57 protein-coding genes, 1 tRNA gene and 1 pseudogene (2 of these 59 running past the window's edge) are annotated in these 57671 nt (G+C 36.6%); 22 read left to right on the top strand and 37 right to left on the bottom strand.

Annotation, left to right across the window (positions count from 1 at the left end; translation table 11 throughout):
- Positions 1-412: the 5' portion of a tyrosine-type recombinase/integrase gene (locus H2677_RS08990; protein WP_228301642.1), read on the bottom strand. The gene continues 125 nt to the left of window position 1, outside the view; only the first 412 of its 537 coding nucleotides appear in the window; its start codon is at positions 410-412; its stop codon lies off the left edge, out of view.
- Between the two features lie 448 nt (positions 413-860).
- On the opposite strand from H2677_RS08990, the gene H2677_RS08985 reads away from it, so the two are divergent.
- Genes H2677_RS08985 through H2677_RS08970 form a run of 4 tightly spaced genes read left to right on the top strand, consistent with a single transcriptional unit; the run spans position 861 to position 3549 of the window.
- Positions 861-1973 (top strand): hypothetical protein, encoded by a 1113-nt coding sequence (locus H2677_RS08985; protein ID WP_212638351.1) that lies wholly within the window; start codon positions 861-863, stop codon positions 1971-1973.
- An 11-nt stretch (positions 1974-1984) separates the two neighbouring features.
- Positions 1985-2863 carry a hypothetical protein gene (locus H2677_RS08980; RefSeq protein ID WP_212638350.1) on the top strand — a complete coding sequence of 293 codons (879 nt, stop codon included), beginning with the start codon at positions 1985-1987 and terminating at the stop codon, positions 2861-2863.
- Positions 2864-2881: 18 nt separating this feature from the next.
- Positions 2882-3247, top strand: a complete 366-nt coding sequence (locus H2677_RS08975) for a hypothetical protein (protein WP_104489485.1) — start codon at positions 2882-2884, stop codon at positions 3245-3247.
- A gap of 11 nt (positions 3248-3258) precedes the next feature.
- Positions 3259-3549: a hypothetical protein gene (locus H2677_RS08970; RefSeq protein ID WP_212638349.1), complete on the top strand. Its 291-nt coding sequence runs from the start codon at positions 3259-3261 to the stop codon at positions 3547-3549.
- A 336-nt stretch (positions 3550-3885) separates the two neighbouring features.
- Here the strand turns inward: H2677_RS08970 and H2677_RS16055 are convergent.
- Both H2677_RS16055 and H2677_RS08960 read right to left on the bottom strand, forming a co-directional pair.
- A pseudogene (locus tag H2677_RS16055) lies at positions 3886-4271 on the bottom strand (PPC domain-containing protein).
- A gap of 200 nt (positions 4272-4471) precedes the next feature.
- Positions 4472-5719, bottom strand: coding sequence for a tyrosine-type recombinase/integrase (locus H2677_RS08960; RefSeq protein ID WP_100535263.1), 1248 nt, complete (start codon positions 5717-5719; stop codon positions 4472-4474).
- Positions 5720-6148: 429 nt separating this feature from the next.
- Between H2677_RS08960 and H2677_RS08955 the strand changes: the two genes are divergently transcribed.
- A complete protein-coding gene (locus H2677_RS08955; protein ID WP_004954769.1) occupies positions 6149-7177 on the top strand; it encodes a hypothetical protein in 1029 nt (342 codons plus the stop codon).
- Positions 7178-7227: 50 nt separating this feature from the next.
- Here H2677_RS08955 and H2677_RS08950 read toward each other — a convergent pair whose 3' ends face one another.
- The 5 genes from H2677_RS08950 to H2677_RS08930 form a co-directional block, all read right to left on the bottom strand.
- Positions 7228-7521: a type 1 fimbrial protein gene (locus H2677_RS08950; RefSeq protein WP_212638348.1), complete on the bottom strand. Its 294-nt coding sequence runs from the start codon at positions 7519-7521 to the stop codon at positions 7228-7230.
- A 270-nt stretch (positions 7522-7791) separates the two neighbouring features.
- Entirely contained in the window at positions 7792-8808 is a 1017-nt protein-coding gene (locus H2677_RS08945) for a fimbrial protein (protein ID WP_212638347.1), read from the bottom strand.
- Positions 8805-11357, bottom strand: coding sequence for a fimbria/pilus outer membrane usher protein (locus H2677_RS08940; protein WP_212638346.1), 2553 nt, complete (start codon positions 11355-11357; stop codon positions 8805-8807). Before H2677_RS08940 ends, H2677_RS08945 begins: the two co-directional genes overlap by 4 nt.
- 62 nt (positions 11358-11419) lie before the next feature.
- Complete coding sequence (locus H2677_RS08935; RefSeq protein ID WP_212638345.1) at positions 11420-12151, bottom strand: fimbrial biogenesis chaperone; 732 nt, start codon at positions 12149-12151, stop codon at positions 11420-11422.
- A gap of 84 nt (positions 12152-12235) precedes the next feature.
- Positions 12236-12769 carry a fimbrial protein gene (locus H2677_RS08930; protein WP_004954758.1) on the bottom strand — a complete coding sequence of 178 codons (534 nt, stop codon included), beginning with the start codon at positions 12767-12769 and terminating at the stop codon, positions 12236-12238.
- 492 nt (positions 12770-13261) lie between these two features.
- On the opposite strand from H2677_RS08930, the gene H2677_RS08925 reads away from it, so the two are divergent.
- On the top strand, positions 13262-13609 hold the full coding sequence (locus tag H2677_RS08925) for a hypothetical protein (RefSeq protein ID WP_004954754.1): 348 nt from the start codon (positions 13262-13264) through the stop codon (positions 13607-13609).
- Positions 13610-13733: 124 nt separating this feature from the next.
- A complete protein-coding gene (locus H2677_RS08920; RefSeq protein WP_004915346.1) occupies positions 13734-13946 on the top strand; it encodes a hypothetical protein in 213 nt (70 codons plus the stop codon).
- 49 nt (positions 13947-13995) lie between these two features.
- On the opposite strand, the gene bioB is transcribed toward H2677_RS08920, so the two are convergent.
- Both bioB and queG read right to left on the bottom strand, forming a co-directional pair.
- Entirely contained in the window at positions 13996-14985 is a 990-nt protein-coding gene (bioB, locus tag H2677_RS08915; RefSeq protein ID WP_004961484.1) for a biotin synthase BioB, read from the bottom strand.
- Between the two features lie 79 nt (positions 14986-15064).
- Entirely contained in the window at positions 15065-16189 is a 1125-nt protein-coding gene (queG, locus tag H2677_RS08910) for a tRNA epoxyqueuosine(34) reductase QueG (RefSeq protein WP_212638344.1), read from the bottom strand.
- A gap of 23 nt (positions 16190-16212) precedes the next feature.
- On the opposite strand from queG, the gene H2677_RS08905 reads away from it, so the two are divergent.
- Positions 16213-17715, top strand: coding sequence for an NAD(P)H-hydrate dehydratase (locus H2677_RS08905; protein ID WP_212638343.1), 1503 nt, complete (start codon positions 16213-16215; stop codon positions 17713-17715).
- A gap of 3 nt (positions 17716-17718) precedes the next feature.
- On the opposite strand, the gene ruvC is transcribed toward H2677_RS08905, so the two are convergent.
- Positions 17719-18264, bottom strand: a complete 546-nt coding sequence (gene ruvC / locus H2677_RS08900; RefSeq protein ID WP_004915352.1) for a crossover junction endodeoxyribonuclease RuvC — start codon at positions 18262-18264, stop codon at positions 17719-17721.
- A 276-nt stretch (positions 18265-18540) separates the two neighbouring features.
- Here ruvC and H2677_RS08895 point away from each other — a divergent pair.
- The 6 genes from H2677_RS08895 (at position 18541) to H2677_RS08870 (ending at position 21597) form a co-directional block, all read left to right on the top strand.
- A tRNA-Met gene (locus tag H2677_RS08895) sits at positions 18541-18617 on the top strand.
- 177 nt (positions 18618-18794) lie between these two features.
- Positions 18795-19013 (top strand): hypothetical protein, encoded by a 219-nt coding sequence (locus tag H2677_RS08890; RefSeq protein WP_004961495.1) that lies wholly within the window; start codon positions 18795-18797, stop codon positions 19011-19013.
- A 375-nt stretch (positions 19014-19388) separates the two neighbouring features.
- Positions 19389-19607: a cold-shock protein gene (locus tag H2677_RS08885; RefSeq protein ID WP_004915353.1), complete on the top strand. Its 219-nt coding sequence runs from the start codon at positions 19389-19391 to the stop codon at positions 19605-19607.
- Positions 19608-20044: 437 nt separating this feature from the next.
- Complete coding sequence (locus tag H2677_RS08880; RefSeq protein ID WP_199955123.1) at positions 20045-20206, top strand: hypothetical protein; 162 nt, start codon at positions 20045-20047, stop codon at positions 20204-20206.
- Between the two features lie 204 nt (positions 20207-20410).
- Positions 20411-20845: an I78 family peptidase inhibitor gene (locus H2677_RS08875; protein ID WP_212638342.1), complete on the top strand. Its 435-nt coding sequence runs from the start codon at positions 20411-20413 to the stop codon at positions 20843-20845.
- Between the two features lie 188 nt (positions 20846-21033).
- Entirely contained in the window at positions 21034-21597 is a 564-nt protein-coding gene (locus H2677_RS08870; protein WP_212638341.1) for an FxsA family protein, read from the top strand.
- 42 nt (positions 21598-21639) lie between these two features.
- On the opposite strand, the gene H2677_RS08865 is transcribed toward H2677_RS08870, so the two are convergent.
- Positions 21640-21822, bottom strand: a complete 183-nt coding sequence (locus tag H2677_RS08865) for a hypothetical protein (RefSeq protein ID WP_212638340.1) — start codon at positions 21820-21822, stop codon at positions 21640-21642.
- A gap of 243 nt (positions 21823-22065) precedes the next feature.
- On the opposite strand from H2677_RS08865, the gene H2677_RS08860 reads away from it, so the two are divergent.
- Entirely contained in the window at positions 22066-22323 is a 258-nt protein-coding gene (locus H2677_RS08860) for a hypothetical protein (protein WP_004915370.1), read from the top strand.
- A 51-nt stretch (positions 22324-22374) separates the two neighbouring features.
- On the opposite strand, the gene metK is transcribed toward H2677_RS08860, so the two are convergent.
- On the bottom strand, positions 22375-23541 hold the full coding sequence (gene metK, locus H2677_RS08855; protein WP_004954738.1) for a methionine adenosyltransferase: 1167 nt from the start codon (positions 23539-23541) through the stop codon (positions 22375-22377).
- Positions 23542-23925: 384 nt separating this feature from the next.
- Between metK and tkt the strand changes: the two genes are divergently transcribed.
- Positions 23926-25914 (top strand): transketolase, encoded by a 1989-nt coding sequence (gene tkt / locus H2677_RS08850; RefSeq protein WP_212638339.1) that lies wholly within the window; start codon positions 23926-23928, stop codon positions 25912-25914.
- Positions 25915-25969: 55 nt separating this feature from the next.
- On the opposite strand, the gene H2677_RS08845 is transcribed toward tkt, so the two are convergent.
- Positions 25970-26377, bottom strand: a complete 408-nt coding sequence (locus tag H2677_RS08845; protein ID WP_199955120.1) for an OsmC family protein — start codon at positions 26375-26377, stop codon at positions 25970-25972.
- Between the two features lie 227 nt (positions 26378-26604).
- On the opposite strand from H2677_RS08845, the gene H2677_RS08840 reads away from it, so the two are divergent.
- Positions 26605-27183 carry a YceI family protein gene (locus H2677_RS08840; RefSeq protein ID WP_004915385.1) on the top strand — a complete coding sequence of 193 codons (579 nt, stop codon included), beginning with the start codon at positions 26605-26607 and terminating at the stop codon, positions 27181-27183.
- A gap of 82 nt (positions 27184-27265) precedes the next feature.
- On the opposite strand, the gene H2677_RS08835 is transcribed toward H2677_RS08840, so the two are convergent.
- Together H2677_RS08835 and H2677_RS08830 are read right to left on the bottom strand one after the other, a co-directional pair.
- Positions 27266-27772, bottom strand: a complete 507-nt coding sequence (locus H2677_RS08835; protein ID WP_199955119.1) for a GNAT family N-acetyltransferase — start codon at positions 27770-27772, stop codon at positions 27266-27268.
- Positions 27773-27851: 79 nt separating this feature from the next.
- Positions 27852-28109, bottom strand: a complete 258-nt coding sequence (locus H2677_RS08830; protein WP_004961522.1) for a YjhX family toxin — start codon at positions 28107-28109, stop codon at positions 27852-27854.
- A gap of 333 nt (positions 28110-28442) precedes the next feature.
- Between H2677_RS08830 and H2677_RS08825 the strand changes: the two genes are divergently transcribed.
- On the top strand, positions 28443-28898 hold the full coding sequence (locus H2677_RS08825; protein ID WP_004961526.1) for a nucleoside deaminase: 456 nt from the start codon (positions 28443-28445) through the stop codon (positions 28896-28898).
- A gap of 51 nt (positions 28899-28949) precedes the next feature.
- Here H2677_RS08825 and H2677_RS08820 read toward each other — a convergent pair whose 3' ends face one another.
- Complete coding sequence (locus H2677_RS08820; RefSeq protein WP_004954724.1) at positions 28950-29483, bottom strand: lecithin retinol acyltransferase family protein; 534 nt, start codon at positions 29481-29483, stop codon at positions 28950-28952.
- Positions 29484-29634: 151 nt separating this feature from the next.
- On the opposite strand from H2677_RS08820, the gene H2677_RS08815 reads away from it, so the two are divergent.
- Positions 29635-30396, top strand: coding sequence for a phosphodiester glycosidase family protein (locus H2677_RS08815; protein ID WP_112986620.1), 762 nt, complete (start codon positions 29635-29637; stop codon positions 30394-30396).
- A 41-nt stretch (positions 30397-30437) separates the two neighbouring features.
- On the opposite strand, the gene H2677_RS08810 is transcribed toward H2677_RS08815, so the two are convergent.
- The 3 genes from H2677_RS08810 to putA form a co-directional block, all read right to left on the bottom strand.
- Complete coding sequence (locus tag H2677_RS08810) at positions 30438-30665, bottom strand: hypothetical protein (RefSeq protein WP_004954718.1); 228 nt, start codon at positions 30663-30665, stop codon at positions 30438-30440.
- 249 nt (positions 30666-30914) lie between these two features.
- The gene (trmA, locus tag H2677_RS08805; RefSeq protein WP_004961537.1) at positions 30915-32000 is read right to left on the bottom strand and encodes a tRNA (uridine(54)-C5)-methyltransferase TrmA; all 1086 of its coding nucleotides are present in this window, start codon (positions 31998-32000) and stop codon (positions 30915-30917) included.
- 214 nt (positions 32001-32214) lie between these two features.
- Positions 32215-35979: a trifunctional transcriptional regulator/proline dehydrogenase/L-glutamate gamma-semialdehyde dehydrogenase gene (gene putA / locus H2677_RS08800; RefSeq protein WP_212638338.1), complete on the bottom strand. Its 3765-nt coding sequence runs from the start codon at positions 35977-35979 to the stop codon at positions 32215-32217.
- Between the two features lie 120 nt (positions 35980-36099).
- Between putA and H2677_RS08795 the strand changes: the two genes are divergently transcribed.
- The gene (locus H2677_RS08795; RefSeq protein WP_004915403.1) at positions 36100-36591 is read left to right on the top strand and encodes an Lrp/AsnC ligand binding domain-containing protein; all 492 of its coding nucleotides are present in this window, start codon (positions 36100-36102) and stop codon (positions 36589-36591) included.
- 43 nt (positions 36592-36634) lie between these two features.
- Here the strand turns inward: H2677_RS08795 and putP are convergent, their stop codons facing one another.
- The 6 genes from putP to H2677_RS08765 all read right to left on the bottom strand — a co-directional run bounded on the left by putP (position 36635) and on the right by H2677_RS08765 (position 43850).
- Positions 36635-38131: a sodium/proline symporter PutP gene (gene putP, locus H2677_RS08790; RefSeq protein ID WP_004954704.1), complete on the bottom strand. Its 1497-nt coding sequence runs from the start codon at positions 38129-38131 to the stop codon at positions 36635-36637.
- 645 nt (positions 38132-38776) lie between these two features.
- Entirely contained in the window at positions 38777-39151 is a 375-nt protein-coding gene (gene gcvH, locus H2677_RS08785) for a glycine cleavage system protein GcvH (protein WP_004915409.1), read from the bottom strand.
- A gap of 96 nt (positions 39152-39247) precedes the next feature.
- Positions 39248-40273 carry an AraC family transcriptional regulator gene (locus H2677_RS08780; RefSeq protein ID WP_212638337.1) on the bottom strand — a complete coding sequence of 342 codons (1026 nt, stop codon included), beginning with the start codon at positions 40271-40273 and terminating at the stop codon, positions 39248-39250.
- 129 nt (positions 40274-40402) lie between these two features.
- Positions 40403-40843 (bottom strand): MaoC family dehydratase, encoded by a 441-nt coding sequence (locus H2677_RS08775; protein WP_004954698.1) that lies wholly within the window; start codon positions 40841-40843, stop codon positions 40403-40405.
- On the bottom strand, positions 40843-42693 hold the full coding sequence (locus H2677_RS08770) for an ABC transporter ATP-binding protein (RefSeq protein WP_212638336.1): 1851 nt from the start codon (positions 42691-42693) through the stop codon (positions 40843-40845). The genes H2677_RS08775 and H2677_RS08770 overlap by 1 nt, the downstream gene beginning before the upstream one ends.
- 221 nt (positions 42694-42914) lie before the next feature.
- Positions 42915-43850, bottom strand: coding sequence for a metal-dependent hydrolase (locus H2677_RS08765; protein WP_099948773.1), 936 nt, complete (start codon positions 43848-43850; stop codon positions 42915-42917).
- 271 nt (positions 43851-44121) lie between these two features.
- Between H2677_RS08765 and H2677_RS08760 the strand changes: the two genes are divergently transcribed.
- Positions 44122-44316 carry a hypothetical protein gene (locus H2677_RS08760; protein ID WP_005402717.1) on the top strand — a complete coding sequence of 65 codons (195 nt, stop codon included), beginning with the start codon at positions 44122-44124 and terminating at the stop codon, positions 44314-44316.
- Between the two features lie 88 nt (positions 44317-44404).
- Here H2677_RS08760 and H2677_RS08755 read toward each other — a convergent pair whose 3' ends face one another.
- From H2677_RS08755 to H2677_RS08705, 11 genes are all read right to left on the bottom strand, one after another.
- Entirely contained in the window at positions 44405-45667 is a 1263-nt protein-coding gene (locus H2677_RS08755; RefSeq protein ID WP_005402716.1) for a mechanosensitive ion channel family protein, read from the bottom strand.
- Positions 45668-45776: 109 nt separating this feature from the next.
- Complete coding sequence (locus H2677_RS08750; protein WP_129262654.1) at positions 45777-46316, bottom strand: DUF2058 domain-containing protein; 540 nt, start codon at positions 46314-46316, stop codon at positions 45777-45779.
- Positions 46317-46319: 3 nt separating this feature from the next.
- Positions 46320-47000 (bottom strand): YoaK family protein, encoded by a 681-nt coding sequence (locus tag H2677_RS08745; protein ID WP_004954688.1) that lies wholly within the window; start codon positions 46998-47000, stop codon positions 46320-46322.
- Between the two features lie 12 nt (positions 47001-47012).
- Positions 47013-48209 (bottom strand): serine/threonine transporter SstT, encoded by a 1197-nt coding sequence (gene sstT / locus H2677_RS08740; RefSeq protein ID WP_004915436.1) that lies wholly within the window; start codon positions 48207-48209, stop codon positions 47013-47015.
- 201 nt (positions 48210-48410) lie between these two features.
- Positions 48411-50108, bottom strand: a complete 1698-nt coding sequence (locus H2677_RS08735) for a SulP family inorganic anion transporter (RefSeq protein WP_212638335.1) — start codon at positions 50106-50108, stop codon at positions 48411-48413.
- Between the two features lie 81 nt (positions 50109-50189).
- Positions 50190-50501 (bottom strand): ArsR/SmtB family transcription factor, encoded by a 312-nt coding sequence (locus H2677_RS08730; protein WP_004915442.1) that lies wholly within the window; start codon positions 50499-50501, stop codon positions 50190-50192.
- Positions 50502-51001: 500 nt separating this feature from the next.
- Positions 51002-51568 (bottom strand): TetR/AcrR family transcriptional regulator, encoded by a 567-nt coding sequence (locus H2677_RS08725; protein WP_004915445.1) that lies wholly within the window; start codon positions 51566-51568, stop codon positions 51002-51004.
- A gap of 324 nt (positions 51569-51892) precedes the next feature.
- Complete coding sequence (locus H2677_RS08720; protein ID WP_004954683.1) at positions 51893-52408, bottom strand: hypothetical protein; 516 nt, start codon at positions 52406-52408, stop codon at positions 51893-51895.
- Between the two features lie 32 nt (positions 52409-52440).
- Positions 52441-53436, bottom strand: coding sequence for a linear amide C-N hydrolase (locus H2677_RS08715; RefSeq protein ID WP_212638334.1), 996 nt, complete (start codon positions 53434-53436; stop codon positions 52441-52443).
- Positions 53437-53474: 38 nt separating this feature from the next.
- Entirely contained in the window at positions 53475-54530 is a 1056-nt protein-coding gene (locus tag H2677_RS08710) for a linear amide C-N hydrolase (protein WP_125299524.1), read from the bottom strand.
- Between the two features lie 222 nt (positions 54531-54752).
- Positions 54753-55913, bottom strand: a complete 1161-nt coding sequence (locus tag H2677_RS08705; protein WP_130576486.1) for a ribosomal protein uL16 3-hydroxylase — start codon at positions 55911-55913, stop codon at positions 54753-54755.
- Between the two features lie 197 nt (positions 55914-56110).
- Between H2677_RS08705 and dnaX the strand changes: the two genes are divergently transcribed.
- Positions 56111-57671, top strand: partial view of a DNA polymerase III subunit gamma/tau gene (gene dnaX, locus H2677_RS08700; RefSeq protein WP_212638333.1) — the 5' portion only. The gene runs 551 nt beyond the window's last position; the window shows 1561 of its 2112 coding nt (coding positions 1-1561); its start codon is at positions 56111-56113; its stop codon lies beyond the right edge, outside the window.

Below are 57671 nucleotides of genomic sequence, written 5' to 3'. Positions count from 1 at the left end.
TTTGAGCTAATACACCTTTGTCAATTTTTGTCCAGATTGCAAGGGTTTCATATGAGCGTCTAAGCCCATGAGGGGTAAGTTTTATTCCTAACTGCTCGGAAACTTTGTTCAAACTCTTATAGGGGTTAATAATATGTCCAGTTTCTGAGTTTGAACTGCTAAATACAAATTCTGAGTCAGAGGATCGTTTCAAATCTAATAAGAGCTTTTCAACATAAGTAGTTATAGGAATGATTCTTCCACTATCTTCAACCTTGTCGATAATTCTAGCTGTTTTCCATTTAAAATTGATATCGCGCCATTTCAGTGTTAGCAATTCATTCTTACGACATCCTGTGATTAAAGTACATATATAGAATGCTGCTAGTTTTTTATTTTGTAATTTACTAATTTCTTTGAACCAGAGTGGCAATTGCTGTTTAGTTAGACAGTCAGCTTTTGCCTCAACTGGTGCAACTTTTTGCCGTACTTTCTTGGCCTTGATGGATTTGGAAGGAAGGAGGTTCTCATAATTATCATGTTCTTCACACCAATTTAAGAAGGCTCGTACTAATCGATATGCTTTACTTGTAGTTGTTGGTCGATAACAATTAGCCTCTAACCAATTGGTGAAAATATCTGATGTTAATTCAGAAAGTTTTAAATGCAGTATATATCGATCTTAATTTGAACATTTGAAGTCGATGTGTTCTCACGTACACTTGCCTAAAAATACTTGAAAAGTAAAATGGTAGCGCAATGAAGTCTTATCGATAGTGAATAAGAAAAGTCTCATTGTATTCACTATAGACATATATTTTTGTTGGTTTCTACGGACTATTCTAAGTCTTTAATTGGTTAAATAATAATTTTGGTTAACTATGATGTTAGATTGGCAAAAATGGAAATACGAAAATCGATACAAAATTCAGCATATCGTCGGATATGAAGAAAAATTTGTCGATGAAATTTTAAGCCAAATCCCAGAAATTACGCCCAATGATGTTGTTGCTCAATTTCCATTTAAAGACAGTAATGCAGGTAATCGCTATATCGATTTCATGATTATCAACGAAACAAAAGGTTATAAACTACCGATTGAACTAGATGGTTATGCCAAAATCAATAATAAAGGATATGAAAAGTTTAACGATTTCCTAGAACGCCAAAATGATTTGATCCAACAGTTTGGTATTGTGTTGCGTTATACGAATAAAAAAGCATTTAACCAACAGCAACGAGTCATTTCTGAAATACGTCAAGCTTTAAAAGCACAAGCAAATCGACAAATTACTGATGCTTCAAAGCAGAAGCAGATTCAAAGCCTCATTCAAGAATATGAAGCAAAAATTGCAGAATACGAAAGACTCCGAGTCAAAGACAGTCAAGATCAATCAGTTGATATAACAGGTGAGCTGGGTCAAGTCCGTAGTGGTCTTAACACCTTCAAGCAGAACCATATGAAAGAGCTCGAGAGAGTTCGGAAAGAATTAACGGATATCAAAGTTCAACAAAATGAACAATTAGGCTCAGTCAAAAAAGAAATACGTAAGTATGTTCTTATGGGTGCTGGCGTAATGGCGTCAATTGTACTCGGTGCTGTAGTCTATGTTCAGTCAAAAACAACAACTCCAAACAATGAGATTTTAGCACTTCAGTCTTCTGATGGTTTTTCAGAACAGGAAAATGACTTAAGTGCTCATCGTCCTGCTCAGAACTATATTGAAGCTTCACAAAGCTCACAATATGTCGGTGAGCATAAAGTTGTGTGTGGTCAAGTTGCACAATACAAAAAATTCTCTAAAGGAGTTTATTTGAATTTTGATCGACCTTATCCTAATCCGACCTTTACTGTTGTGATTTGGAACAATAATTCGGATGTCAGTCAACAACTTCAAAACGTAGAAAATAATACACTCTGCGTGAAAGGGATGATTGAAGAGTACAAGGGTAAACCGCAGATGATTGTTGGCTCATTGGAACAAATCATTTAAAGAGAAACAGAATGTTTGAATTTGCTATTGGTTTTGCAATTTTCGTAGCAGTCATGATTGTTCTAAGTATTTGCAATTTTTTTTCAGAGACCTATCAGGAGCTGAAAGAAAAAGAGCGATATGATCTTGAGCAAAAGAAAAAACGAGATGCATTAGCCTTAAAAGAACAGAGAAAGAAAACTGAACAAGAGCTAGAGGTACAGCGACAGAAAGCTGAACAAGACTTAGAGCTGAGAAAGCAAGCTGGGCTTGATCCTATTTACCAAGAACAAATGCGTAAGAATAAGCACTACAAGGCTATGATTGCTTGCCTAATTGTTTTCATCGTTTTGATAGTAGGTTACTTGATAGTTTTGAAAAGTGATTCAAGGTCTGAAGCAGATTATGGTACTTCTTCAATAGGAGATGAAATTACTGTTCCGTCACAAGAAGAATCATTAATTGGTCAGGAAAATCAAAATTTACCTGAGAGATTTAATCCTGTAGTAGCCAATAAACAACAGGTAGAAAGTACACCATCTGAAATTCAACCTGTTGCTCAACTAAGAGAGATTGTTGAACCGACTGTCGCAAATCCATTTGAAGGAAATATAGACGATACAAATTTATCGTCATCCAGTCAGATTTCAGTCTATGAAGCCGATGCATATATTGGGGAAAATACGACTGTCTGTGGTGAAGTCAGTCAAATTTCACAAACAGCAAAAGCAACATATATCAATTTTGGTGGACAATATCCAAAACATAAATTCAGCGCGGTGATGTGGTCAAACAACATCATGCCAGCATCAGAGGATAGCAATATTTGTATCTCTGGCTTAATCGAAAGCTACAAAGGTATTCCTCAAATTGTTATTCGTTCTCCAGAAAATCAGGTTTCTAATCATTAAATAAGTAAGGTGTATCTCATGCTAAAAAAAATTTTAGTCACGTCTCTACTGTCTTTAGCAAGTGTCAGCACTATCGCTCAGGAAGCTAAAATTGAGGCAATTAAAGCACCGTTCCATGTTGGTAAGACAGTCATGGCTTGTGGTCAATTGGCAGAAGTTAAACATTTTGAAAATCGCCATTATTTGAATCTTGATCGAAAGTATCCGAATCAAACGCTAACGCTTTTAGTTTGGGACAATAACTACAAATGGTTTGAAGAGCGTTTTGGTCGCATTGATGGCATGGTTGGTAAACGTTTCTGTGCTCGAGGAACGATTGAAGAATACAAAAATAATCTGCAAATGAAGGTGAACAATCCTCAGTTCTTACGCTTGATGAAATAGTGGATTTTCATGTGTCTGAGTTGTGGATTCGAATAAAGCAGGTCTTAGCAAAGGCTTGGGAAATCTTCCAAATGCTTCTAGGATTGGCTTTTATCCTCTTTTTGTTGGTTTCATGTTTTTCATCGGACGATAAAGACGATGATTATCAAAAAGATAATTATGAGCCTTATAGCTATGAGCATAACGATTTCTATCAAAATGAGCCTTATTACGAGCAGGATACGTATTATGATCAGGATGATGAGGAGTATCCTAGTTATGAAGAAAAATGGTCTCCTGAAGGTGACTATATTGGGTCATGAATGATAGAGATTAAAAAATCAGACCTTTAGGGTTCTGATTTTTTTATATTTTTTCTATATTTCATTGGTATAGTCTTTCAAAGAGAAGTATTTCCCTGCAAATTCCTATCAAAAGAGTTTGAATATCACGAAGGTTACGTTGAAAGATATAATCAACTTTTGAAAGAAAGAAACGTGACTAACGGACAGCAAGATTAAATTATTCCTCGGGGTATTAAACAAGTAAACTACATCATTTTACTAACATAAACACATACACGTAAAAATCACGCCCCAGTTTAACTGGCAATAGTTTTTGAACCCTTGTATTAAAACTTAAACGAATCTAGCAATTCTTTATTTGATGTTAATACTCATCCAGTATTGAGGTTTTTTATCTTTTCTTGCTTGTGATCTAGGTTGAAATACTCTAATTTCATACTCACCTGAAGCAGGTAAAATATAAATACCATTATCATCAAGCTCTGGAGAATATTCTCCAAGATTGATGGAGTCTTTTAATTGATTACCCCATAAGTAAGTTTCAACATTTCCTCCAGTCAACTTAACTTTTGCCCTTTTTTAGCATAAAATTTGTAGGAATCATACTTGTATCCATCTAGCCTTCCGTAATAATTTGCAGGGTCAGCTTTTTTAGCAAACTTAACTACAACAGTCTTTCGTATATCATTGTTATCATTTGCAAGTACGGCAGGGCTAAGCATAGTTAAAGTTAGGGCCATAAAAGCACTAGCTAGTAATTTCGTATTCGCTATTTTCTTAAGGTTACCTTAATTCTTGTATCGCTCCTGACATAGTAACATAAGTAATAAACTCGAATCCAAAATTGGCGTTTAGCAATTAATTGGTTTACGATTCAGTTCGATGATCCATTAAAAGATTATTTATAAAAAATGGAACTTACACAAAATAATTTACAGGCTCAATTAATGCCATTTCGTACTTGTTGCAAAATCCAATCCTCATATTCTTGTAGTGTTTCTTGTAGCATATCCATAGGTCGTACGATATAGTGCCTTTCAACTAATGCACTAGGTTTATGACCTGATATCTGTGCTAAAGATCCTTCATTGATTTTTGCCCAAATAGCTAACGTTTTATATGATCTCCTCAATCCATGGGGAGTAAGTTCAATATTTAGTTTTTTACATATTTTCTCTAAGCTATCGTAAGGATTAACAATATGGCCACATTCAGCGCCCTTACTACTAAATATGAATTTAGAATCAGAATTTTTCTTTAGTTCTAATAATAAGCTTTCAACATATGCAGTTAGAGGGATTAGGCGACCTTCATCTTCAATTTTATCTCTGACTTTTGCTGTTTTCCAACGAAAATCGACATCTGTCCATTTTAATGAAAGTAGCTCATTCTTTCTGCAACCAGTGATTAAACTACATATCAAAAAAATCGCAATTTTTCTACTAGTTAACTTATTTACCTCTTCAAACCATGGTTTTAGGTGCTGTTTCATCAAACAATCATTTTTGGCTTTGGAGGAAGGGACTTTATCTTTAACCTTCTTGGCGTTATATGATTTTGGAGGTATTAAGTTTTCATAGTCTTCATGTTCCTCGCACCAATTCAGAAAAGCGCGTGTGAGTCGATATGCTTTAGCTGATGTTGTAGGACGATAGTCATTTTGATCAAGCCAATCACAAAACACATCTGCAGTTAATTCAGAAAGCTTGTACTCAAACAGTTGATAAATGGGTTGATTAGTATAAATACTATTTTTTTCAGGATCGTAACCACCTCTAGATAATTCGATATGATCTTGATAGCTTCTTGGTCGCCAATTAGGTTGTCTTGCTTTTAAATATTCAAACCATACATCTTTAAATTTAATAGTTTTACGCTTTTCTTGTTTTAGCAGTTCTTTATTATCAGCTAAAGCTTTCTTACGCTCGATTAATGGGTCAATCCCTTTGTGGCACATAATCGCCAATTCTTGTGCATATTTACGAGCGTCATCTAATTTCCATACATCAACGTCACCAATTTTGATACGACGGTTTTGAAGACCAATACGGCCTTGGAAGATGTAGCTTTTATTATTTTTAGGTGTAACTTTAACACCGAATCCTGGGGTTTTCTCATCCCAAAAAAAAGTTGGTTTATTTTTGTCTGAGCAATCAATTTTATCAATAGCAGGTTTTGTTAACTTCATTCTAGTAAGCGTCTGGTAAGCAAGTAGTAAGCAAAATCAATATATATTAATCAACAAAAAGAGTGAATAATAAAATTTTAAAATTATATAAATATATGATAGTATTGATTTTATATCTGTTACTTGTTGATTTTTAATTGCCATGTAAACGGACTCATAATCCGTTGGTCCCGTGTTCAAGTCACGGTGGGCCCACCATATAAAACAACCACTTAGGTGTACTAATCCTAAGTGGTTTTTTAATATCTAATTTTCATGTAAGCAATATGAAAGTAATAAGAACAAATTATTGATCTGATAATTTAGTTTTAATGTTTTTATTAATAAAAATGATTACTAATAATTCAAAAAACCTCATCGTTCTAATTTCAATAACAATGCTTGTGTATTAAATTAGCTACAAAATGTAAATTTATTTAGGGTGGTGTAATGCTATTGCATAAAAGGATATGGCTAGGTGTGCTTCTTGCAACCTTAACAAGTTCAAGTTTTGCTGAGGTGTCTGGTACTCTCGAGAAAGATGGAGAGGATTTATTTTTCATAACAGAAGAAAGAATTGCTTATATCAAGTCTCCAGAGTGTCAGAAATTTGTGTCTGATAATAGTACTACCTACAAAGTTAAGTTTTTAGGTGTTGATCAAGATATTAAGAAAACAAAGCTGATTGGTCTAACTGAAATCGAATTTGAGTCTGGTAGTAGATGTAAAGTTAATACTATCGAAAAAGTTCATACTGTTATTAGCCATCCCGTTGCAGCGCCAGCACCTCCACCACCAGCTATGGTGATTGCTCCAGCAGTGCCTATTAGTTCCAGTGATTACATGTCTCGTCAATTCACCACAACTTTAGCGGATTTACCTCCAGTAGCGAATAGTATTCGTCCTTCCGCAGCTATTTTTTTTAGAAATAGCATAAACGCAAAAAAATTGAATATGGCGTTGTGTAAAGGCTTTGTGCATCTAGAGACAACCGAGGAAATGTCTAACTATTATAATGTAGCAATTGAAGAGCAAGTTGTTACGAAAGTTCCAGTATCCCAAGAGATTCCACAAGATACAGCTGATTGTCAGCAGATTTTAGCGGTTTATGATTATGCACTTGCTGCAAGTGAGTTGAATAAGCTACATCCGAGTATTGCATACTCAACTGGTCCATTTATTGTGATTTACAGTCCCAACTCCACTCGTGTTGATCAAGTAATCGATCTCAGAGGGTATTCGGAAGCTCAGCTTGAGGGGTTTGGTCAAAAATGGAGCAGCATTTTCACGAATGCAGCGAACCAATATGCTCAAACTCAACGTAGTAGTTCACAGCAAGATACTCAATTTAATATTTGGATATTTGTGAGAGACTTATTTCAGGCATCAGTATGTGTTACAGATCCAAATCTAATTTATATTTTTAATGAATCTGCTGGAAAAATAGCGGATATTGTATGTAAGGGAACAAAGACCTAAATACTAAAAAGCTCATCGCGTGATGAGCTTTTTTTATTGAATGAAATAAATTAATAATAACTCACCATTAATACAGCTTTGTTTTGGTCTTTTTCCTTCACTAAATTAATTTCAATAGTTTCATTTTTTTGTGATTCATTTATCAGACTTGATAAATTATGAGTATTCACTTTAATATTGTCTTTAATGTTGCTTAATCCTTCACAATCTTTTGTTTTTTGTGAAATTGAACACGTTTCCTCTATAATGTTTCCTTTGAATTGAATCGTATTTGCTGCATTCGCAATTGAACCTAATCCTAAGAAAGCTATTATTAAGCTAAGTTTATATATTATTTTATACATCTTTTATGCCTTTATTTAATGTATTAATTATTAAATATCATAAAAAATATAATTTAGGCAATATTAATTTAACTATTTGATTAATTTGATTTTAAAAGTGTGTTGTGTTTAGCATTTTTAATGCTGAATTGTTTTTTAATTCAAATTTCAATTTATTGTGCGTTATTTTTCTTATTTTAATTAATCTGTGATGTAGTAATTAAAAAATAAAAAAACCTCAAATTAAATTTACATAATTTGAGGTGAATGGAAACTCTAGATCAATCTAAATTAATCATACTCAATGGTCACAGTCGCCATTGCTCGTACAGTCCCCGCAGTGACGTTAGTGGCAGTTTGATAATATTGTGCAGTCATAGAAACATTGTATTGCAATGTTTGATTTGAGTTCACCGTGCCCAATTCAAGTTTGTCGCCTTTCTTAATGATTTGATTTTTATTGTTATAGTTCCAAAGTAACTGCACACCTACACCATTCGCCTTTGTGGATGCTGGTGCAGTATTTTGCATAACTTGATTGTTCGTACCATCTTGAACGTAATCAAAACTTAAGCTAATGAGATTTTTTTCTTCATAACCCGTCGGATTGTCTCCACCATTACATAAGATATTCATATCAAATGTTTGTGCGCCTTGTGTAGAGCCTACACCTGTGAAACCAGATTTTGTTACGGTTGGAAGAGTAACAACTTTATTGATATTACCTTGTATCTCGCAAGAAGATGATGCGATTGTAATCGCATTACCGTAGACAGTACTTGTTAAAAATGGCCTAGTATTATTTCCTGTAACGTAATAGGTACTATAACGTCCAGGTACAAGAGTTCCCGAACCAGTTTGTTCAGCCGTTTTCACGATTTCAACTACAAAATAACCTTGAGCTAAACTATAGGTTGTTCCTGGTGAAACATTTCTTGAATAAGGATAATAACCAGAGAAGTTAGATGCATTTTCTGCTTCACGATATAAGCGAATTCCGATACCTGGAATATTTGTTGAGTAAATGCTATTGCCTAGAGAACTGATCGGATAATTCTGCGTCAAATCTGCATAAATTCGATCCGAACTAGAATTACAACGTAAAGTAGAACCATTAGGCGTAATCGGAAATGTCGCTTTTCTTAGAATTTTTCCGACTGGATCACTTGGACGTACCACAACACGCCCAACAGCCATTGATATATCAACAGTTGTAAACCCAAAACTGAGAGTACAAGATGCATTCGCTAAACTTGTAAAACTAAGACCAGTTGTCAACAAAGCACCAGTGATTAGTATTTTCTTCATTTACAAACCGCCTTAGTCATAATTAAGTTGTTTTGATCTTTCTGTAATTGAGATGAAACATCGTAAGTTATTTCACATTGTTCAGTACTATCGTCACCCCATTTTACAACGAGACGATCAATTGCTTTTTGTGTGCGAAGATAAACCATACTACCTTGTGCAACTATTCCAACAGACTCATTATTTTGATCAAAAACTTGAGCTGCAAATGGTAGGTTTTCACCTGTAGCTGTTTTAGTCGCAATATAAATTGCATATCCCGTTTTGGTTGCGAAATCAACTTTTGAAATAGCTCCTGCAAATGGTGCTATTCGCTGGCTAGACTCTTCTAACTCAACATTGGTCGACATTTCTTGAGGATCTAAAGTGATGTCATTTAAACGGTAAGGTGTCACATAAGGTATTACTGCATAACCTTTCTTGTTAATACTTAATCCAGTCGTATTATTAACCTTAGCACCTGCTGCATCAGGGGCATAGACAAGAACCATCGTTTGACCCTGTTCTGGCCCAAATAACACGCCATCTTTGTGTGCAACAATATTACCTGAAACGCTAACCATGGCTTGTTCATATGAATCTGCAACACTATAAGATCCACCCACTGTTGCATAATTGGTTTTATATCGACCATTTACATTAAGCGTAGGATTGTTGCGATCTTGATGTGTGACTGATGATCCATAACTGAAACGATCACCTACAGTTCCACTCACGCCAACTGTTCTCGAATCTTCTGAAGCATTTGCATTCACATTCATTGAATGTTTTTTGAAACTTAATGGGAACGAGAGTGTCATCAAGTATTCTGTATCAGTTGTTTGATTACTAGATCCATAATCTACTTGGCGGTTTGTCGCTGAGATACCATAGGTTAGTCCTTGGTAATTGTTACTATAACCAATTTGGTATTGCTTACTACTTTCGTTGCGATTCCAGTAATCCACCCATGAGCCGACCATATAGATATTACCCCAACCATCAGGTAAGCCTTGGTTTAAGGTGATTTGAAATTCACTACGCTGTTTACCCACAGCGTAACTATTCAAACCGCGATCTTCCAAATCACGAATTAAAATTGCATCACGTAATTTGTAGTAATTCTCTGTCGAATAACGATAGGCTGCGAGTGTGAGGTTTGTATTCGTTGGTGTAATCAACTTGCTGTAGCTCAGTCGATAACTTTGCCCCGTTTGTGATTTTTTTCTTTCAAAATCAGCATCAGAGTGGGTGACGTCTAATGAAATTGCTCCGATTGGTGTTGCAAATGCGGCACCAGCCAATACTGAAGCATATTTTTCAGTTGCTTGAAAACCTGTATAACCAGTGAGGTAATTATTGATACCTCTTTGGTATTTACCTTGTACAACCCAAGGGTCGAGATTAATATCATTATCTCTAAATTCACCTGCAGTAACAGAGTAGCGACTCATACCAGGGCGCAACATTTGCACTACAGATGCATAAGGAATAGCGAATTTTTGTATTTCACCATTTGATTCAATAATCGATACTTCTAACTCACCGCCAAAACCTGTTGGGTAGAGGTCATTAATTTCGAAACTTCCTGGTGAAACTGTAGTTTGGTAAATCAGTTGACCTTGTTGACGTACTTCAACTTTAGCATTCGTTTTTGCATTTCCGCGAATACGAGGGGCATAGCCGAGCATGCTATTCGGCAACATTCGGTCATCACTTGAAAAATCTACACCTCGATATCCGAAAGAGTCAAAGATTTCACCATTTGTGAAACTATCACCTAAGGTAAGTACGCCACGATATTTAGGAAAAGCACGTTGTAAGTAGGTGCTTGTCGCTTGATAGTCTGATTTACTTTCATTATCGGTCGGGCGATCTTGCCAGCGCCATTGACCATTATGGCGTAATTGCCAGCCAGCAATGTTTGCACCAGCTGTTAAAGCCATAAATGCATTAGTTGTTTCTTTATTATCACTATTGTTGTTGAATGTTTTATAAGCACTGCCGCTATATGATAGAAAACCAGCGTTGATACCACGATCCCAGATACTTGGATCTACATAGCCTTGAGCATTTTTTTGTAATGCAACTTGTGGGATTGAAATATCTACACGTAATTTTGAAGTATCAAATTCATAAAACGAATCGTCAATCCATTCTTCAATTTTCATACAGTTATTAGCTGATTGAATAGGTTGAGTCTGTTTCAAAATTTCTTGTTTAACACCGTATTCGAGTAACGTACTTGTATTGAAGCATGTTGTTGCATTTTGCTTAGGATCAATCGCCTTGAACATCATACGGCGTTTACCGAACCATTGACCGTTCACGTAGACATCAACGTTGTATTCACCTGGTAAAACAGGGTTACCATATTTAAAGCGTGAAATATCAATTTTCTGAGCATCACCAATCAAGAAGGATGAGTCAAACTCAGCCTCCGTGGCATTATTAGGAGCAGATTCATCTGCGTAAACCATGATTGGCATAGTCATGCTGATTATGCCTGATGTAAGGTAAAAACAAATATGACGCTTTAATAATCTGTATGGTGCGTGCCGTTTTGACATAATAAAATTCGCCTATATGGTATAGGTACTTAAAATTATTGGTTATAAGAAATAATGAATGATTATTGGAGCTTTATTGGTCTTTCGACGCGTCCACCGTAATCATTAACATTGATAAAACTCATTTTTTCAGTAGATGACGTTTTTAATTGAACACGATCTTCTGAAAAAGGTTTTAACATTAGGCCTTGAGGCAATAAATCGACTTTTTTATCGCCATTCACTTGGAAAATAGAAGTCATCGTGATGTGGAATGGAGTCGGATTTTTAATCACAAGACTTTGCCCAGACTTTTGCCATTGCAATTTATCTGCAGCTAAATTGGCATCTTCTTTGATCGTTGAAGGGCGATAAAAGAATTTAATTCGAGAACGAATTGCGAGTTGTAAAAAATTATCAGGTACTGTTTCTCCACCTTTAGCCGTTGGCTTTGGTGGGATGTCTAGTACGTTTAACCAGAGTACAGATTCTTGTTGTTGATTTATCGTAGAGGCATTTGGCAGAGCTGTAATTCTGAGCGTCTGACTTTTTGTCGCTTCAACACGTGAAATAGGTGGTGTAATCATGAAAGGTACTTTTGATTGATCAGGAGTACTTTTAGGATCACCTTCATCAATCCAAGCTTGGACCAGAGCAGGTTTAGAGCCATTATTACTAAGTTGTAATGTTACTTCACGGGCATCAGAAGGATAAATGACACGTGTACCATGAATAACAATTTCTGCGTGCGAAGCTGTGGCAATCATCGAACAGAGTGCTAAGCCAGACAAAAAATTACAACCGTGAAATGACATGTTTTACATTCTCTGAAAAAGCGGAAGATTATAAAAATGAAAGAGTTTCTATGTTCTGAAACATAGAAACTCAGCGATCAATAATTATTGATAAATAATTGTATATTGAACGTTTGTAGTTACTTCACCAGCAGTAGATGCACCAGTTGCATAGTATTCAGCATAGTAGTTCAAGTCAGCGCTACCGCCTTCAACAACATCAACCCATTGAGAGTTAGCTTGAGCACCGCTAGCACCAGCAGCCAAAACTGGAATCACTTGGTTGTTGCTACCTAATAATTGAACATCAACGTTTTGAGCACCAGCAGTAGCTTGGTTGATTAAACGACCAGTGTTGAAGTCAACAGTTGCACCTGGTTCGAAGTAAGTTGCAACTTTACCTTCTGAACAATCTTCTAAGTTGATTTGGAATGGAGTACGACCTGCAACATCGCCAGCATTTGCTAAAGTTTGTCTAGAAACTGTTGGAAGTGTAACAGTAAAGTCTTTACCAGCAGGAGTAACGATATTACAAGTTTTGTCAGTTACTAGACCATTGATTGTAATTGTGCCGTCAGCAGCTTGAGCGTTTGCGATACCTACAACTGAAAGTGCAGCGATCAAAGCAAGTTTTTTCATAATAATTTCTCTAATACATCAGCTAAAAGTTTGAATTAGATTACTTTTCCAGTTAATTTCTTGCGCTGAACAAGTAATGCGCGAAATATACCATTTATTATAAAAAATGCAAACTTCGTCACATAATTTTAATACTTAAATTTATCAATTGTTATAAATTGAATAACTTGTTGTTTATTTATTAGTTTTTATTAATAAACTTTCGTTATTAAGTGAATTTTATTTAATTAATCTTAATGTGACTGTTAAGTTTTGTGATTAAAATTAGATTGTTTGATTGTTTGATTGTTTGATTGTTTTTTGATCATATTGTTCATTTTTTCTTATTAATCATTATAAAAATCAGTTCTGCATCTTTTTAAAAAATCTAAATATAGGTGGGGAAAATTACATAGATTACAAAAACACCTAACTTGTTTTAAGAATTTTTTAAGATTCAATTCTTAGTGTTTTAGTCATGATTAGATGAAAAAATCAGCTCAGGAGTTTTCAATGAATATGCTTTATACCCATAAACCGAACTACTATTTTTTTGCTCATAAATTTGTTTTATTTCTTGAAAGTTATATTAAAAATCATCCTCAAGAATTGATCACAAGCTTTAACTTGCAAACGATCTACGACTTGTTCAGTCATGACCGAGCTTCGAGTACAACAAATCTTGAAGGTATTTTAAATATCGCCGATGAATATATGCTTGAGACAGATGAAGGGCAGCAGCCATTAATTCACGCATATCATGTTCATCTTGATAACCATGTTTTAACCTTAGAGTTTAATGCTAAAGCGATGATCAGCTTGAAGTCAGGACAAAGCCTTATTAGTCCTCAAGCTGCATAATCTAGAAATTCCTCTTGATACACTTAACCATGAATCTCCTTTGGTTAAGTGTTTTTTTATATAGCTGTTTTAAGTAAATTTATTCGTTATGATATTTTTAATTTTGTTGAAAATATTGAATCTCATGAATAAAGACTTCAATTCTGACACTTATACGGTTGATGAAAATATTGCCAATACTATTTTTTGGCTTATGCAACATCAAGATATTTTTGATTCATTTCATTTTGATGTACATACACAGGAATTATCCGTAACACATGCTGCTGGCGTAGACATTATTCGTCAAGGCATGTTTCTAAATGCAAAATATGGAATTTTAGTTACTTCGATTTAATCTCAACAGTACTGAAAAAAACCTTGTCGATTGACAAGGTTTTTATATTTTATGCACTCATTGCATCTATAGAGAGTTCTGCCACCGTTGGTTTAGGTTTTTCAGCAGTTAAACCTAATTTAGCAAATAAGACTTGATCTTTACCTTCACCAGCGTTTGGTGTTGTTAGTAATTTATCACCAGAGAACAAAGAGTTTGCTCCAGCCATAAATGCTAAGGCTTGATCAGAATCACTGAGGGATTCACGTCCAGCAGATAAACGGATATAACTGTGAGGCATAATAATACGTGCAACAGCAATAGTACGAATCCATTCAGTAACATCTAACTTTTCTACATCTGCAAGCGGAGTACCTTCAATTGGAACAAGCATGTTAATTGGTACTGATTCAGGGTGAACGGGCATAGTAGAAAGCTCATGTAATAAACCAATACGGTCATTACGAGTTTCACCTAGACCAACAATCCCACCACTACAAACTTTCATCCCAGCCTGACGCACGTGATCAAGTGTATTTAAACGGTCATCAAAACTACGTGTACTGATGATGTGTGAATAATATTCACGAGAAGTATCAAGGTTGTGGTTGTAGTAATCTAAACCAGCATCTTTTAAGCGCTCTGCTTGAGATTGGTTTAGCATCCCCAAAGTCATGCAAGTTTCTAAACCTAATGCTTTTACTTCACGAACCATTTCGAGAACATAAGGCATATCACGTTCATGTGGATTACGCCAAGCAGCACCCATACAAAAACGTGAAGAACCAGATTCTTTTGCTGAAATAGCTTCACGAATAACTTTATCAACAGCAATGCGTTTTTCCGCTTCTAATTTAGAATCGTAATGAGCAGATTGAGAGCAATACTTACAGTCTTCAGGACATTTACCTGTTTTGATTGAAAGTAGTGTGCTTACTTGAATGGTATTTGCTTGGAAATGTTGACGATGAACGCGTTGTGCTTCAAATACTAAATCTAAAAAAGGTTGATCATATAAGGCTTGGATTTCATCACGAGTCCAGTCATTACGTAGGGTCATTGTTATATCCATGATGATTGATTACAAAGATTGAGATTAATCATACAGAAATCATGCCAAAGCCAAAGGGCAAAAAACATCATTTTTCTATGTGATGGACAATTGGTTGTCGCAATTGTTGTTGAATTGCCCAATCAATATGTACGTTTACAATCTCATCGTGCCAAGGTTTTGCTTCTTGCAACTTAGCAACGATTTCATTCGAGTATGGCGCATTTCCAAGTCCGATTGCAATATTACGTTTAAATGATTGATACCCTGTGCGACGTATCGGGCTGCCTTCAGTGTTGGCTAAAAATGTAGCTTCATCCCACTGCCAAATATCGAGTAAGCTAATATTGTCTAAACTATGTCTTGGATCAAAATCAGGAATTGTGGCTGTTTTAGCAAAGCCATTCCAAGGACAAATTAACTGACAATCATCACAACCAAAAATTCGATTACCGATTCCAGCGCGGTATTCTTCTGGGATAATGCCTTTATATTCAATGGTTAGATATGCAATACATTTTCGAGCATCTAACATATAAGGTTCAACAATCGCTTGTGTAGGGCAGATATCAATACACGCTGTACATGAGCCACAATGAGCTGTTGCAGGTTGATCAAAAGGTAGATCAAGCGAAGTAAATAACTCACCTAAAACAAAAAAGGAACCTGATTTTTTATGAATAAGTAAAGTATGTTTCCCTGTCCAACCCATACCTGCACTTTCAGCAAGCGATTTTTCAAAAATTGGTGCTGAATCAGCAAATGGACGTGATTCGAAATCTCCAACTTTTTCTTTGATGCGTGTAGTTAAAGTTTTAAGTCGACCACGCATAACTTTGTGATAATCACGACCACGTGCATAACGTGCGATAATGGCTGAATTTGGTTCAAATGGTACATAACGGGGCTTTGGCGATGCTACAAGATAGTTCATACGCACACAGATAATACTTTTTGTGCCTGGCACGAGCAAAGTTGGGTCAGCTCGTTTATCCAAGTTTTCTTCTAAATAGTGCATGTCAGCATGATAGCCACGTTTTAAATATTCTTTAAATCTCGGCATTTGATCTTGAGCATCTGGTTTGGCAATGACACAATCAGAAAAACCCAATTCCAAAGCTTGTGCTTTTATCCATGTTTTAAGTTCTTGAGGATCAAGCTGCTGAATCTCAATCTTTTGAGAAGTGTTGTGAAATGAGGAAGTGGAAGCCATAAACCAATAATAAGGAGAAAATCATGCAACGATCAGTTTACCATAGCCAAGTTTATGATAGTCAAAGTATACAAGCATGGGAGCGTCGATGGTTTGCTCAACGGAATTCCTCTTTAGGTTTAATGCAGCAAGCAGCTTGGGCAATAGCGCAAAACTTAAATAAACAATTTCTAGCTAAAAAAATTAAACATATCGCGGTCTGGTGTGGTCAGGGCAATAATGCAGGTGATGGCTATTATATAGCTGCATTTTTAAAGCAGCAGGGATTTAAAGTAACCGTGTTTGCTACAGAGCTAGGTCATTCTGAGGATTTACAACAGGCATTTCATTACGCACAAAGCCAACAAGTTGATACACAAACAATTGACTATTTATTGTCTGAACATGAGATAAAGCAAGACTTACCCATATTCGATTGTCATATAGATGCTTTATTTGGGATCGGATTAAATCGAATGCTGGATCAAAAATGGCAAAATATTATTCACCTCTATAATTTGCAAACAGGTTTCAAAGTGTCGGTTGATATTCCTAGTGGAATTCATGGTGATACTGGTCTGGCTTTACCTTGTGCAATTGAAGCAGATCAAACTTTTACCCTATTGGGATACAAAGCTGGATTGTTTACAGGTCAAGGCAAGGAGTATGTGGGAAAACTGCATTTAGTCAGCTTGATCCCAATTGATGCAGAATTAAAACCACTTGCTTATTTATCTCCTGAACGAATTGCTTTACCGAAGCGCAAAGCCTTTGGTCATAAAGGAAGTTATGGACATGTGCTGGTCGTCGGTGGACACGCCGATATGGGGGGGGCAGTCATTATGTCCGCTGAAGCTGCTTTTAAAGCTGGTGCTGGCAAAGTTACAGTGGTTTGCCATTCTAAACATCATCAAGCAATTCTAGCGCGTTCACCTAATATTATGGTGAGAGATATTAATGTGCTTGATCAAGAGCTTATTCAACATTTATTAACACAGGTCGACGCAGTCTGTTTTGGAATGGGTTTAGGACGAGATGAATGGGCTGAAAAGATCTATCAATTATGGTTTGATTTACTTAATGAAAATTCACATTTAGAAGTTGTATTAGATGCTGATGGATTATGGTTTTTGGCACGATATCCGCAGCAATTAAGTGCTCATGTTTATGCAACTCCACATTCAGGTGAGGCTGCAACTTTGTTGGGGTGTAAAGCTGCAGATATTGAACAAGATCGGATTGCCGCGATTTATCAGCTACAACAAAAATATGCAGGACAATGGGTGCTTAAAGGTGCAGGGAGTCTGACTTTGGATGATCGATTATGGATTTGCACTCAAGGTAATGCGGGGATGGGAACGGGTGGAATGGGGGATGTACTGGCAGGCATGATTGCGAGTCTAAAAGCGCAATTTCATGTGCAAGTCGCATTACATGAAATTGTCAGCTTACATGCACAAGCAGGGGATTTACTCGCTGAACAAGGGATCAGAGGCTTGCAAGCACATGAAATGGGGAAGGTAATTTATCAAGTTGTAAATCAGTAAATCTTAACGTCTTCTACTACTCGAACGACTGCGTCCACGAGCCATCCCGCCTAATGCATTTAAAACAGCCATTTTGCTCATACTTCCCGAAGCGTGGGCATGGCAAATAGCAGCTGCTAGGGCATCGGCTGCATCGGCTTGCGGTTGAATAGTAAGATTAAGTAATTTCATCACCATCATTTGCACTTGTTCTTTTTCGGCTGCACCATAACCAACCACAGACTGTTTAATCTGACGTGCTGTGTATTCAGCTACTTGTAAGTCTAAATTCACCAAGGCGGCAATCGCAGCACCGCGTGCCTGACCGAGTTTCAAAGCTGAATCAGGATTTTGAGCCATAAATACTTGTTCAACAGCAGCTTCGGTAGGACCGTGAAATTTAACGATACGCTCAATACCAGCGAAAATTCTTTTTAAACGCTCAGGCATTTCTTGTGTTTCTGTACGAATGGTACCCGCATCGACAAAGCGTAGCTTATTACCATCCTTTTCGATAATCCCGTAACCTGTTAAGCGTGAACCAGGATCAATACCAATAATGAGTGACATGCAGCACTATAAAAATAAAAGAATGTTGATATTGTTGCATATAGCCTTTTGCCTTGTACAATTTTTTGTTGGATAAAAATTTCAGTCATTTAAAGAGTCGATTTAAAAGATTTTGACTAGTATGAGTGTGATTTAAAAAATTCGTTTGAATCATTTGAATGACGCAAAGAATTTCCTTTTTTGTATTAAATATGAGCAAGTATTTTAGTTTTTAAAGATTTATGGAGAAAAAGTTTGCATTAAATTAGCTAAGGGCGTATAAAGCTAACTCGCTGATGCGGGGTGGAGCAGTCTGGTAGCTCGTCGGGCTCATAACCCGAAGGTCGTTGGTTCAAATCCAACCCCCGCATCCAATTTATTTTGCTCTGTGATCTATAAAAACGTTGTTGTTTTCTTAAACAGTAACGAGTTAGCTGAAATAAACCTAAAAAGCTAAAATTATTATTAAATCCTAGTTATGCTCTGTTTCCTTACCTAGTGTTGTAGTAAATCCAAGTTGTCACTTGAGCTCAGTCATGAGTATTTAAGTTTTGAAAATTATCAATGAATGGCATATTGCCACTGCCACAAATGGCAATGAAATTAATGTACAAATTATTCCCCTCAAACGTCAGCAAAGCACGCTTAATGGCTTTAAATGGGTTGAGGTAGGAAAAAAAATCCTTTTACAATCTGGTCAAGAAATTGAATTTAATCTTGATGGTAGAAGTTTTTATACATCACCAAACCAGTTGTATCGACTAAATTAGTCATATTTGAGCCTAACATAGAAATATTGTTACATTTTTAGGTTGGGCTTTATTGGATTATTCCCTTAGTTATAATTGTTTTTTAGCTTTTTTATAAATATAAAATCCTTATAATTCAATGATTAAATATAAAAAATCTAATTTCCTAAATAATAATTGAAAATTATCTATATAAATAAGCAGATATTTATTGCTTGTAAAAAGCAAACTCGTGTATAGTGGTTCTTAACTAGAAGAATAACACTGTTGATTCAGCAAATCTTTAATTTCGTAGTTTAGTTAAACCTCTCGTTTTATCAGATTTTAGTCTCAAAGTTTTATTACTCCAAGTTATTTGCTGCTAAGCATCCCGAATTTTTTAAATAGGTTAAAGATATGTCTAACACTGCGACTGGTACAGTTAAATGGTTCAACGAAACTAAAGGTTTTGGTTTCATCCATGCTGATTCTGGACAAGATGTTTTTGCTCATTTTAGCGAAATCCAAAGCAATGGTTTCAAAGTTCTCCATGAAGGACAACGCGTGTCATTTACTGTTGCTCAAGGCAAAAAAGGCCCACAAGCAACTGGTATTACTGTAGTTGCTCAAAACTAATAGTATGCCGCAGAAAAAGCTCACTTTGGTGGGCTTTTTTTTATGGTAAAAAACCATAAATCTATCAAATTTCTTCCTCTGCAAAATTAATTGTTTAAACCCAATGGTAAAAAAGTATTGCATGCTCTACGACTTTTTGCTAATTTCAATTCGACGATTATTTCGGCAGATTAAAGATTAGCGTACATTTGATGAGCATGCGGTTATGGATAACATAGAGCAATACACTCAAGGGTTTGAACATGAAGTTCACGTACAGTGTAAGAGATCATTAGGGACATTGTTATTTAGCTTTGTTGTCTTGCTAGTAACAAGTTTGTAATTAAAAAGCACCTAAGGGTGCTTTTTTATGCGTTATGAAAGTGACTCTTGAGGGAAAATTTTATCTTCCTGATCGTGTTTGCTATGTGATAGGCTTAATAAAAAAGGATAAGCCTATGGATGCCATAGAAACAAAAGATTTTTCTGCTATTGCTGGTTACACACTTGCACTTCTAGAGATGGATGAGTGGATTAATACTCGGCCTTTTTTTTATCAAATAAAGACGCATTATTTGGTTGATCAAGCGATTAGGCTTGAATACATCATTATCCAGTAGAAATAATCTAGAACCTTTAGCCTGCTAAGAATGATCTTTGAATGACATAGATCATAAATACATCTAAAGCATATATTTTCAATAAGTTGTATTGTTAAGCTAACATTCTACAAATATTCAAATTATTTTTCTGTTTCAAATCATCGACATAATTTCTAAATTTTTTTGATATCTTTAATTTTTTACACATAAGAATTTAATTTCATGAAAAATTTATTCATCATCAGTACGGTATTCCTTTCAATATCAGCATGCTCATCTACTCCAAATAAAGATGTGTCTCCTTCTAAAATTGGTATGCCTAATCCAGCCAGCCAATATTGTATAGAGCAAGGCGGACAATTAGAAATTAGAAATGAAGCGAATGGTCAGGTCGGATACTGTAAATTACCGAATGGTAAAGTTGTAGAAGAGTGGGATTTTTTTAGAGCAAATCAACCTAAATGCGATGCGGAAGAGGCTCAAAAATTAATTGGTCAGTCTGGGTTAAGTGATCAACAAATTAAACAAAAAACTCAATCAGAAATTGTTCGCACAGTTGCACCAAATCAACCTGTAACAATGGATTATCGTGAAAATCGAGTTACTGTTACGATAGACGCAAGCTCTAAGAAAATCTTAAATGCGAGCTGTGGCTAATATTTATGAAAATGAAAAGCTCTCATCTTAAATGTCTTCAGATGAGAGTATTTCTGAAAATAGGGTAAGCCGTAAAACTTGATAAATTCGAAATTGTACCCATATCTTAATTTATTGAGTTCGTATTGATTAATATGTAAGAATGATCAATTGAGCTGACATAAGTTTTTTATTTTTTGAGATTTGAGATGAATCTACTTCTTATCGTGGTTTTAGGTACTATTGCTGAGGTTTTAGTATGGATTGGCGTGGGTGACCTCGTTGGAAGTATGTGGTATGTCTTCTTCTGGTTTGTGCTTGCTTTCTTTATTGGTTTAAACCTTGTTCGCTCTAGCACTGCTAATATCATGCCTCAATTGCAGCAGATGCAAATGACAGGGCAATTAGGCGCAGATCCTGCTGTTACTAAGAAACTTGCATTAGCAATGTCTAGTTTCTTTTTAATGATTCCAGGATTAATTTCTGATGTACTTGCTTTATTGGTGTTGATTCCTTCTGTACAAACAGCTTTTCGTAATGCTTTGATGAAAACAATGGCCAAACGTCAGCAAGCGATGATGGATCAAATGATGGGTGGTATGGGCGGCGGCGGTGCTGCTGGACAAAATCCTTTTGCTGATTTGATGCGCCAAATGCAAGAAATGCAAAATCAACAGGGCGGTGGTCAATACCGCGATTCAACCATTATTGATGGTGAAGCGAGAGAAGTGAAACCAGATCAAAAGAAAATCGAATTTAAAGACGTAAACTAAGTTGTAATTTTTAAAAAGCACGCTCTTCTAAAGCGTGCTTTTTTATTTTTGTTTGCTTGTATCTGTATTTGTACTTTGTTCTAAATTTTCAGATAGGCTTTGTGTTTCAGCAGTTTTTTTATATTGTGTTGGAGCTAATGTCGTAACTTCATTTTCTGATTGTTTGTATTTTCTACTGCGATTTGCTCGTTCGCGAAATCCACCTTTAGTAATTAATTGAGTCATGATATTTACTCTTTGATCCTAGCCAAATATTTTAGCAAAATTATGTGAAAGATCAAAATAATACCTAATTACTGAATTTACCTCGATTGTAATGATTTCATAAAAATGACATATTATTTTTGTTAAATGAGCTGGTAAGGTCATAAATCAAGATTGAAATCTTGATTTATTTCTCATAGGATAAAAGTGCGACGGTAAAAATTGTTGTAAAAAGAAAATAAAAAATAACAATCGGGAGGAAAAATGATGTTATATCAATATCATTGTGCATGCTGTGACAAGGTTGTTGCTTCAACTGATAAAGAGTGTCCACATTGCGGTTCGCAACACATTAGGAGTCCTTATGGGCTTTGGATGTTTTGTGTGGCAGCATGTTTGGCTGTAGTTGTTATTGTGAAGCTTGCGCATATGTATTCGCAACATCATCAAGAAGAACAGCCTGTTCAAAATACGTCTATTTTTGAAGTTCTAAAGCAAGACAATATGAATTCGGGAAATTAAAAATTGGGGAATAAAAAAGCTCGCATCATGCGAGCTTTTTTATGTGTGGGTTTAAAGTCCAGCAGCATCCTTAAGGATCTGAACTTTATCTGTCTTTTCCCATGTAAATGCAGTGTCAGAACCTTCGCGACCGAAGTGACCATATGCTGCAGTTTGTTTATACATCGGTTGAATTAGATTCAACATACGTGTAATACCATACGGACGTAAGTCAAAATGTTCACGTACTAGCTGAACAATAAGCTCATCTGATACTTTGCCTGTATTAAATGTATTAATTGAAATAGAAGTTGGTTCTGCAACACCAATTGCATAACTCACTTGAATTTCACATTTGTCAGCAAGACCAGCAGCAACAATATTTTTCGCAACATAACGTCCAGCATAAGCTGCAGAACGGTCTACTTTTGATGGGTCTTTACCAGAGAAAGCGCCACCACCATGACGAGCCATACCACCATATGTATCGACAATAATTTTACGACCAGTTAAACCACAGTCACCTACAGGACCACCAATCACAAACATACCTGTAGGATTGATGTGGAACTTGGTTTCAGCATGAAACATTTCAGCAGGAATAATTGGTTTAATAATTTCTTCGATAATTGCTTCTTTTAACTGAGCTTGGCTGATTTCGGGATCGTGCTGAGTTGATAAAACAACTGCATCTAAACGAACTGGCATACCATTTTCATAAGCAAATGTAACTTGGCTTTTTGCATCTGGACGTAACCAAGGTAAAGCACCTGAACGACGTAATTCTGCTTGACGTTCCATGAGGCGATGAGCGTATGAAATAGGCGCAGGCATAAGAACATCTGTCTCACGGCTTGCGTAACCGAACATCAAGCCTTGGTCGCCAGCACCTTGATCTTCTGGTTTTTGACGGTCAACACCTTGTGCAATCTCAGGAGACTGCTTACCAATCATGTTGATGACAGCACATGTAGAGCCATCAAAACCTAAATCAGAATGATGGTAACCGATTCCGTTAACTGTTTGACGTACAATCGCTTCAAAGTCCACGTTTGCTGTAGTCGTAATTTCACCAGCAAGAACAACAGCGCCTGTTTTTACTAATGTTTCACAAGCGACACGCGCATACGGGTCTTCTTTTAGGATTGCATCTAAAATAGCATCACTAATTTGGTCAGCCATTTTGTCTGGATGACCTTCGCTTACAGATTCTGAAGTAAAAACAGCATACTCGCGCATGAACGTCCTATCATGGTTATTTTCAAAAAGACAGAGTATGTTACATCGACTTGGCGTATAGGACTAGCACAAGCTGACTAAAAAGCATGAAATTATTTCATTTTCATCATGTTTTTATTGATATGTGTATAAGTAAAACTAATATTAATGCTTTAATTAATAAAGTTTTTCTGAATTGTAAATTTTCATATTTGACTGATTGTATTTTACATGTTGTTTACACGGTGAACATTTACATAAAGAATTGTATTTGAATGATCAAAATATAAGAAATATCGTGTATTGCACTTTACCCCATCTTGTTTTTTTAAGACAATAGTCGCAGTTTTTGAAAGATGATTTCTCATCTTCTCTCATCTTATTGATTTAATCGGATTCTGACTTATGACAACCCCTTTAAATGAACGTCGTATTGCAAATGCAATTCGTGTCTTGGCTATGGATGCTGTGCAACAAGCAAACTCAGGGCATCCTGGTGCTCCAATGGGGATGGCAGATATCGCTGACGTAGTTTGGCGCGAATTTTTAAATCATAACCCAACAAACCCACAATGGGCGAACCGTGACCGTTTTGTATTGTCTAATGGTCATGGCTCAATGTTGCAATATGCATTATTGCATTTGACTGGTTATGATTTGTCTATTGAAGATTTAAAGCAATTCCGCCAATTACACTCTAAAACTCCTGGTCATCCTGAATATGGCTATGCACCAGGTATTGAAACAACAACTGGCCCATTAGGTCAGGGTATTGCGAATGCAGTAGGTTTTGCTTTAGCTGAAAAAACGTTAGCTGCTCAGTTCAACAAAGACGGTCTAAATGTTGTTGATCACTTCACTTACTGTTTCCTTGGTGATGGCTGCTTGATGGAAGGTATTTCGCACGAAGTATGTTCACTTGCAGGTACTTTAGGTCTTGGTAAGTTAATTGCTTACTACGATGACAACGGGATTTCAATTGATGGTGAAGTGGAAGGTTGGTTTAGTGATGATACTGAGCAACGTTTCAAAGCTTATGGCTGGCAAGTGCTTCGTGTAGACGGGCATGACGCTGATGCGATTCGTCAAGCAACTGTTGAAGCGAAAGCTGAAAGCTATAAACCAACGATCATTATCTGTAAAACGATTATTGGTTTAGGTTCTCCGAATAAACAAGGTAAAGAAGACTGCCACGGCGCGCCACTTGGTAAAGACGAAATCGCTTTAACACGCGAAGCATTAGGTTGGAAAGAAGAAGCGTTTGTTATTCCAGAAGACGTTTATGCATCTTGGGATGCAAAAGCTAAGGGTCAAACTTCTGAAGCCGCTTGGAATGAATTGTTTGCACAATACCAAGCAAAATATCCAACTGAAGCAGCTGAATTGTTACGTCGTATCAACGGTGATTTACCTACAGAATTTGCTGCACAAGCCGATGCATTCATTGCTGAAACAAATGCAAAAGCTGAAACAATTGCAACACGTAAAGCAAGCCAAAATACGTTACAAGCATTTGGTCCATTACTCCCTGAATTATTAGGTGGTTCGGCTGACTTGGCTGGTTCTAACTTAACACTTTGGAAAGGTTGCCAAGGCGTACAAGATAATCCTGCGGGTAACTACGTTTATTACGGCGTTCGTGAATTCGGTATGACCGCAATTGCAAACGGTGTAGCTTTACACGGCGGTTTTGTTCCTTACGTTGCAACATTCTTAATGTTTATGGAGTATGCGCGTAATGCGGTACGTATGTCTGCATTAATGAAGCAACGCGTGATTCATGTATATACACATGATTCAATCGGTTTAGGTGAAGATGGTCCAACACATCAGCCAATTGAGCAAATTGCATCATTACGTGGTACGCCTAATTTAAATACATGGCGTCCATGTGATACGGTTGAAGCGGCTGTTTCTTGGAAATCTGCTCTTCAGCGTAAAGAAGGTCCAACAGCATTAATCTTCTCTCGTCAAAACTTGCCATTCCAAGCACGTAATGAAGCTCAAATTCAAAACGTTGCAAAAGGTGGTTATGTACTTGCTGAAGAAAAAGGCGAGTTGAAAGCAATCATCATTGCGACTGGTTCAGAAGTTTCATTGGCGATGGAAGCATATGCACAGCTTGAAGGTGTGCGTGTTGTGTCTATGCCATGTGCTGAAGAATTCATGAAGCAAGATGCTGCTTACCGTGAAGAGGTATTACCAGCACATATCCGTGCACGTGTAGCAGTTGAAGCTGCCCATGTGGATTACTGGTGGAAATTTGTTGGTTTAGATGGCAAAGTGATTGGTATGACCACTTATGGCGAATCTGCACCAGCGAAAGATTTGTTCCAATTCTTTGGTATCACGACGGAAGCAGTTGTCGCTGCTGTTAAAGAATTGACTGCTTAATTGAATTAATAGTTAAAAAGCGTCCTGAATAGGGCGCTTTTTTTTGTGAATGAAATTAAATGCTAAGTTCAGTTTGAATCGAAATATTAGAAGTTAGTAATTTATGAACAGGACAGCTCTCAGCAACTTTGAGTAATCGTTTATGTTGATCTTCGGTAAATTCACCTTTAAGCACAATCTTACGCTCAATGTTGTTTTGACCAGACTCTGGTTGACCATTTGGATTCAATGAAAGATTTACTTGAACGTGTTCAATTTTAATTCCTTTGTGATTGGCGTACATTTCTAAGGTGATCGTCGTACACGCGCCCAGAGCAGATAATAATAATTGTATTGGATTTGGTGCAGTATCTTGACCGCCTTTATCTGCAGGTTCATCAGAATACCAAGTGTGCCCAGAAGAGTTCGTCAGTGTAACGCGATAGGGAGTTGATGTGCTGAGTGCTTGGGTAGAATAAGTCATGATTTACCTTGTTGTGAATCTTTTAAAATTAAAAAAATCATAGATCAATCGAGAATACGAATGAACTATCCAATTGTCTAGTATCGAATCTGTATAATCATATTGAGTTTAATACGCGCTGTAACCCTTTTATTGTTGCACTGATGAAACATATCGTTTTATAAAGAATAATGAATAAAAATACTTGATGTATACACTAATCACTATATCAAACAAGGATACGAAAAATGCAATTTAAAACATTAAGCTTAGGTTTAGCCGTTGCCATCGCAAGTTCTGTAACTTTAGCTGCGCCAGTAGACTATAAAATTGATCCAACACATACAGCAACAGTGTTTAGCTGGAATCACTTTGGTTTTTCAACTCCGAGCGCGAATTTCACTGATATTCAAGGTGTGATTAAAGTTGATAATGCTAAACCATCAAACTCTTCTGTAGATGTGATTATTCCAATCAGCAGTGTGAATACAAATGTTCCTGCTTTGGATAAAGAGTTCCAAGAAGAAGCTTGGTTTAACGCAGCTAAGTATCCGAATATCACTTTTAAAAGTACTAAAGTAGAAACTAAAGACAAGAAACACTTCAAAATTACGGGTGATTTAACCGTTAAAGGTGTGACAAAGCCTGTGGTTTTAGATGCTGTGCTGAATAAACAAGGTGAGCATCCAATGGCTAAAGTACCTGCAATTGGATTTAATGCAACGACTTCATTTGATCGTTCTGCATTTGGTATCGGAAACTATGTTCCGAATGTAGGGGATAAGATCACTGTAAATATTACAACTGAAGCAACTGCTGCTAAGTAATATCGAAGTACTCAAACTTCAAAAAAGCTCACGCTCAATAGCCGTGAGCTTTTTTTATTTGCTCATTATCTAGAGAAAATGACTATGCGGTAGCATTAAATGCTTCTGAATAAGTCACATAACCACTTGGTATGTGGTCGGTAAAAGCAAGAATTTGAAAATAGTCTGCTGGAACATCTTCTAGGATCAATCTAGCATCAGCCTTAAAGCCAAATTTTCCATAATAATTAGGATCGCCGAGTAATACGCATCCTTTTGCATTCAGTACCTTGATCCTATTCAAACCTTCTTTGATAAGTTGAGAGCCTATACCATTTGATTGATATTCAGGTAGAACTGAAATTGGGCCTAAACCATACCAATCTGTCGCACCATCTGAAATAGAGACTGGTGAAAAGGCAATATGCCCAACAACTTGATTGTTAATTTCAGCGATTAAAGAAAGGGTTAACTGATTATTTTCTCTCAGCGCATTTACAATGAATTGTTCAGTGTGGCTTGAATATTCAACTTGTGAGAATGCTGATTGTGTTAAATCAAAAATGGCTTGGATGTCAGTGTTCTGTTCATTACGGATTCGAATGTTCATTTTCGTTACCTAGTACTTTTTTAAATCACTGATGAAGCAAAATCATGTTATTGCTTCATCAGATGATGATTAAGGATGTTTATTGATTATCGAGTTGAGGTCGTACGTTTCTAAGCCCATTCAAATTGATTTGATAGGGTTGACCTTCCTGTGATTTGATCAATCTTTTCTTTTTAAGTTTTCGAAAAACATCGAGTGTGCAATCAGATAATACAAAACCTTCACGGCTATAACATTCTACAGCAATGATTTGTCCTGATTCATTTTTGAGTTTTACGATTTTTCCGCCTTTTGCTAAGACGTGTAAAGTCCTTTGTTCAGACTTGGATAGGTTCATGTTGGAATCCAGATATTAAGTAATCAAAAGCAAAGATAGGCATGAAGCCTGAAAATTCGCGTTGATAACCCATTTCAAATTTTCATTGAAATATGGTTATCAGATTACTGCTATCTCCAACATAAAATCCTCAATGTAGATTGGATATGAAATTTGCTAATCAATATATAGCTTGTGATATAAAAAGTAAAATATTATGTGAAATATACTGTGTTTTGGGTGCGAGAGTTAAGGTGTATAGCCTTATTTTTATGATTAACTTAAGATGCAAGTATCGATGTATTTCCAATATTTGAATGCACAGCACAAATATTATTTTCAAGGTGGGATAGGATGGATAATCAGAAATTCATACAGCAGGCCGTCGATTTAGCACTAGAAAATGTAAAACGAGGCGGTCGACCATTTGCTGCTTTGGTTGTAAAAAATAATGAGATCATTTCAACAGGTGTAAATCAGATTAAGTTGACGAATGATCCGACAGCACATGCTGAACTGCTCGCATTACGAGAAGCAGGTCGTTTATTATCTACTCCAAATTTAGAAGATTGTACGGTTTATGCAAGTGGGCAACCTTGTCCAATGTGTCTAGCTGCAATAAGAATGGCTGGAATTTCAAAAGTATTTTTTGCATTTTCCAATACAGATGCTGAACCATTTGGTTTATCAACTGCGAAAATTGCCGAATTATTGAGAGTTGAACCTCAATTTCAAGAGGGTTTAGAGTTTACTCAATTAAAATCGAATCACTGCTCAGATTTGTATGCAATTTGGCAAAGACAACAGTAGATTGGATTGCGAAGAGTTACTTTTAGATTAGTAACTTATTGAAAATCTATATTACTTTTTTGCATGCTTTTCTTTTAAAAGTAAGTATGCGGGAAGAGATTTTTTCGCTTGACGGCGAATCATGATTTTTATGTATAAAACGATCGCAAAGCAGGCTGTAGCAATTGTAAGCATCAGGCTATTCATATAACTCATTAAAGAGCTAACATAACCAATCGTAGCAATACGCCGTTGCATCCTTTCAACTTGCGTACTGGATTCAATACCTGTAATCGCCCATGTGCAAAGGTGTTCACAATTATTGATAATCAAATGGTAGTGATTTTCATGCATACGTGATCGCATGCGACGTACAACTGCCTTAGCTTTATATTTCGGTGATTCATAATAACGAATATGAATAGGCTTATCACGAGCAAAACGTTCTAGTGTCGTTATTTCAATAGGATGTTTTTTGAAAATATGTGCAAAGCCTGAGTAGTGAATAACTCTTCCACGACCTGCATAGATGCCATGATGGCTATAACCAAAGTGTTTGACGATGAGATGAGCGCCAAGATAAAAACGTTGATGTTTTTGCTGCATGCCTATTCAAGAATATTGCATTTTACCTAGCTATTTTAGTGAAAAAAGATGAATCTATCGAGCATATTTCATCAATCAATCATGTGAATATGTGTTGAGTTTGTATCTTTCATTTAAATCGAGGTTATATTCTAAAGTAGGTGCTTTTGTGATGTTAAGGAATTTGAAATTGTTGTTGAATCGATGTCTATTACTATCAAGTATGGTATTTCAAGCTACCACAGTTTTTGCATTTGAATATCAAAGTATGAAATTCGAGGATGTTCAATTTGAAGTGATAAAGGTCGATGACTTAAAGGATTTGCAATTATTTTTAAAAAATCCTCGAACAGGTGATTTCTATCAAAAGTTTTCGAATATTCAAAGCGACTTAGCTGCATGTAAAGAATTACGTTTTGCGATGAATGCTGGGATGTATCATCCCAACTTTGAGCCTGTGGGGTTGTATATAGAAAAAAAGAAAAAGCTTTCTGAATTAAATGAATCAACTGGTTTTGGTAATTTTTTTATGCAACCAAATGGTGTAGTAGCGTGGAATGATCATGGTGCTGTCATTCATTCAACAGCAGACTATAAGAGAGCAAACTTTACAGCAAATTTCGCGACACAATCAGGACCAATGTTGGTGCATAAAGGACTAATAAATTCTCAATTTATAAAGGATTCAAATTCTTTAAAAATTCGTAATGGTGTTGGGGTACGGGATGATCATTTATATTTCGTGATTTCAGAACAGCGTATAAATTTTTATCAGTTTGCAAAGTTCTTTAAACATCAGTTGAGAGTAGATGAAGCTTTGTATTTAGATGGATCGATTTCTAGCTTGTATTTAAAAGACATTCAACGTAATGATAGAAAATATAATTTGGGACCAATTGTTGGATTAACACATCAAATGAATTGTAAGTTATAGAACCCTAATCCTCTCGTTCAGAAAAGATTAGGGTATTATTTTTATTGGATTGGTGGGTTGATCATCGCAAGTAATTCTTTACGACTATAACCACGAGAAATTAGGACTTTTTTGATGCCTTTAATCACATCTTCATCTGTAGCTTTTACTAAAGCCTCAAGAAGTTGTTCATTTGATTTGCAAGAGCAATCATTTTCAACACATGAGGTTTGATTCTTGTGTTCGTTATATTGTTGATCAGCATTCAACAATTTTTGCCAAAAACTCATAGAGCCTTCATATACAACCTAACATAGATCGAAATATAGTCACTTTAAAATAAAATACAAGTCAGCATAAGTGATAAAAGCAGCAGTTGAACTTCAATTTTTTCGATGATTTTTAATGTTATTAACGAAATTATGACAACTTAATGACTTGATCGTTGATATTTCAAAGATTTTTATAAAAAAACTTAAATAAAAAATAGAGAGTTATAAAAACTCTCTATTAAAAATGCTTACATTGAAATAGTTTGTTTAAATTTTTTCAAGTAATACACCAGACTCAACATGATGTGTAAAAGGGAATTGATCAAACATAGCAAACTTCTGAATGCGGTGTGTTTGTGTCAATATTTTTAAGTTATCGTGTAGCGTGTCTGGGTTGCAAGATATGTAGATAATACGTTCAAAACCTTGTAACAGCTTGAGCGTTTCGTCATCAATGCCTGCGCGTGGTGGATCAACAAATACAGTGTCAAAGTCATAGCTTTGAATATCAATTTCAGCTTCTAATAAACGTCTAAATGTACGTTCACCTTGATAGGCTTGGGTAAATTCTTCAGCTGATAAACGTGCTACTTGAATATTATCAATTTGATTCTGTTCAATATTCCATTGCGCTGCATGAACTGATGATTTAGCAAGTTCAGTTGCAAGAACGCGTTTAAATTTCAGAGACAGTGGTAGAGTAAAGTTACCATTACCGCAATACAGTTCTAGTAAATCTTTTTGAGCACCTTCCGCAGCATCACAAGCCCATTCAAGCATATGTTGGCAGACTTGAGCATTAGGCTGGGTAAAGCTGCTTTCAATTTGTTTGTATTTGAAAGTACGTCCATGAACATTAAGTTGTTCAACAACGTAATCATCTCCAATAATGACCTTTTGACCGCGGCTACGTCCCATAATTTTAATATTTAATTTATCAGCAAGTGCTTTTGCTGCACTTTCCCATTCTGCATCCAAACGGCGATGGTAAATCAGCGTTACCAACATTTCGCCACTTAAAGTGGATAGGAAATCTGCTTCAAAAATACGTTGCGAAAGAATCGGAGTTGCTTTTAATTCTTCTAGTAGTAGTGGCATTAAATTATTGATACTGCTATCAGCAATCGGGAAATCATCGATACGAATAACAGCTTTTTGCTTACCATCTTCAGCACGTTCAAACATGGCATAAAACAAATCATCTTCAGTGTGCCAAATACGGAATTCTGCACGCATACGAAAATGTTGCTCAGGTGATTGAAATACTTCTAAAGCAGGGGGATTGAACGGTGCAAATTGTGCGGTGATTCGTTCAACTTTCTCTTGAAGTTGCTGTTGGTAAGATACGGTCATAAAAAAGAAAACTGTAGGTAAAAAATAAAGGGGAATGGTATCAAAAAAAGCAGTAAAAGGTGCAGGGAAATTATGATTATCCCTGATTTAAACGAATTGGTTTCATTACATGATGGTGTGGAAATTTTTGTAAAAACCATTTGTCTTAAAATTAGAAAATAAAAACCCGAACCATGTAGAACATGGTTCGGGCTGGGAGATTTGAAGACTTAAATTAGTCTTCAGATAAAGTCATTAAACTCGCATTACCGCCGGCAGCAGCGGTATTTACACTAATAGCTCGTTCAATGACTAGACGTTCTAGAGGAATCTGCTCATCTGTCTTGAGATGAGTAATGCCCACGATTGCTCCAGAACGGTTCGCAATTTTCGTTTGCAGTTCAGTTAATTGTTCAACTGAACCATGATGTAAAACAGCATCAAAAGCATCTTTTTCGATGTCTGAAATCACTTTAATTGCTGCTAACACATCTTTTGGTAAAGATTTCTGATGCTTAGCCAAGAAAGCATTATCTTTAGTAACAGCAGCAGTACTGCTTACTGCGAAAATCGCTAGTAACTGCTGTAACTGGCTCGCTTCATCATTTGCGATAGAAAGCACACGATGACGAGGTAAGATAATGTATTGGTTACTTTCACCAGTAGGACCTTGCAACTCATAGAATTTACCAACGCCAAATGCAGGAATCGTTGGAATTGCTTGAGGCATATTTTGCTTAGCCCAAGTTAATAAGTTTTGGTAAGCAACATTTGAAACTGCTTCAAAAGTTGAAACTTCTGATTTAACAGCAAATGGTGTTGCTAAGACTTTTTCAGAACAATGTTCCATCAAACGATACATATATAATGGACCGCCTGCTTTAGGACCTGTACCAGATAAGCCTTCACCACCAAATGGTTGCACGCCAACAACTGCACCAACGATATTACGGTTGATATATAAGTTGCCTACTTCTGCGCGTTGGATGACAGTATTAATCGTTTCATCAATACGTGTGTGTAGACCCATCGTTAAGCCGTAACCTTTTGCATTGATGCGATCGATCAATTGCTCAAGTTCACCATACTTATATGTGATGATATGCAATACAGGACCAAATACTTCACGCTCTAAATCATCAAGGTTTGGTAATTCGATCGCAGTTGGTGGAACAAATGTGCCTTGAGCAAGTGCTTGTTGGCTTACAGCATCGTTAAACATCAATTGATGAACAGGGTAGCCCTTTGATTTCATCTTTTGAATGTGATTATCAATGGTTTGTTTTGCTTCAGTATCAATTACTGGTCCAATATCAGTTTTTAAGATAGCAGGATTACCTACGATCAACTGTTTCATTGCACCTTTCAACATTTTCACAACTGTTGCAGCACTATCTTCTTGAACACATAAGATACGAAGAGCAGAACAACGTTGACCAGCACTATCAAATGCAGAACTTACCACATCCAATACGACTTGTTCGGTTAATGCAGAAGAATCAACGATCATGGCATTTTGACCACCTGTTTCCGCGATTAACGGAATTGGTTGACCATTCGGCGATAAGCGTTTTGCCACAGTTTTTTGCAAGATTTTTGCAACTTCTGTAGAACCTGTAAACATGATGCCTTGGATACGATCATCTTGGCTCAATTGCGCGCCAACTGTTTCACCGCGACCAGGTAGAAGTTGAACCGCACCACGTGGTACACCAGCTTCCCAAAGCATTTCAACTGCTTGAGCTGCAATCAATGGAGTTTGCTCGGCTGGTTTTGCAATCACACAGTTACCGCTTACTAAAGCAGCTGCAATCTGACCCGAGAAAATCGCAAGAGGGAAGTTCCATGGGCTGATACATAAAACTGTACCTAATGGCTTCACTTGTGCATTTGCAGGTAAGTTTTCAATTTGAGTTGCGTAGTAACGTAAGAAGTCTACTGCTTCACGCACTTCTGCAATCGCATTGGCATAAGTTTTACCACTTTCACGGCAAAGTAATACCATCAATTCTTGGATGCGATCTTCCATCAAATCCGCAGCGCGTTTTAAGCAAGCAGCTCGTTCAGTTTTATTTGTCGCAGCCCAACTTTGCTCTGCTTGTACAGCTGCTTCTAGTGCAAGTTGTACATCAGCGCTAGTTGCCTCGTTTACATAACCTACGATTTCACTATTTTGTGCAGGGTTTGTAATTGCAAGGGCATTACTTTGATCATGAACTGTTGATTCAAATCCAAGTAATGGTGCACTTTTCCAGACGTGATTACGAAGTTTTTGGGCCGTAGCATCCAAGTCTGCAAGCGGTGTGTCGTTGTTTAAATCGAAACCATTTGAGTTTGGACGCAATGGATATAAATCATGCGGAAGAGGAATCGCCGGATGTTTTAAACCAAGCTGGCCTTCTTCTTTTGCAGCAGTTTGAATATCTTTGATAGGTGATTGAATTAAATCATCTACTTTTAATGTTTTGTCTGCAATCCGGTTTACAAATGAAGTGTTTGCACCATTTTCAAGTAAACGACGAACTAAGTAAGCCAATAGGGTTTCATGATTACCAACTGGCGCATACACGCGACATGGAATACCGAGTTTACCGTCTTCTTTTGAACCCACAACTTGTTCATACAGTGGTTCACCCATGCCATGCAAGCATTGGAATTCATATTGACCAGGATAGTATTTGCTTGGATCAGCTAGATTGTATATCGTTGCAAGTGACTGTGCATTATGTGTTGCAAATTGCGGATACACTTGATCAGGTGCAGCAAGAAGTTTTTTCGCACAAGCAATGTATGACAAATCTGTATGCACTTTACGTGTGAACACAGGGTAGTCAGTCATACCTTCAATTTGAGCTTTTTTGATTTCGCTATCCCAATATGCACCTTTCACTAGGCGAATCATCAGACGTTTGTTACTGCGTTTTGCAAGATCAATGATGTAATCGACAACGAAGAAACAACGCTTTTGGTAGGCTTGGATAACAAAGCCAATGCCTTTCCAGTTTGCAAGTTTAGGTTCGAAGCATAGACGCTCTAACATTTCCAAAGAAATTTCTAAGCGTTCCGATTCTTCAGCATCGATGTTTAAACCAATATCATAGTGTTTTGCTAAACACGCGAGTTCGAAAACTTTGTTATAAAGTTCATGGTGAACACGACTGATTTGCGAGCGTTGGTAACGAGGATGCAATGCTGAAAGCTTGATAGAAATACCAGGACCATCATATACGCCACGACCATTAGATGCTTTACCAATCGCATGAATCGCTTGGGTATAGTCGTTGTAATAGCGTTCAGCATCGTGATCTGTGAGCGCAGCTTCACCTAACATGTCATAAGAGTAACGGAAACCCTTATGTTCAAGTGGCTTAGCATGTTCAAGTGCTTCTTCAATGGTTTCACCAGTAACAAACTGTTCACCCATCATACGCATAGCGACGTCAACCGCTTTACGAATAATACCGCGACCACTACGTGCTAATAAGCCCGTTAATACACTCGATAAACTTGTTTGTTTTGGAGTTTCCATTAACTTTCCAGTTAACATCAAACCCCAAGCAGCAGCGTTTACGAACATGAGGCTACTTTGACCTACATGCTCTTTCCAGTTGCCTTGATTGATTTTGTCACGAATCAAAAGATCACGTGTCGCAGTATCTGGAATACGAAGCAATGCTTCTGCTAAACACATGAGTGCCACACCTTCTTGAGAAGAAAGTGAGAACTCCTGAAGTAAACCTTGCACGATACCTGCTTTACCAGCAGAACTTTTGCGTTCACGTAGATTATTCGCTAGATCAAATGCAAGTTCATAAATTTTTTGATCGAGATCTGGTGAGATGTTTGCGGCTTCAGCAAGTTCAGCGACAGCTTCAGGTTCAGCACGTCGCCAAGCTGTATTAATGCGTTGCTCAAACTCACTTTTTTCTTTAAATTCGGTGATATAACCACCGTCGTTGTGAGCTGTGTCCATTTGTGCGGGAGTATCCAAAGTATTCATACTAAATTCCAATAACAATCTCTAGAACATATTGAGTAGAGAGGTTTAGATAATTTATGATTACAGAATAAAACCCGAGTAACTCACTATATTTAGTCCATTTTTTAGAGGAAAATTCAGTTGAATGGCCCTATTTCTACATTAGATCGAACAGATCTAAAAATTCTGGATATTCTTCAAACAGATGGAAGAATTTCTAACAGCAAATTAGCTGAATTAGTGAACCTATCTCCTACAGCCGTCATGGCTCGTGTGCAGAAGCTTACGAAGGATGAATTTATTCTAGGCTATGAAGCAAAGCTTAATCCAGCGAAGCTTAATGCGAATTTTTTAGTATTTGTTGAGGTACTGTTAGATAAAACGACCCCAAACGTACTTGATGATTTTATTGATGCAGTAACGCAATACCCTGAAATCGTGGAATGCCATATGGTGAGTGGAGGCTTTGATTTTCTAATCAAATTGCGTAGTGCCGGGATGGAGGAGTTTCGCCGCATTGCAGGGCAGATTTTGTGGCAGTTACCTGGTGTCAAAGAAACACGGAGTTATCCCGTGATGCAGGTTGTGAAGGATAGCTCGAAGATAAAAATCAAATCGAGGACAAAATTTTGAATCAAAAAAAGGGGCTTTAAAGCCCCTTAAATTTTTTGAAGAATTATTTCATGTCTCTAGCATAGATTTCTTCAGCTTGTTCAAAGCGGCTAGTAACATTTGCATTTGGTGCTTTACCAAGCAAACTTACAACCACGATGCTGACAAATGCGAATGCGAAACCTGGAATAATCTCGTAGATGCCTGTTTCACCGAAGAAGTTTTTCCAAACAATCACGGTAACTGCACCGACAACCATACCCACAAGTGCACCGTTCAATGTCATACGCTTCCAGAACAATGAAAGAATAATCAAAGGACCGAATGCTGCACCGAAACCAGCCCAAGCATAAGCAACCAAACCTAAAACTTTACTGTCAGGGTTTTGAGCTAACACCAGCGCAAGTAATGCAACTGCAAGTACCATTGCACGACCAATCCAAACGAGTTCTTTTTGAGACGCATTTTTACGGATAAAGCCTTTGTATAAATCTTCAGTCAAAGCACTTGAACATACCAGTAACTGACAACTTAGCGTACTCATAATTGCAGATAGAATTGCAGCTAAGATTACACCTACAACCCAAGGGTTGAATAAGATTTTTGTGAGTTCCATGAATACTGTTTCATGGTTACCTGCTACCGCGGCAGCAAGTTCTGGGTGTTGCTGGAAGTAAGCGATACCAACGAAACCTGAACCAACAGCACCAGCTAAACATAGAATCATCCAAGTCATACCGATGCGACGAGCTGCTGGAATAGATTTTACTGAGTCAGCTGCCATGAAGCGTACAAGAATGTGAGGTTGACCAAAATAGCCTAAGCCCCATGCTGCTGCTGAGAGGATCGCAACAAAACTTAGATTCGAAACAAAATCGTAAGCATGTGGGCGAGCAGTTTCTACCAAAGCAGTAAATTCTTCTGCGCCAATTCCTAATGACATGTAAGTCACAATTGGAAGAAGCAATAAAGCGAAGATCATTAAACCAGCTTGGAAAGTATCCGTCCAGCTGATTGCTAAGAAGCCACCAACACACACATAGCCAATTGTTGCAAAAGCACCTAACCATAAGGCAGTTTCATAAGGCATATGGAATAGTGTTTCAAACAATCGAGCACCAGCAACCATGCCTGAAGCACAGTAAATTGCAAAGAAAACCAGAATGATCAACGCAGATGTGACACGCAAAATTTTCTTCTGATCATCAAAACGACCAGTGAAATAATCTGGTAATGTTAGTGCATTATTCTGTACTTCGGTATGAACGCGTAGACGTCCAGCAACCAAATACCAGTTAAGCCATGCACCGATTATTAACCCGATCGCAATCCATGATTCTGATAATCCAGTCAAGTAAATGGCACCAGGTAAACCCATGAGTAACCAACCACTCATATCCGATGCACCAGCAGATAAAGCGGTGACAAAACTACCTAGACTACGTCCTCCGAGAATATAATCATCTAGGTTTTTGGTGGAGAAATAGGCGTATAAACCTATACCGAGCATGGCAAGAATATATACCACGAACACAACAACGGTGGGATTAGAAAAATTCATAATGGATGCCTGTCCTTACATATCCATAATTTTGCAATCACATCTGAATAGCCAAAAATGATTTACTATTCTAATAAGACTGATAAGGTCACAGATTCAATCACGAATGATTTTTAAAAAACTGTTATAATTGTGTATCTAAATTGTATTGTTTATGTAATTTAAATTAAGTGTATGAATCTTAATTTCTTTATTAAATAAATTAGACTTTTTTATCATAACAAATGTATTTTATTTGGGTGAAAAATATTCAAAATATTCACATCTGTTACAAAGCTGAAACATTTACTTTTAAAATTAAAAAAATATACGAGAAGCATCGGCTTTAGTGGCTGATTTAAGTCCTATTTTTGTAGTTTATTATCTCAAAATGCTTATATTTTGAACTGAAAATTAAAGTTTATGACTAATATTCTGAGTTTTTAAGATAATCAAAATGCTTATGCATAAGTTTTTATAAAGTTTTAGATGCTAAACATCATGGTTTTGCTTGAGATAGCTTAGCTATTTATAGTTACTTTAGAATGATATTTATTCATCAATTGTTAGCTTTAGTAAAAGGGCTTAGCCATATCAAACTTTTTATAATTATCTAATAAAAAACCCAGTGATCAAACACTGGGTTTTTTTAAATAGAATCGAAAATTACAAACCTGATTCATACTCTGTATTTGAAAGTAATTTTTCAACATCAGCCATATTGTCTGGTTTGATTTTGTATATCCAACCTTTTCCATATGGCTCTTCATTGACAAAGTCAGGATCATCTTCAAGTGCAGTATTTACTTCAACCACAGTTCCTGAAATAGGAGCATGGATGTCAGAAGCTGTTTTTACAGATTCAACAATACCAGCTTGTTCAGTAGCCGTAACTTGGCTGCCAACTTCTGGAGTTTCTACATATACTAAATCACCTAACTCATCTTGAGCATGATCAGTAATACCTGTAACAACAAGGTCACCCTCGATTCTTACCCATTCATGCGTGCGCGCATATTTCAAATCTTCTGGATGATTCATGACAACTCCTTAAAAATCTGTCTCATCATTTTTGTTTGGCTTTATACAGGTTTTTCAATAAAAACAAAAGCATCAATAAATGATGCACTGAAAATATTACAAATATGGGTCTATACGCCAATTACTCGGACTACGACCACTCCAACGTTTGAATGCACGACTGAAGTTGGCAACATCAGAATAACCTAATTCATCTGCAATTTGTTCCAAACTATAATCTGTTCGGGACAGTAGTGAAGTCGCATGACGATATCGAACTTCATCGACTAGTGTTGAAAAAGATGTTCCTTCAGCAGCCAATTGTCGTTTGAGTGTACGGTCAGACATATGAAGTCGTTCTGCAACACTCTCAATACTTAAATAGTGTTGCTCAGAATTGGTTAAAATATCACGAACACGCATCGCTAGACGACGACGCTCACCCAATGCTGATAATTCAGATTCACATTGGTTAATTGCGATTTGGCTTGCGATTGGATCAGCATTCACCATTTTTAAACCAAGATATTTTTTATCAAAACTCGATATTAAATGTGGCTGGTTAAAACGGATCGTACTATTCAATTTGTCTTTATATTTATCAAAACCTTCAGGTTCTGGAAAATCTAGATCCACTTCACCTTGAAGATCTTCGATACCAGTTAATGCCTTTGCCATGGTCATGATGCCAATCGTCAGCCCTAGAATAATCTCTGTTCTGAGTGGCTCCACATCAATATCACATTGCAGTTGAAGGGTAGCTTTGGGACCAAAAGTCGAGAAATAAAGTTGTAAAAAAGGTAAGCGTAATTGGATGAAACGACTCGCAAGGGCAATCGCATCAGTAATGTCATGTGCGGTCATAATGGCATAGCCAATAAAACCGTGAATTGAAATACGCATCTGTGTGCCTAAGTGAAAGCCAAGTGTACTTTCACCTGTCAGGCGTAATGCATGTTTTACTAATTCGTTTGCTACAGGTGTTGGAATTCTATAGTTAGGATCTGCTAGAAGTTCGCTAGTCAAATGAAATGGAGCAAATAAAGTTTCATCGTTGTATCCCCAACGTGAAACGACATCTAATAGCAATAAGCCGTAAACGCCTGGTATTCCTTGATCTTGACGAGTTGAGGTTGTTTTCATGTGCTTTCCGTGGCGCTCATCAATTTTTGCCCATATCTTTTAAACATCTAGGTCTCGAACATATTTGCATGAAATAAAAGATTGAATCATAAAAATTGTTGGACAAGAGAGTCACCTAATGTTCAAAAATCAAGAAGGTTTTCTAAAAACCATAATTTTGGTAGTAGATATTAATAACACATCACCGTGTTGGTTCAAAGCCTGTGTTACGTAGCTGACGATACCACGATCATTTTTGGTTTTTGATGGCACAATTGCAGTAATTTCAACTTCCACATGGATTTTATCGCCAACCCGTGTTGGCCTTGGCCAACGTAAACTTGACTCTGAACCCAGTAAACCGCCTGCAATAGGGAAACACTCAGTCCAAAGACGCATCGTTACGGCTGATGTATGCCAACCACTTGCAGCTAAGCCTTGAAAAATTGGATGTTGAGCTGCTGCTTGTTCATCGAGATGAAAAGGTTGAGGGTCGTATTGACTTGCAAACTGTTTAACTTCTTCAAGTGTCATTTCATACTCACGACTGATGAAACGATCTCCAATTTTCAAATCTTCTAAATACAACATTATTCTTTATCCTGCTGAGTTACTCGTTGCTCAACAAGAAAACCGCCTGTTTGACGTTTCCATAGTTGGGCATACAAGCCATCATTTGCAATGAGTTGCTCATGTGTGCCTTGCTCGACAATTTTGCCTTGATCAAGAACAATGAGACGATCCATTTGTGCAATAGTAGATAATCGGTGCGCAATTGCAATAACCGTTTTGCCTACCATCAAGTCATTTAAACTGCTTTGAATTGCGGCTTCAACTTCTGAATCTAACGCGCTGGTTGCTTCATCAAGTATCAAAATAGGGGCATCTTTGAGGAAAACTCTCGATATTGCAATACGTTGGCGTTGTCCACCTGATAGTTTGACACCACGTTCACCCACATATGCATCGAAGCCTACACGACCTTTTTGATCACTTAGTTGAGGAATAAACTCATCAGCCTTTGCTTTTTTAACTGCTTGATATACTTCATCAAGGGTAGCGTTTGGTCGACCGTATTTAATATTTTCCACAACAGTGCGATGTAGTAAAGAAGTGTCTTGGGTTACCAGTGCGATATTTGCACGGAGACTATCTTGAGTCACTTGATGGATATCTTGACCATCGATAAGAATACGACCCTGATGAATCGAATAAAAATGTAGAAGCAGTTGGATTAACGTTGATTTTCCTGCTCCTGATCGACCTACAATGCCAATTTTCTCACCAGGTTTGATGGTTAGATTAAAGTGATCAATAACGTTTTTGTCGTTATAAGCAAAACTGACATTTTCAAAACTAATTTCACCATGAGGGACTTTGAGTTCAGTGGCATCAGGTTTGTCTTGAATCTCGATTGGCTTACCTAAGGTTTTCATACCATCTTGAATCGTACCTACATTCTCAAAAAGCATGGTGACATGCCACATGATAAACTCAGCTAAGCTATCAAGTTTAAGTACCATTGCGGTTGTGGCCGCGATTACGCCTAGTGCAGCTTGACCTTCGGTCCAAAGCCAAACAGATGTACCAATAACACTAATAAAGAGAAATGCGCTAAGAAGACGAATACAGATTTGATATTTGACAGCCAATCGCATTTGCTTATAAACAGTCACCATGAATTCTTTCATGGATTCTTTTGCATACTGGCTTTCACGACCAGCATGTGCAAACAATTTCACTGTTTGAATATTGGTGTATGCATCAGTAACACGTCCTGTCATCACAGCTCGTGCATCGGCTTGCTCTTGAGAGACGCGACCTAGTCGAGGAATAAAGTAGCTCGCAATACCGATAAACAATGCTAACCATAAGAGTAATGGAACAATGAGTACAGGCGAAATTGAGCCAAGTACAAGACTAATCGTAATGAAATAGATAAGTACATAGACCAACATGTCGCCTAAAATCATCCAAAATTCACGTACAGCTAAAGCTGTTTGCATAACTTTGGCAGAGAGTCGACCTGCAAAATCAGTATGGAAGAAATCTAAACTTTGTTGTAAGAGTAAATTGTGAAAGCGCCAACGCATACGCATTGGGAAATTACTAAATAACACCTGATGTTTAATAATTGATTGAATACTTACAAAAAATATATTCGCAAATAAAATGCTAATAAGGATAGTCAGATTCTGTTGATTTGTTGCTAGAAAGGTATCTGGTTGGCTTTTACTGAGCCAATCAACCAGTTTTCCGATATATGAAAAAAATAAAGCTTCAAAACAAGCAGCAGCTGCAGCACATAAAATCAGTAAAAATAAAAAAGGTCGAACACCCTGAGTGGCTTGCCAAACAAAAGCAAAAAAAGTGGTTGGTAATGGTTTGTTTAAGTCTTTTGTTGGATAAGGATCAACTAATTTCTCAAACCATTGCAACATCTAAACTTTCCCCTTGACCCAAAGTACTAACTCAACTTCAACCTGTAGCATATCAGAAAAAATGTATAGAAAATCACAAAAGGCAAAAATGATAACGAATGGTAAAATTGATAAAGTTATAGCCCGTAATTAAGTGAAACTAAATTTACTATTGCAAGGGAGGAAAGATAATTTAAAGTCTACTTTAAATTATCTTTTTTGTTTTGATCTAAACTTAAACCTTAACTGACTTTTGAGCGATGGTCTTGTTGCTCAAAGAACTTGACGGCAGGAGATTGAGCCATATATGCCAATGCTTGTTCTGTATTGCCCTCATCGACAGGATTAAACTTCGGAGAAACCCAGCGTAGCGTTGCTTTCCACAAATATTTAATCGTAGGAAGATGGTCTGTTTGAGTCGCAGTTTTTTCAAACTCGCGAATGAAATTAAAGAAACTTTGGCGAACGAGCTTTTGCATTTTCTCATTCTCTAAATCTTGAGTTGCTAAACCACGGGCAAAATCAGCAAGTAGATAAATGAACAGAGGAAAGATCACCATCATGATCGCTTGACGAGATAGATAGAAGCCAAATTTATTTTTTATAAGATGCTCAAATAAATCATAGGCTACACAACGATGTTCTACTTCTTCAGCTAGATGCCAGCGAAACAAATCAGCCATCGCTGGGTCTGCTGAATCCCAAGACTTACTTTCTAGTGTCCATTGACCAATAGTTCCAGTGAAATGTTCAATCGCTGCGATAATACCAACACGGAATAATAACCAATATTCTTCAAGTGCTTTATTTCTAAGTATTGGAAGTCCTAAAGGCTTATCACCTAAAAGTATATTAAATAAGAAGTGGGCACGATTTAGTTGATCTTGTACGTCATAGCCATTTTCCCTTAAAAAATCTTGTACATTTTCATGAGCACGAGCATGGGTAGCTTCTTGGCGAATAAATCCAATAACATCTTCTTTTAATTTTTCATCTGTTATCAGAGGGAGGGTTTTATTAAATACGCGACAAAACCAAAATTCCCCAGCAGGTAAAAGCATGTTGATCCCGTTTGCTACATGAGAACAAAGTGGATCGTTTTTCATCCAGCACACTGAAGATTCTGAGAAGTCGAAATGCACTTTTCTTGCTTTGATTTGGTGGCTTTCTAAAATCATATATGTCACCCAAATGAAATTACGAATTATTTTGATGCATCATTTTTAGCATTGCATCAAGTTGCATTCCATGTGCTTTGAGGACGAATAAGCATCATTTCCTAGTGTCTAATGATAAAAATTGGCAGCCAAGTAGATGGATCAACTCAAAATCAAGATTTTATTGAATCTAACTTTTGTTTTATTAAAACTATGCGATAAAAACCAAAATTGATTCATCAGAGGGGTATATACTGAGAGTGAAATACAAAAACTGAATAGGATAAAGAATATGTTGTTAAAGTTTACGGTTCGATTTGTCGCTGTTTTATTTTCAGTCTTAATTATTACAGCACTTTCAATTCACTTTTTCTTTTCCGAGAAAATCGTTACGGATTTATGGATTATTGTCGTTCCTGTAATTTTAGGTATACCTATGCTCACAGCAATTACGCTTACTAAAGATGAAGAGTTAAATTTGTCTTAGTTTAAAAGAGCTTAAACTGACTTTAAAATACTTAATAGCCCGAGAGGTATAGTTACTACACCTTTCAGGCTATTTTTATATGGGTACCTTAAACTATTTGCTCAACGTTATTTGTATTTTGATGATTCAAAGCTTGAAAATCATGTCCTGATGGAGCTTGATAAATTCTCAGTCCAAACTCTGGGATAATTGCAATTAAGTGATCAAAAATATCAGATTGGATTGCCTCATAAGAAGCCCATGCAATCGTATTGGTGAATGCATAAATTTCTAAAGGTAGTCCTTCGCTTGTAGGTTGTAACTGACGCACCAGAATAGTTTGATGCTGTGCGATACCTTGATGTTGACGTAAGTAAAATTCAACATATGCTCTAAATGTACCAACATTAGTCAAACGACGCTTGTTGTATTGCGATTGATTGCTGAGTTGTTGGTTAAACTCATCAATTTCAGACTGTTTTGCATCTAAATATTGATCTAATAATAAAAACTCTTTTAACTTCTGTTGTTCTGTGTCGGTCATAAAGTGAACAGTGCTTTGATCAAGAAAAATCGAACGCTTTATGCGACGACAACCAGAGTTACTCATCCCGCGCCAGTTTCTAAATGTATCAGTCACAAGTTTGTTGGTTGGGATGGTAGTAAACGTTTTATCAAAGTTTTGTACCGTCACAGTATGTAATGACATATCAATTACGTCACCATCAGCGTTTAGTGATGGCATTTCTATCCAGTCACCAATGCGCACCATGTCATAAGAAGATATTTGAATACTAGCAACTAATGACAGAATCGTGTTTTGGAAAACTAACATTAACACCGCTGCCATCGCACCAAATCCAGCCAATAAAGTAAATACATCTTTTTTGAGGAAGGTGCCTAGGATCATCAGACCACAAACGACAAATAGGATTAACTTGATGAGTTGAAGATAACCTTTGATGGGTTTGTTTCTGGATTTTGGGTTACGTTGATAAAGTAAGTTAAAAATATTGAGTGCTTCACTAACCGTTAAGGCTAGAGTCAGGAAAATAAATGCCTGAGCACCCATTTGTACAAATGTAATCACTTTGGCTGGGAGATGCGGAATGGTTGTAATACCATTCATAATCACAATAGCAGGGACGATATTTGCAAAGCGACGAGTAATACTGTGTTGCGCAAAGATTGATTGATTTGGTGATTTTAATTTGGTGATTAAATGTCTAATACCACGAACGATAATTCTTTTAGCAATAAAGTTTGCCAAAGCGGCAAAGAAAATCAGAATTGATAATGCGACTAACATTTCTAGCCAAGGGTATTGGCTCAATTCAGTTCGAATATCGCTAATAAAATTAAAATAATTCAAAATAAAAACACCTTAAAATTCTTTAATGCGAGAATTGTAAGGTGTTGAATTGAATTCTGATAATTTGCTGACAGTTTATATACGAACTGTAAGGTGTTATTACATTCAATTACCACATCAGATCATCAGGGATCACATATGCTGCGTAAGGATCCTCTTCATCTGTAGTTTGGTCATTTTTCTCATCTTTATTATTAACCAAAATGAAGCCTTGCATTTTTTGATCAATTTTTTCGGCTAAAGCCTTTGGTAGATAAGCGTATTGTTCCTGATCTTTTGCGACAACAAGAGAACCTGATACCAGCGCATTATAAATTTGTTGATTGATGTAAACTTTTTTGATCTTGTTCTCATCAATAAATTGATAAGCAATATCACCATCTGTATTTTCAACTTTATGTTGTTTGATCATTTGAATGATCGAGGCTTTCAACGCTTTTTCTTCAAGAATTTTTTGCTTTTCTAAATTTAATGCCTGATCTTTTGCTAATTTCTCTTGTTTTGCACGATCAATTTCAGCTTTTAATTCAGCATCATCATTTTGTCCAGTGCGCTGTTCGTGCTGAGCTTGTTTGGTTAGTTTCTTCGCTTTTTTATTATCAACTAAGCCCGCTTTAAGCAATTGAGCTTGTAATGCATTTTTTACCATAATTCAATCCAAATCTGAGTGTGATGAAGAGCGAAAATAAACGATCCAATAAGTCATACTTAATACAAGACTCAGTCCTGCAGGTATGAGAAAAGTTTGTAATTTTAAATAAGGATAAAGCAAACTGGCAATCAATCCACCCACTAAAAAACCCGTAAAAATTAGAAAATGTAAAAAAATACGCCTATTTTCAATTTTTAAACCTCGAACTTTGTAGCCAATTGTCAAACCAATATCTGTCAAAACTCCAGACAGATGTGTGGTGCGAATGATTGCTCCTTTGTAATGGCTAACCATTGCATTTTGAACACCCATTGCAACGCAAGCCCAAAGAAGACCATAACGAGGAAAGTAAGGGAGGAGCAGCCATGTGAGGAATAAAAATATAGCAACAAGGCTGAGCGGAAATCCATAATGGTGACCAAAAGTCACATTACTATTTCCTAAAATCAGTCCACTATAAAAGGAACCAATAACGAAACAAATAACGACTAAAGCTAAGTAAATAAAGTGGTCAGGTTGCCAGTCCAGTAAGCTCATTGCAAGCATACTGACATTTCCAGTCATATGAGAAACAGATTGATGAAGAACGGTAAATAAACCTAAAACGTTTACCATTCCTGCATTCAATGCCAATAAAAAAGCACCGATTTGAATCCAGTTTGGTAAACGTTGTAAAGGCATAATAACCTACGATTATTGACGGTTACGAAAATCTACTGCAGCAGTGAATAAAACATCAGTTGATGAGTTTAATGCAGTTTCAGTTGAGTCCTGCAAAACACTAATAATCATACCAATAGCAACCACTTGCATTGCGACTTCTGATGATATACCAAATAGGCTACATGCAACAGGGATTAGCAATAAAGAACCACCAGCAACACCAGATGCACCACAAGCGGATACTGTGGCAACAACTGATAAAATAAGCATTGTGCTTAAATCAACGTGAATACCCAACGTATGTACTGCAGCTAATGTTAATACTGTGATGGTTACAGCTGCACCCGCCATATTTACTGTTGCGCCTAGAGGAATCGAAACACTCGCAGTTGCTTCATTGACACCCAAACGATGAGCTAAATCTAAATTCACAGGAATATTCGCTGCTGAGCTGCGCGTGAAAAAAGCAGTAATACCACTTTCTTTCAAACATTTGAAAACTAATGGATAAGGATTCGAGCGCATTGTAACTCCAACAAGAATTGGATTAATTACAAGAGCAACGAAGAACATCGTACCAAGAAGTACCGCAAGTAAATGGGCATAACTTGAAAGAGTAGCCAAACCTGCATCAGCAAAAGTAACAGCGACTAAACCGAAAATACCGATTGGAGCGAATCCAATAACAACATGAATGATTTTATTAACCGCATCTGCAACATCTGTAAGTACTTTTTTGGTTGTATCAGAACTATGACGCAATGCGATGCCTAAACCAATTGCCCAAGCTAAAATTCCAATGAAGTTTGCTTCACTAATTGCTTGTACTGGGTTTGCAATAAAGCTTAAAAGAAGATTTTTTAAGATTTCAGCTAAACTACCAGGTGCTTGTAGTTCTGATTGTGTAGTTAGATGAAGAAACAACTGACTCGGGAAAACAATACTTGCAATCACTGCACTAAATGCAGCGAGTAGCATACCGACTACATAGAGGGTCATAACAGGTTTTAAGTTTGAATGCTGTCCAACTTTAAAATTCGCAATTGAAGATAACACAAGCACGAAAACTAAAATGGGTGCAACAGACTTCAAAGCTTTAATAAACAATTCACCCAATAAACTTAAATAAGGTGTAAAGTTAGGAAACAGCATTGCCACGCCAATTCCTAAAAAAATAGCGATAATAATTTTGGTAACTAAACTTAAGCGAGACAGTACACTAAACATATAAAGGCCTTACAAACCCATGTGCGGTTTAAGGTTAAACAAGCGCCGTATTCTATACCTAAGCACCATGAATAATAAAATTTTTTTTGATGATGAATTACTTAAAAAATTGCGTAAAAATTAACATAATGTTTTTGCAAATGTTTTATCAGAAAGCATTTTATCTCTTTGCATAAAAAAACAGCATTTATCACTGTCCTCTTAATTTTTTTCAATAGGAGATATGCTTTGAACTGCCTGATAATGCGAAAGAAAAATTTCACCTGTTAATTCATCCACGAGCTTTGATTTTCTTAAACGATCCATCACAGGACTCTTCACTTCAGACAGGTGTAGTTTAATATTAAGACGCGCGAGTTCCTTATTTAACTCTTCCAACATTTCTAATGCACTAAGATCGATGTTGCTGATGCTTGAGCAATTTATAATCACATGTCGGATTTCTGCATTTTGACTAAGTTCAGTAATCACATAGCCTTTTAATACATGTGCATTTAAGAAGCTTAGATTTTCATCAATACGAAAAGAGGCAATAGTCGGAACAGTAATGACATCATAGCGTGATACATTTCTAAAGTGTTGAGTTCCTTCTATCAGACCGATCACAGCTATATGTGGACGGCTGACACGCCATAGCAACATGATAAAAGTAAGACCAATACCAATAATCAGACCTGTAGAAATATCAATGAATGTTACACCGAGGAAGGTTATTAACATCGCAAAACCATCTGCCTTTGAATATTTCCATGTTTCGATAAAGGGAGCGATAGTGATGAGTTTCCAAATGGATACTAAAATTGTAGCGGCTAATACAGTTAGGGGGAGAGATTCAAAGATACCTGTAAAATACAAGCAGACTAAAATCATAGTGAGAGAAGAGAGGACACCTGAAATCGGTGTTTTTGCACCTGCATCACTATTTACCACAGTGCGTGACAAGCTACCTGAAACCGCAAAACCATTGTTAATACTTGCTGCGATGTTTGCGAATCCTAAAGCAATGAGTTCTTGACTACTATTTAAGTCATCACGTTTCTGTAGAGCAGTGGCTTGAGCGATTGCAAGAGATTCTACAAAGCTGATCATGGCAATCATAAACGCGCTTGGTAAGAGCTTAAAAGCAAGCTCAGAATCCCATGACGGAAAATAAAAATGTGGTAAACCACTCGGGATAGTGCCGACGGTTTTTAAACTATTTTGTTCCAGATCAAATATTGCCACGATAATGATCGATGAGATAACAACGATTAATGGGATAATTCGAGCCAGGAAAACTGAGTGCACAAATTTTGGTAAAAGCACTAAAATTAATATTGCGGCACAACTGAAAATCAAACTGATTAAGCTAAGTTCTTGTATATGTTTGACTAAGCTAGAAATAAATTCAGGAATATTATTTGACTGAAGAGGTATATCTAATAAAAACTTAAGTTGCCCGAGAGCAATCAGTAATGCAGAAGCAATGATAAAACTTTGAATAACTGGATGGCTAATTAATTGAATTAAAAAACCAAAGCGCAATAATCCTAGAACTAGCGAGATCACACCTACCATCATGGTCAATAGATAAGCCGCTTCGATATATTGTTGACTGCCGACAGGGAATAAAGGGTTTAGTGTTGCAAAGACCATCATCGAAATGATTGCAACAGGACCAATCGATAGCGTAGTGCTACTGCCAGTGAAGGCATAAACAATCATTGGCAATATGCTTGCATAAATACCCATAACAGGTGGCAAACCAGCAAGCATCGCATATGCCATACCTTGTGGTACTAACATTGCGAGAACGATAAAAGCAGCAATCAAATCGGATTTAAAGCTCGATATTTGATACGTTTTTAGCCATTTAAAAGCTGGAAAAAGAGTGCTTATACTCAAATCTATTTTTTTCATGCATATCAAAGTTTATATCGTTATAACGATATTATGCAGGAAAAGCCAATAGCTTAAAATTTAAATCTAACTTAATGAACATTAAATATTTGGACAGTAGTTCTCATACAATGTCGTTAAGACAACTTGTAACTTAGGATCACTAATGGAGTAGAAAATTTGCTTTCCTTCACGACGTGTTGAGACAACTTTACTTTTTCTTAGCATCATCAGCTGCTGAGATAAGGTCGGCTGGAAAATCTGAGTTTGTTCTTCAATCTGAGATACATTTAACTCTTGTTTAGCTAAATGGCACAAAATAATTAGACGATCTGTGTTTGCTAGAGATTTAAGCACATTTACTATTGAACTTGCTGATTCTCTCATTGCTTCAATCTCAAGACTTGTTTGCATATTCACCTCATCTAACTGCACTAAAGTTTAGTATAAAATGACTAAAAGGTAAAAATGTAGTAAAAGTGGATAAATGCAATGGTTTTTAGTGAAGATGTATATAAGAAAAAATGATAAGTGAACTCAATTTTAATCGTGAGTTGGCAATTTTACGGAAAAAAGAGATTTAGTTTACTTTTCTTGTTTTTTGATTGTGATTGGAAAAACTGATTTTCTTTTAAATAAACTAAACAATAAAAATATGTAATTAATTTAAATAAAGAATATAAAAAATTTAAAAAAAAGATTGCGAAAGTTACTTATAGGTGTATACTTTTAAACAAGACAGAATGATCTGTCTGCATAAAAAGGATCGGGATGTGCAATTTGTACGACCGCCAGAGGGTAATAATACTTATTATTCTTTCCGACTCAGACGCAAGCGTGAGATATTCTAATAACTATAAATCACGCTTTACTTTTTTCTTCTCTTTTACTCATTTTTTATAAAAAGCGCTGACTTAAGGCAACGCTTTTTCGAAAGCAATTAAATGCTCAACTCGCATCCAATATTCATCCATATCAACAGAATGTCTATTAATATGTGCTTGAATGGTCATCCCATCCAAGATACTTACGATTAATGTCGCAAGATGAGATGGGTTTCGGATACCAATATTGGTCAGCAAACCTTGAACAAGTGTGGTTAACCAAATTTTGTATTTTGTTGCTGGTTCTAACGTTGATGGGTAAATCTTAATCACTTCTTCCAAAGCTTTCTGAAACATACAGCCATTAAAATCTTCACTGTTGAACCAAGCTTCATACCATTTAAAAATAGTTTTGAGTTGACTCATGTAATCATTTGGATCACAAGCGGATAGTGAGGCATTTAATGATGTTTGCAAATTGATATTACGTTGCTGTAGACATTCTTCGATTAATTTTTCCTTTGATGGGAAGTATTTATAGAATGTCATTTTGGCTACGCCAGATTCACTAATAATACGATCAACCCCAATCGAATTATAGCTATGCGAATTAAAGAGTTTTAAAGCAGTGTTAATAATATCTTCTTTTTTTGACATACATAGCCTCAAGTTTGCTCATTGCCACACAGAGCATTGTTTTTGCATCCTGTTATGCAATTTTGGCAGGAATTTTACATGGTATTGGTCAATTATCATAGGGAAAAATGGCTTTATTTATTTAACTGTTTTTTTAATTAACAACTGTAAATATATGATAAAAATAAGGAGTTGAAAATATGGAAATATTTATAATAATCAAATTATTGCATATATTTCTTTTTTTAAATTTTTATATATTATTGTGCTGTAAAGTGTTTGATTACTCACTGAGTTGCTAGTTATTTATATTTATACAAATAACTAGCTTTTAATGTACCTAGCTTATTTAGAGTTTGAGTTAGGTAAAGTTGAAATCAACTGTGTGAAGTTTTTAAACAATGAAGATTGCACTGTAGGTGAGTAAACATTACGTTTAATCGTTCCTTTATCTGTTTCTATCGATAAATCTACATTTTTTGATCCACGTAATTCATATAGAAAAACGCTTGGGAGAATAAATGTATTGGAAGAGCGCTTAGGTATTAAACGATTAATGTATTTTTGTTCTGTTTTACCCACTGGAGCATAATTGAAAGTTTTTCCATCAACAGAGAAGGACAAACTCTTAATATCGTAATATTCATAAGTACTTGTTAAAGCCACATCAAGTCTGAGTTTTTCTTTCTGTTCTTTATCCCATTCAACTACAACATTTGGACATAGTTCATTTGATTTACAAACTAATGAACCTGCAGTAGCTAGATGGTCCATAGATGTAGTGTTAGCATCAGTGGTTTGAACGTTTGCACAACCGCTTATTAATACACAAAGACTCAGTAAACAAAGTACTTTTTTCATATTTCACTTCTCAAGTTTATTTTAGATCTAACCTATTTATGATGTAACTGTGGACCAAGAAATTCAAATGGTTTTGCAACTAAAAAATGTTGAGTAGCATCGCCAGCAAAAACATTTTGTTGATCCAACCCCAAATCGAGTTTAAGCGTTTTGTCATTTTGAAAATCAATTTTATTTAAGTCAACCCAGAATACATTCGGAGAGACCGCTGATTCAAAGAAATATAACAATTGTTTGTGATCTGCGACAGTTCGCCATCGTGTTGATGAAATATTTGGTTCTTCAGCTGTGTTTAACCCAAAAGGAACCGAAGCATTGCGTATAACGCTAAAAACTGACGCTAAAGCTTGTTTAGGATCATGAGTTTTTGGTATTGCATTGATATAAAAGGATGCACGAGCAAATCGGTCTGCAGCACGATTTGTACCCGGTAGCATTGTCGTCCCACCAATTTGTTGCCAATAGGCATTCAAAGCAAGTTGTTGTTCAAATATAGGTGAGTTGGTCATCACCTGAAATTTTTTATCATGATGAATGACTTGTTTGCCGTTGATATATTCAATAATCGCACTATCACCAGTTTTGTCGGATAAAGATAAATGAACTGTGGTGAGCCGTTGTTCTCCAGGGACTGCATCTGTAATCAAAATGAAAGGTTCATCTCTCAGATGATTGACTGCTTCAGCAACATTTGAATAATTATCCAAAATATATTGTGCCCAAGCTGAAATACTTAATTGAGGTTTATCTGATCTGGCTTTATCTGGATATTGTGATTCGACTAACCATAATAAGTTAGTAACGAGTCCAGCCTCATTCATACCGTCAGTGGTTGAAACATCATAGCCTGAAGCAATAACACTTCCATATTTTGCTCTCCATACAAGCGATTTTTCGCCTGCGTTACTATGGCGCTGTTGACCTCGTGGCATAATCCATAGATTAGTCCCTACATCGACTTTCCAGTCCATTGAGCGAGCGGTAATAATGTGATCATTGTCCCCGAGGTAAACAGCACGTGTGCACATATCAAGTTCTCATCTGTTTTTAGATTTGATCTAATTTATTAATGGTGTAACTGAGGACCTAAAAATTGGAAAGGTTTAGTTTCTTTGAATTGATCAGTTGCATCACCAGCAAAGGTATTTTGTTGATCCTTACCTAAATCGAGTTTCATCGTTTTCCCATTTTTGAAATTGATTTTTTTAAGATCAATCCAAAAAACATTTGGGGATACAGCAGACTCAAAGAAATAAAGTTGTTGCTTATGATCAGCCACAGTTCTCCATCGCGTAGAAGAAATATTTGGCTCTTCGGCTGTGTTTAGACCAAAGGGAACTGAGGCATTACGAATGACACTGAAAACCGAGGCGATAGCCTCTTTGGGATTATCATTTTTAGGTATGGCATTAATATAAAATGACGCTCTTGCAAAGCGATCTGCAGCGCGGTTAGTACCTGGTAACATCACAGTGCCACCAATTTGTTGCCAATATGTGTTCAAAGCCAGTTGTTGATCAAAAATAGGGGAATTGGTCATCACTTGATATTTCTTATTATGATGAATGACTTGCTTGCCGTTAATGTATTCAATAATTGCACTATCACCTGTCTTATCTGAAAGCGATAAATGTAGGGTGGTTAAGCGTTGTTCTCCAGGTACATTATCTGTGATAAGCACAAATGGCTCTTTTTCTAATGCTGATACTGCCTCTGAGACGCTAGCATAATTGTCTAATACATACTGAGCCCAAGCAGAAATACTGAGTTGAGGTTTATTTGATTTTTTTGCATCGGGATACTGGGATTCAACCAGCCATAAGACATTTGCAACTAGACCAGCCTCGTTCATTCCATCCGTTGTAGAGAGATCATAGCCTGAAGCGATTACGCTTCCGTATTTCGATTTCCATTTTAATGATTTTGGTCCAGCATTACTGTCGCGATCTTGACCGCTCGGCATAATCCATAGATTCGTCCCTACATCTACTTTCCAATCCATCGAGCGGGCGGTAATTATGTGATTATCATTACCTAAATAAACTGCACGAGTACATGCTTGAGCTGTTTGTAATAGAAGTGAAGATGCAATGAGAGTACAAAATAAAGTTTTTTTTAACATGGATTTTCTCCGTTATTTTTAAATCGTTTAAGTAAATATGATTTCGTATGTTTTGTTCTAAATTCATTTCGAGTTTATGAAAAATATATTCTTATTCAACTATTAAAGTGTAATTTTATAATAATTTTTACCTTCTAGAAGAAATTATATGATCATAATCAAGTATTTAAACTTTTTGAATTTTTCCGATCAATATAATCTCATCTAGAGGCGCTGATGAGATTAATTTGGAGGGAGCAACATCACAACAGCATTATTTAAAAGTTCAGCAATATCTTCTAAATATTCTGGTTGATTTAGATTTTCATCAAATGCAATGCTTTGTCCATCAGCAATTTGTTTTAGCTGGTTTTCAAATGACTTGGAAATACAAACATTTTCACCATTTGCCCAAAAATCTAAACCATCAGCTTGAGTTCTGTAGAGTAGCTTTGAGGCTGGTTCAAGCATGAGTTGATAACCTGTACCGATAATTTCAATTAAATCTTCTGCTGCGATTTCATCAGGCTCAGGAATGCTATTTGGATAATTTGATTGACTCATATACGACATAATCGCCGCATCAAACTCAGGTGCTTGAGAGAGGAAGTTCAATAATTCAGCTTTTAAATAAGAAAATTCAGTCGAATTTATTTCACCGATATTCGCGGTTTGTTGGCGAGCTATATCCACTAAAGGATTTTTTAATAGTGCATTTTCAGCAAATTTATCACTCACCTGATCAATCATTTCTGAAAGATTTGGCATGCGAAAGCCAAAAGAATACGTTAAACAGTCATCTTCTGCTACACCATAGTGTGCGAGACCAGGTGGAACGTAAAGTAAGTCACCAGGAGATAGGATTTCATCAAACTGAACATCCATGTCAGCCAACAACTTTAACGGTTGATCAGGAATAAATTGAGTTGATTCATCACACATTTGACCAAGCTGCCAACGACGATGTCCATAGCCTTGAACGAGAAAAACGTCATAAAAATCGAAATGTTTACCTACAGATCCACCTTTGGGTGCATAAGACACCATGATGTCATCGCGGCGCCATTGTGGAATAAATGGAAATTTTTTCCATAATTCAGCAACATCAAAAGAATAGTGATCTACAGCTTGCACTAAGATCGTCCAAAGATTAGGTAGCTTTTGAAAATCACCTTTGGTTAGGGGAGATGATTTGACATGCCATTCATTTGGATCTTTATTTTTTTGTCGAATGAGTCGAGCACTCACATCCTCTTCAAGCGCTAACTCTTTAACATCATCTGGTTCTAATAATCCTATGATTTCTGGTAAGGCATTACGTACCAATAACGGTTTTTTTTGCCAATATTCAGTTAAAAATTGTTCTGCGGTGATACCACCTAAAACATCTAAAGCGTGTGACATAGGATTAAAAGCCAAATCTACAAAAGATGTATATTGTCCTTTGAGTTGATTTTGGTTGCAAGCTTTGATGCGCATGATTGTTTTAACTCAGTAAGACGTGGGGTATGATCAAACTATTTAATCTTGATCAAACAGTTTTGTATTCATTCACAGCGTTTCAAAAACAAAGTATGCTAAAGACGCAATAAGGAGCATACATGTATCAAGTACTGGCAAGAAAATACCGTCCACGTAATTTCAATGAGTTAGTGGGGCAAAACCATGTTTCTCGCGCTTTAACAAGTGCATTAGAACGTGGACGTTTGCATCATGCTTATTTATTTACAGGTACTCGTGGTGTCGGTAAAACCACGATTGCACGTATTTTAGCCAAGTGTTTGAATTGTGAGACAGGTGTGACTTCAACCCCTTGTGAAGTTTGCGCAACATGTCGAGCTGTGAACGAGGGCCGTTTTATTGATTTAATTGAAATTGATGCGGCATCAAGAACGAAAGTTGAAGATACACGTGAGTTGCTTGATAACGTTCCTTATGCACCAACACAAGGTCGTTTTAAAGTTTATCTTATCGATGAAGTGCATATGCTTTCGACGCATTCGTTTAATGCATTGTTAAAAACATTAGAAGAGCCGCCAGAACATGTAAAATTTCTTTTTGCGACAACTGATCCGCAAAAATTACCAATTACAGTTATTTCTCGTTGTCTTCAGTTTACGCTCAGACCTTTGGCTGTCGATGAGATTACAACGCATTTAACAACAATTTTAGATAAAGAAAGTATCAATGCTGATCGAGATGCAATTTGGCAAATTGCTGAGTCTGCTCAAGGTTCTTTACGTGACGCATTATCTTTGACAGATCAAGCGATTGCGTACGGTCAGGGTGCTGTCCATCATCAAGATGTTAAAGAAATGCTTGGTCTAATTGATCGTACGATTATCTATGATCTGATTTTAGCCATTCATCAGAATCAACAAGCTCGTGTCAGTCGGCTATTATTGCAATTTAGACAGCAAGCTTTAGATGTATCATTGGTCTTAGATCAATTGGTTTCTACCTTGCATGAGTTGGCTTTATTACAATATCTGCCTGATTTGGCTCTGAAATATAGTGAAGAAATCAATCGAAAGATTTTGCAACTTTCAAAATTAATTTCGGCGCAAGATCTACAACTTTATTATCAAATTGCATGTAAAGGTCGTTCAGATATTCAACTTGCTGTTACACAAGAGCAAGGTTTCGAAATGATTGTTCTACGTTTGCTCGCATTTAGACCGATGCAGTTAAACGAAGTGACAGTCAAGACAACCTCTGCTACGCCAATTTCGATAAATGAAACTCAACAGTTCTCAGAAAATGTAAAAGTAGAGAACCTACTTGCAGTTCAGTCAGAAGTGGTTAATGTCGAACCTGAACCTGAACCTGAACCTGAACCTGAACCTGAACCTGAACCTGAACCTGAACCTGAACCTGAACCTGAACCTGAACCTGAACCTGAACCTGAACCTGAACCTGAACCTGAACCTGAACCTGAACCTGAACCTGAACCTGAACCTGAACCTGAACCTGAACCTGAACCTGCTGAAGTTAGTGGTGTCATGGTATTTGATGCTGCTGAAGGTCAGTTGATAGGGTTAGAAACGACATCGCCTTTAGAAAAACCTGTATCAAATTCAGGCTTAAGTGAAGCTGAAAATTTTCTTGTATTTCCAGTATCACCAGATGAAGCAGCACAAGATTCTTCAGTTTCAGATTTGG

This window comes from Acinetobacter junii (genome assembly GCF_018336855.1).
Classification (GTDB): domain Bacteria; phylum Pseudomonadota; class Gammaproteobacteria; order Pseudomonadales; family Moraxellaceae; genus Acinetobacter; species Acinetobacter junii.
Note: the sequence above shows the minus strand (reverse complement) of the source record. Positions and strands in the feature narration are given on the sequence as shown.

Excerpts from the sequence above, each read along its gene's own strand:
- H2677_RS08730 (WP_004915442.1), bottom strand. The coding sequence starts at position 50,501 with ATGCAAACAAGTCTTGAGATTGAAGCAATGAGAGAATCAGCAAGTTCA.
- trmA (WP_004961537.1), bottom strand. The coding sequence starts at position 32,000 with ATGACCGTATCTTACCAACAGCAACTTCAAGAGAAAGTTGAACGAATC.
- H2677_RS08905 (WP_212638343.1), top strand. The coding sequence starts at position 16,213 with ATGCAACGATCAGTTTACCATAGCCAAGTTTATGATAGTCAAAGTATA.
- H2677_RS08780 (WP_212638337.1), bottom strand. The coding sequence starts at position 40,273 with ATGAAAACAACCTCAACTCGTCAAGATCAAGGAATACCAGGCGTTTAC.
- H2677_RS08765 (WP_099948773.1), bottom strand. The coding sequence starts at position 43,850 with ATGATTTTAGAAAGCCACCAAATCAAAGCAAGAAAAGTGCATTTCGAC.
- ruvC (WP_004915352.1), bottom strand. The coding sequence starts at position 18,264 with ATGTCACTCATTATTGGTATTGATCCTGGTTCACGCTTAACAGGTTAC.
- H2677_RS08830 (WP_004961522.1), bottom strand. The coding sequence starts at position 28,109 with ATGAACCTATCCAAGTCTGAACAAAGGACTTTACACGTCTTAGCAAAA.
- bioB (WP_004961484.1), bottom strand. The coding sequence starts at position 14,985 with ATGACCCTACGTAATGACTGGACTCGTGATGAAATCCAAGCCTTATAT.
- H2677_RS08705 (WP_130576486.1), bottom strand. The coding sequence starts at position 55,913 with ATGTCACACGCTTTAGATGTTTTAGGTGGTATCACCGCAGAACAATTT.
- H2677_RS08950 (WP_212638348.1), bottom strand. The coding sequence starts at position 7,521 with ATGTATAAAATAATATATAAACTTAGCTTAATAATAGCTTTCTTAGGA.
- H2677_RS08715 (WP_212638334.1), bottom strand. The coding sequence starts at position 53,436 with ATGTGCACACGTGCTGTTTACCTCGGGGACAATGATCACATTATTACC.
- putP (WP_004954704.1), bottom strand. The coding sequence starts at position 38,131 with ATGAATTTTTCTAATCCCACCGTTGTTGTGTTCGTGGTATATATTCTT.
- H2677_RS08920 (WP_004915346.1), top strand. The coding sequence starts at position 13,734 with ATGAATAAAGACTTCAATTCTGACACTTATACGGTTGATGAAAATATT.
- H2677_RS08835 (WP_199955119.1), bottom strand. The coding sequence starts at position 27,772 with ATGAACATTCGAATCCGTAATGAACAGAACACTGACATCCAAGCCATT.
- H2677_RS08720 (WP_004954683.1), bottom strand. The coding sequence starts at position 52,408 with ATGAAAAAAGTACTTTGTTTACTGAGTCTTTGTGTATTAATAAGCGGT.
- H2677_RS08845 (WP_199955120.1), bottom strand. The coding sequence starts at position 26,377 with ATGACTTATTCTACCCAAGCACTCAGCACATCAACTCCCTATCGCGTT.
- H2677_RS08710 (WP_125299524.1), bottom strand. The coding sequence starts at position 54,530 with ATGTTAAAAAAAACTTTATTTTGTACTCTCATTGCATCTTCACTTCTA.
- H2677_RS08940 (WP_212638346.1), bottom strand. The coding sequence starts at position 11,357 with ATGTCAAAACGGCACGCACCATACAGATTATTAAAGCGTCATATTTGT.
- H2677_RS08935 (WP_212638345.1), bottom strand. The coding sequence starts at position 12,151 with ATGTCATTTCACGGTTGTAATTTTTTGTCTGGCTTAGCACTCTGTTCG.
- H2677_RS08820 (WP_004954724.1), bottom strand. The coding sequence starts at position 29,483 with ATGCAGCAAAAACATCAACGTTTTTATCTTGGCGCTCATCTCATCGTC.
- H2677_RS08960 (WP_100535263.1), bottom strand. The coding sequence starts at position 5,719 with ATGAAGTTAACAAAACCTGCTATTGATAAAATTGATTGCTCAGACAAA.
- H2677_RS08925 (WP_004954754.1), top strand. The coding sequence starts at position 13,262 with ATGAATATGCTTTATACCCATAAACCGAACTACTATTTTTTTGCTCAT.
- H2677_RS08815 (WP_112986620.1), top strand. The coding sequence starts at position 29,635 with ATGTTAAGGAATTTGAAATTGTTGTTGAATCGATGTCTATTACTATCA.
- H2677_RS08870 (WP_212638341.1), top strand. The coding sequence starts at position 21,034 with ATGAATCTACTTCTTATCGTGGTTTTAGGTACTATTGCTGAGGTTTTA.
- H2677_RS08985 (WP_212638351.1), top strand. The coding sequence starts at position 861 with ATGATGTTAGATTGGCAAAAATGGAAATACGAAAATCGATACAAAATT.
- H2677_RS08930 (WP_004954758.1), bottom strand. The coding sequence starts at position 12,769 with ATGAAAAAACTTGCTTTGATCGCTGCACTTTCAGTTGTAGGTATCGCA.
- queG (WP_212638344.1), bottom strand. The coding sequence starts at position 16,189 with ATGGCTTCCACTTCCTCATTTCACAACACTTCTCAAAAGATTGAGATT.
- H2677_RS08955 (WP_004954769.1), top strand. The coding sequence starts at position 6,149 with ATGCTATTGCATAAAAGGATATGGCTAGGTGTGCTTCTTGCAACCTTA.
- tkt (WP_212638339.1), top strand. The coding sequence starts at position 23,926 with ATGACAACCCCTTTAAATGAACGTCGTATTGCAAATGCAATTCGTGTC.
- H2677_RS08735 (WP_212638335.1), bottom strand. The coding sequence starts at position 50,108 with ATGAAAAAAATAGATTTGAGTATAAGCACTCTTTTTCCAGCTTTTAAA.
- H2677_RS08825 (WP_004961526.1), top strand. The coding sequence starts at position 28,443 with ATGGATAATCAGAAATTCATACAGCAGGCCGTCGATTTAGCACTAGAA.
- H2677_RS08885 (WP_004915353.1), top strand. The coding sequence starts at position 19,389 with ATGTCTAACACTGCGACTGGTACAGTTAAATGGTTCAACGAAACTAAA.
- H2677_RS08860 (WP_004915370.1), top strand. The coding sequence starts at position 22,066 with ATGATGTTATATCAATATCATTGTGCATGCTGTGACAAGGTTGTTGCT.
- H2677_RS08840 (WP_004915385.1), top strand. The coding sequence starts at position 26,605 with ATGCAATTTAAAACATTAAGCTTAGGTTTAGCCGTTGCCATCGCAAGT.
- H2677_RS08975 (WP_104489485.1), top strand. The coding sequence starts at position 2,882 with ATGCTAAAAAAAATTTTAGTCACGTCTCTACTGTCTTTAGCAAGTGTC.
- H2677_RS08760 (WP_005402717.1), top strand. The coding sequence starts at position 44,122 with ATGTTGTTAAAGTTTACGGTTCGATTTGTCGCTGTTTTATTTTCAGTC.
- putA (WP_212638338.1), bottom strand. The coding sequence starts at position 35,979 with ATGAATACTTTGGATACTCCCGCACAAATGGACACAGCTCACAACGAC.
- metK (WP_004954738.1), bottom strand. The coding sequence starts at position 23,541 with ATGCGCGAGTATGCTGTTTTTACTTCAGAATCTGTAAGCGAAGGTCAT.
- sstT (WP_004915436.1), bottom strand. The coding sequence starts at position 48,209 with ATGTTTAGTGTACTGTCTCGCTTAAGTTTAGTTACCAAAATTATTATC.
- gcvH (WP_004915409.1), bottom strand. The coding sequence starts at position 39,151 with ATGAATCATCCAGAAGATTTGAAATATGCGCGCACGCATGAATGGGTA.
- H2677_RS08770 (WP_212638336.1), bottom strand. The coding sequence starts at position 42,693 with ATGTTGCAATGGTTTGAGAAATTAGTTGATCCTTATCCAACAAAAGAC.
- H2677_RS08875 (WP_212638342.1), top strand. The coding sequence starts at position 20,411 with ATGAAAAATTTATTCATCATCAGTACGGTATTCCTTTCAATATCAGCA.
- H2677_RS08980 (WP_212638350.1), top strand. The coding sequence starts at position 1,985 with ATGTTTGAATTTGCTATTGGTTTTGCAATTTTCGTAGCAGTCATGATT.
- H2677_RS08945 (WP_212638347.1), bottom strand. The coding sequence starts at position 8,808 with ATGAAGAAAATACTAATCACTGGTGCTTTGTTGACAACTGGTCTTAGT.
- H2677_RS08745 (WP_004954688.1), bottom strand. The coding sequence starts at position 47,000 with ATGCCTTTACAACGTTTACCAAACTGGATTCAAATCGGTGCTTTTTTA.
- H2677_RS08880 (WP_199955123.1), top strand. The coding sequence starts at position 20,045 with ATGGATGCCATAGAAACAAAAGATTTTTCTGCTATTGCTGGTTACACA.
- H2677_RS08750 (WP_129262654.1), bottom strand. The coding sequence starts at position 46,316 with ATGGTAAAAAATGCATTACAAGCTCAATTGCTTAAAGCGGGCTTAGTT.
- H2677_RS08725 (WP_004915445.1), bottom strand. The coding sequence starts at position 51,568 with ATGTCAAAAAAAGAAGATATTATTAACACTGCTTTAAAACTCTTTAAT.
- H2677_RS08775 (WP_004954698.1), bottom strand. The coding sequence starts at position 40,843 with ATGTTGTATTTAGAAGATTTGAAAATTGGAGATCGTTTCATCAGTCGT.
- H2677_RS08865 (WP_212638340.1), bottom strand. The coding sequence starts at position 21,822 with ATGACTCAATTAATTACTAAAGGTGGATTTCGCGAACGAGCAAATCGC.
- H2677_RS08810 (WP_004954718.1), bottom strand. The coding sequence starts at position 30,665 with ATGAGTTTTTGGCAAAAATTGTTGAATGCTGATCAACAATATAACGAA.